The organism is Nocardioides mangrovi (genome assembly GCF_020073815.1).
GTDB lineage: Bacteria > Actinomycetota > Actinomycetes > Propionibacteriales > Nocardioidaceae > Nocardioides > Nocardioides mangrovi.
This window is the reverse complement of the sequence record NZ_JAIQZJ010000019.1, coordinates 1-55,945: the sequence shown is the minus strand read 5'-3', so window position 1 is coordinate 55,945 and position 55,945 is coordinate 1. Positions and strand designations below refer to the sequence as shown.

At 72.4% G+C, this 55,945-nt stretch carries 55 protein-coding genes (1 of these 55 cut by a window edge); 21 read left to right on the top strand and 34 right to left on the bottom strand.

What is annotated here, in order from left to right:
• The 10 genes from K8U61_RS22205 to K8U61_RS22160 all read right to left on the bottom strand — a co-directional run.
• Positions 1 to 971, bottom strand: partial view of a PP2C family protein-serine/threonine phosphatase gene (locus K8U61_RS22205; protein WP_224125197.1) — the 5' portion only. It extends 91 nt beyond the left edge of the window; 971 of the gene's 1,062 nt are visible here — the first part of the coding sequence; the start codon lies at positions 969 to 971; the stop codon falls past the left edge of the window.
• A 40-nt stretch (positions 972 to 1,011) separates the two neighbouring features.
• Complete coding sequence (locus K8U61_RS22200; RefSeq protein ID WP_224125196.1) at positions 1,012 to 1,860, bottom strand: Fpg/Nei family DNA glycosylase; 849 nt, start codon at positions 1,858 to 1,860, stop codon at positions 1,012 to 1,014.
• Positions 1,853 to 2,362: a ribose-5-phosphate isomerase gene (locus tag K8U61_RS22195; RefSeq protein ID WP_224125195.1), complete on the bottom strand. Its 510-nt coding sequence runs from the start codon at positions 2,360 to 2,362 to the stop codon at positions 1,853 to 1,855. The genes K8U61_RS22200 and K8U61_RS22195 overlap by 8 nt, the downstream gene beginning before the upstream one ends.
• Before the next feature lie 30 nt (positions 2,363 to 2,392).
• The gene (locus K8U61_RS22190; RefSeq protein ID WP_224125194.1) at positions 2,393 to 3,256 is read right to left on the bottom strand and encodes an alpha/beta hydrolase; all 864 of its coding nucleotides are present in this window, start codon (positions 3,254 to 3,256) and stop codon (positions 2,393 to 2,395) included.
• The gene (purE, locus tag K8U61_RS22185) at positions 3,256 to 3,768 is read right to left on the bottom strand and encodes a 5-(carboxyamino)imidazole ribonucleotide mutase (RefSeq protein ID WP_224125193.1); all 513 of its coding nucleotides are present in this window, start codon (positions 3,766 to 3,768) and stop codon (positions 3,256 to 3,258) included. Before purE ends, K8U61_RS22190 begins: the two co-directional genes overlap by 1 nt.
• A gap of 4 nt (positions 3,769 to 3,772) precedes the next feature.
• Entirely contained in the window at positions 3,773 to 4,942 is a 1,170-nt protein-coding gene (locus tag K8U61_RS22180) for a 5-(carboxyamino)imidazole ribonucleotide synthase (protein ID WP_224125192.1), read from the bottom strand.
• 20 nt (positions 4,943 to 4,962) lie between these two features.
• On the bottom strand, positions 4,963 to 5,289 hold the full coding sequence (locus K8U61_RS22175; RefSeq protein WP_224125191.1) for a winged helix-turn-helix domain-containing protein: 327 nt from the start codon (positions 5,287 to 5,289) through the stop codon (positions 4,963 to 4,965).
• A 110-nt stretch (positions 5,290 to 5,399) separates the two neighbouring features.
• Positions 5,400 to 6,422 carry an adenylate/guanylate cyclase domain-containing protein gene (locus K8U61_RS22170; RefSeq protein WP_224125190.1) on the bottom strand — a complete coding sequence of 341 codons (1,023 nt, stop codon included), beginning with the start codon at positions 6,420 to 6,422 and terminating at the stop codon, positions 5,400 to 5,402.
• Positions 6,409 to 6,909 (bottom strand): PH domain-containing protein, encoded by a 501-nt coding sequence (locus tag K8U61_RS25605; RefSeq protein ID WP_224125189.1) that lies wholly within the window; start codon positions 6,907 to 6,909, stop codon positions 6,409 to 6,411. The genes K8U61_RS22170 and K8U61_RS25605 overlap by 14 nt, the downstream gene beginning before the upstream one ends.
• Positions 6,910 to 6,921: 12 nt before the next feature.
• Positions 6,922 to 7,743 carry a biotin--[acetyl-CoA-carboxylase] ligase gene (locus K8U61_RS22160; protein WP_224125188.1) on the bottom strand — a complete coding sequence of 274 codons (822 nt, stop codon included), beginning with the start codon at positions 7,741 to 7,743 and terminating at the stop codon, positions 6,922 to 6,924.
• A gap of 54 nt (positions 7,744 to 7,797) precedes the next feature.
• Here K8U61_RS22160 and K8U61_RS22155 point away from each other — a divergent pair, with 54 nt between their 5' ends.
• The 4 genes from K8U61_RS22155 (at position 7,798) to K8U61_RS22140 (ending at position 12,122) form a co-directional block, all read left to right on the top strand.
• A complete protein-coding gene (locus K8U61_RS22155; RefSeq protein WP_224125187.1) occupies positions 7,798 to 9,417 on the top strand; it encodes an acyl-CoA carboxylase subunit beta in 1,620 nt (539 codons plus the stop codon).
• A complete protein-coding gene (locus K8U61_RS22150; RefSeq protein WP_224125186.1) occupies positions 9,417 to 9,641 on the top strand; it encodes an acyl-CoA carboxylase subunit epsilon in 225 nt (74 codons plus the stop codon). The genes K8U61_RS22155 and K8U61_RS22150 overlap by 1 nt, the downstream gene beginning before the upstream one ends.
• Positions 9,642 to 9,820: 179 nt before the next feature.
• Positions 9,821 to 11,329 (top strand): glycosyltransferase family 2 protein, encoded by a 1,509-nt coding sequence (locus K8U61_RS22145; protein WP_224125185.1) that lies wholly within the window; start codon positions 9,821 to 9,823, stop codon positions 11,327 to 11,329.
• Positions 11,330 to 11,372: 43 nt separating this feature from the next.
• Entirely contained in the window at positions 11,373 to 12,122 is a 750-nt protein-coding gene (locus tag K8U61_RS22140; protein ID WP_224125184.1) for a hypothetical protein, read from the top strand.
• Positions 12,123 to 12,190: 68 nt separating this feature from the next.
• Here the strand turns inward: K8U61_RS22140 and K8U61_RS22135 are convergent, their stop codons facing one another.
• The 4 genes from K8U61_RS22135 to K8U61_RS22120 form a co-directional block, all read right to left on the bottom strand.
• A complete protein-coding gene (locus tag K8U61_RS22135) occupies positions 12,191 to 13,120 on the bottom strand; it encodes a type IV toxin-antitoxin system AbiEi family antitoxin (RefSeq protein ID WP_224125183.1) in 930 nt (309 codons plus the stop codon).
• A gap of 150 nt (positions 13,121 to 13,270) precedes the next feature.
• Positions 13,271 to 14,353 carry a response regulator transcription factor gene (locus tag K8U61_RS22130; RefSeq protein ID WP_224125182.1) on the bottom strand — a complete coding sequence of 361 codons (1,083 nt, stop codon included), beginning with the start codon at positions 14,351 to 14,353 and terminating at the stop codon, positions 13,271 to 13,273.
• A 32-nt stretch (positions 14,354 to 14,385) separates the two neighbouring features.
• Positions 14,386 to 15,420, bottom strand: a complete 1,035-nt coding sequence (locus K8U61_RS22125; protein ID WP_224125181.1) for a glycoside hydrolase family 6 protein — start codon at positions 15,418 to 15,420, stop codon at positions 14,386 to 14,388.
• Between the two features lie 50 nt (positions 15,421 to 15,470).
• Complete coding sequence (locus K8U61_RS22120) at positions 15,471 to 16,898, bottom strand: MFS transporter (protein WP_224125180.1); 1,428 nt, start codon at positions 16,896 to 16,898, stop codon at positions 15,471 to 15,473.
• 78 nt (positions 16,899 to 16,976) lie between these two features.
• Here K8U61_RS22120 and K8U61_RS22115 point away from each other — a divergent pair, with 78 nt between their 5' ends.
• Complete coding sequence (locus K8U61_RS22115; RefSeq protein WP_224125179.1) at positions 16,977 to 17,570, top strand: TetR/AcrR family transcriptional regulator; 594 nt, start codon at positions 16,977 to 16,979, stop codon at positions 17,568 to 17,570.
• Entirely contained in the window at positions 17,567 to 18,190 is a 624-nt protein-coding gene (locus K8U61_RS22110) for a Maf family protein (protein WP_224125178.1), read from the top strand. The genes K8U61_RS22115 and K8U61_RS22110 overlap by 4 nt, the downstream gene beginning before the upstream one ends.
• Here the strand turns inward: K8U61_RS22110 and K8U61_RS22105 are convergent.
• The 4 genes from K8U61_RS22105 to K8U61_RS22090 form a co-directional block, all read right to left on the bottom strand.
• On the bottom strand, positions 18,108 to 18,734 hold the full coding sequence (locus K8U61_RS22105) for a GtrA family protein (RefSeq protein ID WP_224125177.1): 627 nt from the start codon (positions 18,732 to 18,734) through the stop codon (positions 18,108 to 18,110). The genes K8U61_RS22110 and K8U61_RS22105 overlap by 83 nt on opposite strands.
• A gap of 26 nt (positions 18,735 to 18,760) precedes the next feature.
• Positions 18,761 to 19,429 carry an NADPH-dependent F420 reductase gene (locus tag K8U61_RS22100; protein ID WP_224125176.1) on the bottom strand — a complete coding sequence of 223 codons (669 nt, stop codon included), beginning with the start codon at positions 19,427 to 19,429 and terminating at the stop codon, positions 18,761 to 18,763.
• 66 nt (positions 19,430 to 19,495) lie between these two features.
• Positions 19,496 to 20,689, bottom strand: a complete 1,194-nt coding sequence (locus tag K8U61_RS22095; protein WP_224125175.1) for an acyl-CoA dehydrogenase family protein — start codon at positions 20,687 to 20,689, stop codon at positions 19,496 to 19,498.
• Between the two features lie 32 nt (positions 20,690 to 20,721).
• Entirely contained in the window at positions 20,722 to 21,327 is a 606-nt protein-coding gene (locus tag K8U61_RS22090) for a TetR/AcrR family transcriptional regulator (protein WP_224125174.1), read from the bottom strand.
• Between the two features lie 69 nt (positions 21,328 to 21,396).
• Between K8U61_RS22090 and K8U61_RS22085 the strand changes: the two genes are divergently transcribed.
• A complete protein-coding gene (locus tag K8U61_RS22085; protein WP_224125173.1) occupies positions 21,397 to 22,608 on the top strand; it encodes an oxygenase MpaB family protein in 1,212 nt (403 codons plus the stop codon).
• Here K8U61_RS22085 and K8U61_RS22080 read toward each other — a convergent pair.
• The 3 genes from K8U61_RS22080 to K8U61_RS22070 are packed head-to-tail and all read right to left on the bottom strand — an operon-like array spanning position 22,605 to position 26,699.
• On the bottom strand, positions 22,605 to 23,483 hold the full coding sequence (locus tag K8U61_RS22080; RefSeq protein WP_224125172.1) for a GAF domain-containing protein: 879 nt from the start codon (positions 23,481 to 23,483) through the stop codon (positions 22,605 to 22,607). The genes K8U61_RS22085 and K8U61_RS22080 overlap by 4 nt on opposite strands.
• Positions 23,484 to 23,515: 32 nt before the next feature.
• A complete protein-coding gene (locus tag K8U61_RS22075) occupies positions 23,516 to 24,982 on the bottom strand; it encodes a chemotaxis protein CheW (RefSeq protein ID WP_224125171.1) in 1,467 nt (488 codons plus the stop codon).
• Between the two features lie 4 nt (positions 24,983 to 24,986).
• Positions 24,987 to 26,699, bottom strand: a complete 1,713-nt coding sequence (locus K8U61_RS22070) for a methyl-accepting chemotaxis protein (protein ID WP_224125170.1) — start codon at positions 26,697 to 26,699, stop codon at positions 24,987 to 24,989.
• 198 nt (positions 26,700 to 26,897) lie between these two features.
• Between K8U61_RS22070 and K8U61_RS22065 the strand changes: the two genes are divergently transcribed.
• Genes K8U61_RS22065 through K8U61_RS22050 form a run of 4 tightly spaced genes read left to right on the top strand, consistent with a single transcriptional unit; the run spans position 26,898 to position 34,147 of the window.
• On the top strand, positions 26,898 to 28,685 hold the full coding sequence (locus K8U61_RS22065; protein WP_224125169.1) for an acetyl/propionyl/methylcrotonyl-CoA carboxylase subunit alpha: 1,788 nt from the start codon (positions 26,898 to 26,900) through the stop codon (positions 28,683 to 28,685).
• Positions 28,686 to 28,716: 31 nt separating this feature from the next.
• Positions 28,717 to 29,196 carry a PH domain-containing protein gene (locus tag K8U61_RS22060; RefSeq protein WP_224125168.1) on the top strand — a complete coding sequence of 160 codons (480 nt, stop codon included), beginning with the start codon at positions 28,717 to 28,719 and terminating at the stop codon, positions 29,194 to 29,196.
• 7 nt (positions 29,197 to 29,203) lie between these two features.
• Positions 29,204 to 30,721 carry a PH domain-containing protein gene (locus K8U61_RS22055; RefSeq protein WP_224125167.1) on the top strand — a complete coding sequence of 506 codons (1,518 nt, stop codon included), beginning with the start codon at positions 29,204 to 29,206 and terminating at the stop codon, positions 30,719 to 30,721.
• A 24-nt stretch (positions 30,722 to 30,745) separates the two neighbouring features.
• Positions 30,746 to 34,147, top strand: coding sequence for a pyruvate carboxylase (locus K8U61_RS22050; RefSeq protein WP_224125166.1), 3,402 nt, complete (start codon positions 30,746 to 30,748; stop codon positions 34,145 to 34,147).
• Positions 34,148 to 34,219: 72 nt separating this feature from the next.
• Here the strand turns inward: K8U61_RS22050 and K8U61_RS22045 are convergent, their stop codons facing one another.
• On the bottom strand, positions 34,220 to 34,747 hold the full coding sequence (locus K8U61_RS22045) for an XRE family transcriptional regulator (protein WP_224125165.1): 528 nt from the start codon (positions 34,745 to 34,747) through the stop codon (positions 34,220 to 34,222).
• Positions 34,748 to 34,800: 53 nt separating this feature from the next.
• Here K8U61_RS22045 and K8U61_RS22040 point away from each other — a divergent pair, with 53 nt between their 5' ends.
• Positions 34,801 to 35,958: a benzoate/H(+) symporter BenE family transporter gene (locus K8U61_RS22040; protein ID WP_224125164.1), complete on the top strand. Its 1,158-nt coding sequence runs from the start codon at positions 34,801 to 34,803 to the stop codon at positions 35,956 to 35,958.
• Here the strand turns inward: K8U61_RS22040 and K8U61_RS22035 are convergent.
• From K8U61_RS22035 to lpdA, 4 genes are all read right to left on the bottom strand, one after another.
• Entirely contained in the window at positions 35,939 to 37,120 is a 1,182-nt protein-coding gene (locus tag K8U61_RS22035) for a SpoIID/LytB domain-containing protein (RefSeq protein ID WP_224125163.1), read from the bottom strand. The two genes, K8U61_RS22040 and K8U61_RS22035, sit on opposite strands and share 20 nt — an antisense overlap.
• A gap of 106 nt (positions 37,121 to 37,226) precedes the next feature.
• On the bottom strand, positions 37,227 to 38,432 hold the full coding sequence (locus K8U61_RS22030; protein WP_224125162.1) for a SpoIID/LytB domain-containing protein: 1,206 nt from the start codon (positions 38,430 to 38,432) through the stop codon (positions 37,227 to 37,229).
• A gap of 37 nt (positions 38,433 to 38,469) precedes the next feature.
• Positions 38,470 to 39,864 carry an NAD(P)H-quinone dehydrogenase gene (locus K8U61_RS22025; RefSeq protein ID WP_224125161.1) on the bottom strand — a complete coding sequence of 465 codons (1,395 nt, stop codon included), beginning with the start codon at positions 39,862 to 39,864 and terminating at the stop codon, positions 38,470 to 38,472.
• Positions 39,865 to 39,895: 31 nt separating this feature from the next.
• Complete coding sequence (gene lpdA, locus K8U61_RS22020) at positions 39,896 to 41,293, bottom strand: dihydrolipoyl dehydrogenase (RefSeq protein WP_224125160.1); 1,398 nt, start codon at positions 41,291 to 41,293, stop codon at positions 39,896 to 39,898.
• A gap of 61 nt (positions 41,294 to 41,354) precedes the next feature.
• On the opposite strand from lpdA, the gene K8U61_RS22015 reads away from it, so the two are divergent.
• Positions 41,355 to 41,807: a gamma-glutamylcyclotransferase gene (locus tag K8U61_RS22015; protein WP_224125159.1), complete on the top strand. Its 453-nt coding sequence runs from the start codon at positions 41,355 to 41,357 to the stop codon at positions 41,805 to 41,807.
• A gap of 115 nt (positions 41,808 to 41,922) precedes the next feature.
• Here the strand turns inward: K8U61_RS22015 and K8U61_RS22010 are convergent, their stop codons facing one another.
• Positions 41,923 to 42,933 carry a hypothetical protein gene (locus K8U61_RS22010; protein ID WP_224125158.1) on the bottom strand — a complete coding sequence of 337 codons (1,011 nt, stop codon included), beginning with the start codon at positions 42,931 to 42,933 and terminating at the stop codon, positions 41,923 to 41,925.
• A 104-nt stretch (positions 42,934 to 43,037) separates the two neighbouring features.
• Positions 43,038 to 43,421 carry a VOC family protein gene (locus tag K8U61_RS22005; protein ID WP_224125157.1) on the bottom strand — a complete coding sequence of 128 codons (384 nt, stop codon included), beginning with the start codon at positions 43,419 to 43,421 and terminating at the stop codon, positions 43,038 to 43,040.
• A gap of 56 nt (positions 43,422 to 43,477) precedes the next feature.
• Between K8U61_RS22005 and K8U61_RS22000 the strand changes: the two genes are divergently transcribed.
• Together K8U61_RS22000 and K8U61_RS21995 are read left to right on the top strand one after the other, a co-directional pair.
• Positions 43,478 to 44,278: a purine-nucleoside phosphorylase gene (locus tag K8U61_RS22000; RefSeq protein WP_224125156.1), complete on the top strand. Its 801-nt coding sequence runs from the start codon at positions 43,478 to 43,480 to the stop codon at positions 44,276 to 44,278.
• A 26-nt stretch (positions 44,279 to 44,304) separates the two neighbouring features.
• The gene (locus K8U61_RS21995) at positions 44,305 to 44,865 is read left to right on the top strand and encodes a TetR/AcrR family transcriptional regulator (RefSeq protein WP_224125155.1); all 561 of its coding nucleotides are present in this window, start codon (positions 44,305 to 44,307) and stop codon (positions 44,863 to 44,865) included.
• Here K8U61_RS21995 and K8U61_RS25215 read toward each other — a convergent pair.
• Genes K8U61_RS25215 through K8U61_RS21950 form a run of 6 tightly spaced genes read right to left on the bottom strand, consistent with a single transcriptional unit; the run spans position 44,855 to position 51,402 of the window.
• Complete coding sequence (locus tag K8U61_RS25215) at positions 44,855 to 46,105, bottom strand: HtaA domain-containing protein (protein ID WP_263427572.1); 1,251 nt, start codon at positions 46,103 to 46,105, stop codon at positions 44,855 to 44,857. The two genes, K8U61_RS21995 and K8U61_RS25215, sit on opposite strands and share 11 nt — an antisense overlap.
• Positions 46,102 to 47,370 (bottom strand): HtaA domain-containing protein, encoded by a 1,269-nt coding sequence (locus tag K8U61_RS25210; RefSeq protein WP_308043288.1) that lies wholly within the window; start codon positions 47,368 to 47,370, stop codon positions 46,102 to 46,104. The genes K8U61_RS25215 and K8U61_RS25210 overlap by 4 nt, the downstream gene beginning before the upstream one ends.
• Entirely contained in the window at positions 47,357 to 48,421 is a 1,065-nt protein-coding gene (locus K8U61_RS25600) for a hypothetical protein (RefSeq protein ID WP_224125152.1), read from the bottom strand. The genes K8U61_RS25210 and K8U61_RS25600 overlap by 14 nt, the downstream gene beginning before the upstream one ends.
• On the bottom strand, positions 48,406 to 49,209 hold the full coding sequence (locus K8U61_RS21960) for a heme ABC transporter ATP-binding protein (protein ID WP_224125151.1): 804 nt from the start codon (positions 49,207 to 49,209) through the stop codon (positions 48,406 to 48,408). Before K8U61_RS21960 ends, K8U61_RS25600 begins: the two co-directional genes overlap by 16 nt.
• Complete coding sequence (locus tag K8U61_RS21955) at positions 49,206 to 50,282, bottom strand: FecCD family ABC transporter permease (protein WP_224125150.1); 1,077 nt, start codon at positions 50,280 to 50,282, stop codon at positions 49,206 to 49,208. The genes K8U61_RS21960 and K8U61_RS21955 overlap by 4 nt, the downstream gene beginning before the upstream one ends.
• 10 nt (positions 50,283 to 50,292) lie before the next feature.
• Positions 50,293 to 51,402 carry a heme/hemin ABC transporter substrate-binding protein gene (locus K8U61_RS21950; protein ID WP_224125149.1) on the bottom strand — a complete coding sequence of 370 codons (1,110 nt, stop codon included), beginning with the start codon at positions 51,400 to 51,402 and terminating at the stop codon, positions 50,293 to 50,295.
• Between the two features lie 160 nt (positions 51,403 to 51,562).
• Between K8U61_RS21950 and K8U61_RS21945 the strand changes: the two genes are divergently transcribed.
• The 6 genes from K8U61_RS21945 (at position 51,563) to K8U61_RS21920 (ending at position 55,489) form a co-directional block, all read left to right on the top strand.
• Positions 51,563 to 52,225 (top strand): biliverdin-producing heme oxygenase, encoded by a 663-nt coding sequence (locus tag K8U61_RS21945; RefSeq protein ID WP_224125148.1) that lies wholly within the window; start codon positions 51,563 to 51,565, stop codon positions 52,223 to 52,225.
• Positions 52,226 to 52,227: 2 nt separating this feature from the next.
• Positions 52,228 to 53,034 (top strand): NAD-dependent epimerase/dehydratase family protein, encoded by an 807-nt coding sequence (locus K8U61_RS21940; protein ID WP_224125147.1) that lies wholly within the window; start codon positions 52,228 to 52,230, stop codon positions 53,032 to 53,034.
• Positions 53,035 to 53,067: 33 nt separating this feature from the next.
• Positions 53,068 to 53,460, top strand: coding sequence for a MerR family transcriptional regulator (locus K8U61_RS21935; protein WP_224125146.1), 393 nt, complete (start codon positions 53,068 to 53,070; stop codon positions 53,458 to 53,460).
• 8 nt (positions 53,461 to 53,468) lie between these two features.
• A complete protein-coding gene (locus K8U61_RS21930) occupies positions 53,469 to 54,461 on the top strand; it encodes an aldo/keto reductase (RefSeq protein ID WP_224125145.1) in 993 nt (330 codons plus the stop codon).
• Positions 54,462 to 54,492: 31 nt separating this feature from the next.
• On the top strand, positions 54,493 to 54,945 hold the full coding sequence (locus tag K8U61_RS21925) for a VOC family protein (RefSeq protein ID WP_224125144.1): 453 nt from the start codon (positions 54,493 to 54,495) through the stop codon (positions 54,943 to 54,945).
• A gap of 61 nt (positions 54,946 to 55,006) precedes the next feature.
• Entirely contained in the window at positions 55,007 to 55,489 is a 483-nt protein-coding gene (locus K8U61_RS21920) for a glutathione peroxidase (protein ID WP_224125143.1), read from the top strand.
• Positions 55,490 to 55,945 lie beyond the last annotated feature (456 nt).

Below are 55,945 nucleotides of genomic sequence, written 5' to 3'. Positions count from 1 at the left end.
TCCCCGCGCAGCAGCTGGTCCGCCTGGCCGAGCATCCGGTCGATCCCGAGCTCGACGTCCCGGGCGCGGGTCTCCACCATCCCGTCGGTGTAGAGGAGCAGGGCGTCACCGGGGCGGAGCACACCGGCGACGACGGTGAAGTCGGCGTCCTCGATCAGGCCGAGGATCGGGCCCTCCGCCTGGTGCACCGTCCAGCGGCCCGAGCCGGCCTCGAGCTGCGCGGCCGGCGGGTGACCGGCGTTGCGCACCTCGAACTCGCCGGTCGTGGGGTCCAGCGACAGGTGGACGGCGGTCGCGAAGCCCTCGTCCCAGTTCTGCCGCAGGAGGTAGTCGTTGGCGGCGGCCAGGAAGTCCCCCGGCGGGAGCGCGCCGAGGAGACCGCCGAAGGCCCCGGAGAGCTGCAGCGCGCGGGTGCCGGCCTGCTCGCCCTTGCCGGACACGTCGACGACGACCAGCTCGAGCCGCCCGGTACGCCGCGGCCGCGTGGAGACCACGAAGTCGCCCGCGAACGGCGTGCCGCCGGCCGAGCGCAGCGCGGACTCGAGCAGCCAGCCGCCCGGGAGGTCGGTCGCCGTGCCCTGGCTGAGGATCCGATCGCGCAGGTCGACCAGCATCGACTCGCCGAGCACCCCGGCGACGCCGAGCTGCGAGCGCCGGAACGAGGTCACCAGCACGATGAAGCAGAGCAGGTAGAGGATCGTGATCGCGAGCACGGTGCGTGGCGACAGGGACGGCTGCCGCGCGATCGCCAGCATCAGCGCCAGCATCACGGCGACCACGAACCACGGCAGCTGGCGCGGCCCGAGCAGCAGGCTGCCGAGGAGCAGCGGCACGATCAGGCCGGTCAGCGGCGCCGTACCGGGCCAGATCAGCAGGAGCGCCGTGATCGCCAGCGTGAGGGCGAGAAGCCAGGTGAGCGTGCGGTTGCGGCGTGGCACGACCTCCGAGAGCCGGGCGGGCCAAGCCGTCATCGTCGTCCGTCCTCGCGCTGGGGTTGCCCGAGTGTAGTGGTCACGCTGCGGCTCGGGAACGGAACTTGCGCTGGCAGCGCGGGCACCAGAAGAGGTTGCGCCCTTGCAGCTCGGCGGTCCTCACGAGGGTGCCGCACACGTGGCAGGGCTGGCCGTTGCGGCGGTAGACGTAGACCTCGCCGCCGTGGTCGTCGCGGCGAGGGGGCCGGCCCATCGCCTCGGGGGTGTGCTCGGGACGGACCGTGTCGATCCTCCCGGTGCGCACGCCCTCGTGCATCAGCTCGACCAGGTCGGCCCACATTCCGTCCCACTGGCCGCGGCGCAGGGTGTTGCCCGGGCGGTAGGGGTCGAGGCGGTGCCGGAAGAGCAGCTCGGCCCGGTAGACGTTGCCGACCCCGGCGAGCACCGACTGGTCCATCAGCAGGCCGCCGATCGGTGCGCGGCTGCGGCGGATCCGCTCCCACGCGACCGACGGGTCGGCGTCGTCGCGCAGCGGGTCCGGGCCGGAGCGCGCGATGATCGCGTCCCGCTCCGCCTCGGTCAGCAGCTCGCAGGCCGTGGCACCGCGCAGGTCGGCGTACGCGTGCCACTCCCGCTCGTCGGCGACCAGCCGCATCCGCACCTGGCCGACCGCGGCCGGCACCTCCGGCACCCCGGCGTGCACGTCGAGCTTGCCGTAGAGACCGAGGTGGACGTGGACGTAGCGGTCGTCGGGGAACGAGACGAAGAGGTGCTTGCCCCACGCCTCGGCACGCAGCAGCAGCTGGCCGTCGATGAGGGCGGCGGAGTCGGCGAAGCGGCCCTGGGGGCTTCCCACCCGGACGACCCGGCCCGCGAACGTCGCGGTCAGCTCCTCGGCGAGGCGGTGGAGGGTGTGCCCCTCAGGCATCGGCCGGCGACTCGGCGGGGCGCGGGGGCAGCGGAGGCAGCTCGCCGGTCTGCTCGTACGCCGAGAGCTCGCCGATCCGGCGCACGTGACGCTCGGCCTCGGTGAACGGCTCGGCCAGGAAGAGCTCCACGAAGCGGGTCATGTCCTCGAGGCTGTGCATCCGGCCGCCGACGGCGACCACGTTGGCGTCGTTGTGCTGGCGGCCGAGCAGGGCGGTCTCCTCCGACCACGCGAGCGCGCAGCGGATGCCCTTCACCTTGTTGGCGGCCATCTGCTCGCCGTTGCCGGAGCCGCCGATGACGACGCCGAGGCTGTCCTTGCCCTCGGCCCGCTCGGCGGCGACGCCCTCGGCCGCGCGCAGGCAGAAGACGGGGTAGTCGTCCTCGGCGTCGTACCAGAACGGGCCGTGGTCGACGGGCTCGTAGCCGTGCTCGGTCAGCCAGCCGATCAGGTGGTCCTTGAGGTCGAGTCCGGCATGGTCGCAACCGAGGTGCACGCGCATGGCGACCATCCTGTCAGGAGGTCCGGACGGTCAGGAGTGCTGGGTGAGGAACCCGGCGACCTGGCGCATCAGCGGCTCGGCGGCCGGGAAGACGCGCGGGTGCCGCCAGAAGCCGTGCACCTGGCCGAGGTAGCGGGTCGCGGTGACCTCGACGCCGAGGCCGGCGAGCCGGCGGGCCAGCTCCTCGCCCTCACCGTGCAGCGGGTCGTGCTCGGCGGTGACGACGAGCGTCGGCGGCAGGGTGCCGAGCCGGTCGGAGCGCAGCGGCGCGAGGTCGGGGTGGTCGAGGTCGGCCGGGGTCGCGGCGTACTGCTGCCAGTACCAGGCGGCCTCACGCGGGTCGAAGCCGTCGGCGGCGGTGCGGTAGGACTCGAAGCCGGCGGTCGGGTCGAGGAACGGGTAGATCAGCACGACCGCGGCGAACCGGCCGGGATCGCGCAGCGCGGCGACCAGCGCCAGGTTGCCGCCGGCGCTGTCGCCGTGGGCGACCAGCGGGCCGCCGAGGGTGCGCTCCGCCCAGGCGCCCGCGGTCGACACGTCGTCGGGCGCGGCCGGGAAGCGGTGCTCGGGCGGGCGGCGGTAGTCGACGCTGAGCACCGCGAGGCCGCTGCGGTTGGCCAGCCGGCGCACGGTCGCGTCGTGGACGTCGACGTCGTTGAAGACGAAGCCGCCGCCGTGGGCGTGCACCACCACGCCCGGGCGCGCGCCGGCGGGCACGTAGAGGCGGCACGGGACGCCGTCGGCGTCGATGTCGCGCACCTCCGCCACGTCCTCGCGCGGCTCGGCGGCCGCGGTCAGCCGGGCGGCCTCGCGTGCGGCAGTCACGTCGACCTCCCAGACGGGCGGCTCCCCGGCGTACGCCTCGACGGCGCGGCGCGCCTCGGGGAAGAGCATCAGAAGCCGACGCGGCGGCCCGGAGCGTCGCTCCGCACCGCCTCGCCCTTCTGCTGGGCCGTCGCCTTGAGCTCGGCCTGGAAGGCGGTCATCCGCTCCAGCAGCGCCGGCTCGGTGGCGCCGAGGATGCGGACGGCGAGCAGGCCGGCGTTGCGGGCGCCGCCCACGGCGACGGTCGCGACCGGGACCCCGGCCGGCATCTGGACGATGGAGAGCAGGGAGTCCATGCCGTCGAGGTACTTCAGCGGGACGGGTACGCCGATCACCGGGAGCGGCGTCACCGCGGCCAGCATGCCGGGGAGGTGGGCCGCTCCCCCGGCGCCGGCGATGATCACCTGGAGGCCGCGGCCGGCGGCGTCGCGGCCGTAGGCGAGCATCTCCTCGGGCATCCGGTGGGCGGAGACCACGTCGGCCTCGTAGGCGATGTCGAACTCCGCCAGCGCCTCGGCGGCCGGCTTCATCACCGGCCAGTCGGAGTCCGACCCCATCACGATGCCGACGCGTGCGCTCATTGGACTACTCACTCTCGTTTCCCAGGTCGCCACGGAACCACGCGGCGGCGTGCCGCGCGCGCTCCAGGCAGTCGTCGAGGTCGTCGCCGTAGGCGTTGACGTGGCCGACCTTGCGGCCCGGCCGCAGGTCCTTGCCGTAGAGGTGCACGCGCAGGAAGGGGTCGCGCGCCATCGCGTGGGGGTAGCCGTCGTACAGGCGCCCCACCGGCTGTCCGTCCGGGCGGTCCGGCCCGCCGAGGATGTTGACCATCACGGTCCAGCGGGCGCGCGGCGCCGGCGAGCCGAGCGGCAGGTCGAGGACCGCGCGCAGGTGGTTCTCGAACTGCGAGGTGACCGCGCCGTCCTGGGTCCAGTGGCCGGTGTTGTGGGGGCGCATCGCGAGCTCGTTGACGAGGATCCGGCCGTCGGTGGTCTCGAAGAGCTCGACCGCGAGCATGCCGGTCACGCCGAGCTCCCCCGCGACCCGCAGGGCGATGGCCTGGGCCTCACCGGCGAGCGCCGGGTCGAGGTCCGGCGCCGGGGCGATCACCTCGTGGCAGATGCCGTCGAGCTGGGTCGAGGCGACGACGGGGTACGCCGCGGCCTGGCCGCTCGGCGAGCGCGCCACCATCGCCGAGAGCTCCCTGCGGAAGTCCACGAGCTCCTCGGCGAGGATCCGGACACCGGCGGCCTCGGCCGTCGCGAGCGGCTCGGCGACGTCGTCGACCGACCGGACGACCCAGACGCCCTTGCCGTCGTACCCGCCCCGGGTGGTCTTGAGGACGCACGGGAAGCCGAAGGCCTCGACGTCGGCCGGGGTCGCGACGATGGCGTTGCGCGGGCACGGGATGCCGAGCTCGGCGAGCCGCTCCCGCATGACGCCCTTGTCCTGGGCGTGCACGAGCGCCTCGGGCCCCGGCCGCACGGCGACGCCGTCCTCTTCGAGCGCGTGGAGGTGCTCGGTCGGGACGTGCTCGTGGTCGAAGGTGACCACGGGGCAGCCGTCGACCACGGCCCGCAGGGTCGCGAGGTCGCGGTAGTCGCCGACGAGCTGGTCGGGGATCACCTGGGCGGCGGAGACGCCCTCGGCCTCGGCGAGCAGCCGGAGCGGCAGCCCGAGCGCGGCGGCGGGCTCGGCCATCATCCGGGCCAGCTGGCCGCCACCGATCACGGCGAGGGTCGGAGCTTCAGGCACGCGCCAAGACTAGGGGCCCGTCAAGCGCCGGGGTCCGGCGCCCGCAGGTCGGCGGTCTCGAAGCGCAGGCCCTGCCCGCGGATGGTGGTGATCAGGTGCGGGTGCCGGCTGTCGTCACCGAGCTTGCGGCGGACCCAGCCGAGGTGCACGTCGATGGTCTTCGAGGACGTCCAGAAGGTGGTGTTCCAGACGTCGCGCATGAGCTCCTCCCGGCTGACGATCTGACCCGCCCGCGCCATCAGCGCGTGCACGAGGTCGAACTCCTTGCGCGACAGGACGACCTCCTCGTCGCCCCGCCAGGTCCGTCGCGTCTCCGGATCGAGTCGGATCCCTTGCACCTCGATCATGGAGTCACGTTAGGAACGTGACGCAGGTCACGACAGTCCTTTGCGCGCGTTTGAGCAAAATCGGGGGTGAGTGGTCGGGACCGGCCTTGACAGCCCTGCCCGATCCGGCCTCAGGTCCGACGTACGGCGACCGGCTCGACGATCCCGAAGCCGCGGACCGGCCGGGCGGGCAGCCGCCGGGTCTCGAACTGGTCCGCCGGGAGGAGCTGCGCGGTGGCCGCGTCGATGATGATGCGGTTGCGACGGGCGACCGCGGTCAGGCGGGCGGCGAGGTTGACCGGCGGGCCGAAGACGTCGCCGAGACGCATCACCACCGAGCCGCTCGCGAGCCCGAGCCGGACGTCCGGCATCCGGGGGTCGCGGCCGACCACGTTGATGATCCCCTCGGCGATCGCGTAGGCGCCGACCGGGTCGTCGCTGACGAAGAGCACCGAGTCGCCGATGCTCTTGATCACCCGCCCACGCTGGGTCGCGACGACGTCGGCGCAGCGCGACTCGAAGAGCTCGACGAGGTCGCCGATCCGGTCCTCCGCCAGCGTGTTGGACAACGCGGTGAAGCTGACGATGTCGGCGAACCCGACGGTCAGCGGCACGGTGTTGAGGTCGTCCTCGTTGGCGCGCAGCGCCTCCACCCGGGCGACCGCGGCCGCGAGGTGACGGCGCCACACGTAGATGAGGAGGTCCTCGAAGGGACCGTTCATCTCGCCGATGAGCCGGAGTGCGGACCCGGTCCGACCGGCCTCGGTGTCGCCCCCGCTCGCGGCGTCGTCGGCCATCTCGTCGACGCGGTGGAGCAGCGTCGAGACCTCCCAGTCGGCGAGCCGGGCCATCGTCTGCCCGACCGCGCGGGTGAGGTTGACGCCCAGGTCGAAGTCGATCATCCCGGAGCGGACGACGCCGACCAGCGTCGCGAGCGCCTCGGTGTCGGCGTCGGTGTAGGCCGCCTCGAGGCCGTGCTCGGGGAAGCCGAGCGCGCGCCAGAGCCGGCGCGCCTCGTCGATCGTCACGCCCGTGCGCTCGACGACGTCCTGGGCGTTGAACGCCGGCGTCTGCCCGAGGATGGCGCGCTCGAGGTCGTCGGGGCCCGGGAGGTCGCCGGCGGGCCCGTCCTCGACCGGGTCAGACCCCGTCATTGCCACCCGAGCGGTCGTGGATCTGCTGGAGCAGGGCGTTGACCTTCCGCTGCGTCTCCTCGACGTGCGGGATGTCGTGCAGCTTGATCGTGCCGTGCGTGCTGGCGTCGGAGATCAGCAGCGTGCCGCAGCCGAGCATCCGGTCGATCGGGCCGAACTCGTAGGCGATGTCGCTGATCCGCGCCAGCGGCATGTCGTGGCCGCGGCGGACGATGACGCCGCTGCGGGTGATCAGCCGACGGTCGGTGAAGGTGTAGGTCGCCGTCATCCAGATGACCAGCGGCCGCAGGACGTACCAGACGACCAGCACCGCGACGACCGCCCAGACGACCCAGGCGAGGGTCTGGTTCCACTGGACCTGCACGTAGGTCGCGACGGCGAGCAGCACGACCAGCACGATGAGCGGCCAGATGATCGCCTTGACGTGCGTGCGGGTGTCGACGACGACGTTCTCCCCGTCGTTGAGGAGGCTGCGCGAGATGGCCACGCGCAGATCATGTCACTGATCGGTCGCCCGCACGTGAACCACGTCACCCGCGCCCACCGCGGTCTGGCCCGTCGGCCCGGTTACCACCAGCCGGCCGCTGCGGTCGACGCCGGTCGCCCGGCCGAGCAGGGAGTCGCCGGCGGGCAGCTCCACCCGCACCTCGCGGCCGACCGTCACGCAGGCGGCGGCGTACGACGAGGCGAGCCGGTCGCGGGCTTCCTCGCCGCCCGCCTGCCAGGCGTCGTAGGCCTCGACGAGCGCGCTCGCGAGATCGATGAGGACGGCGGTCCGGTCCGGATCGTGCCCGGCCGCGATGGCCAGCGAGGTCGCGGTCGGGACGGGCAGCTCCTCGGGGGTGAGCGAGACGTTGAGCCCGATGCCGATCACGGCCGCCGGCCCGGTCGGCGTGTCGACGCGCTCGACGAGGATGCCGACGATCTTCTTGCTCTCCCCGTCGGCACCGGCGAGCAGCACGTCGTTGGGCCACTTCACGCCCGCGTCGTACCCCGCGCCGCGCAGGGTCTTGGCGACCGTGTGCCCGGTCAGCAGCGGCAGCCACGGCCAGTCGGCGGCGGGCACGGTCGGGCGCAGCACCAGGGAGAAGAGCAGCGCGGAGCGCGGCGGGGTCGCCCAGCTGCGGTCGAGCCGGCCGCGGCCGGCGGTCTGGTGCTCGGCCACGACGAGCAGCCCCTCGGGGGCGCCGTCGCGGGCCCGCTGGGCCGCGACGGCGTTGGTCGAGGTCGCCTCCTCGAGCACCTCGATGCGCAGCGCGGGCGCCAACGCGTCCAAACGTGCGACGTCGAGTGATGGTCGTCTCATGGCGTCGGCGGTCACGGGCACTAGATTGACCCACGGTCCCAACCACCTGCCAGTGAGGAGCCCGATCGCATGAGCGCACAGCCCGGCGAAGGTACCGACGTCCCGACGGACCTCGACCTGCACACCACGGCGGGCAAGCTCGCCGATCTCGACCGCCGCCTCGACGAGGCCGTGCACGCGGGATCGGCCAAGGCGGTCGAGAAGCAGCACGCCAAGGGCCGCAAGACCGCCCGCGAGCGCATCGAGCTGCTCTTCGACGAGGGCTCTTTCGTCGAGCTCGACGAGCTGGCGCGGCACCGCTCCACGGCGTTCGGGCTGGAGAAGAACCGCCCCTACGGCGACGGCGTGATCACCGGCTACGGCACCATCGACGGCCGCCAGGTCTGCGTCTTCTCCCAGGACTTCACCGTCTTCGGCGGCTCGCTGGGCGAGGTCTACGGCGAGAAGATCACCAAGGTCATGGACCTCGCGATCAAGACCGGCTCCCCGATCATCGGCATCAACGAGGGCGCCGGCGCCCGCATCCAGGAGGGCGTGGTCTCGCTCGGCCTGTACGGCGAGATCTTCCGCCGCAACGTGCACGCCTCGGGCGTCATCCCGCAGATCTCGATGATCATGGGCTCCTGCGCCGGCGGGCACGTCTACTCCCCCGCGGTCACCGACTTCACGATCATGGTCGACGGCACCTCCAACATGTTCATCACCGGCCCCGACGTCATCAAGACCGTCACCGGCGAGGACGTCACGATGGAGGACCTCGGCGGCGCGCGCACCCACAACACCAAGTCCGGCAACGCCCACTACATGGGCTCGGACGAGGACGACGCGATCGAGTACGTCAAGGCGCTGCTGTCCTACCTGCCGCAGAACAACCTCGACGAGGCCCCGACGTACGACGAGGTCTCCGACACCGAGGTCAGCGACCTCGACCGGGCGCTGGACACGATCATCCCGGACTCCCCGAACCAGCCCTACGACATGCGCGACGTCATCACGACCGTCGTGGACGACGAGGAGTTCCTCGAGGTCCAGGAGCTCTTCGCTCCCAACATCGTGATCGGCTTCGGCCGAGTGGAGGGCCATCCGGTCGGCGTCGTGGCCAACCAGCCGATGCAGTTCGCCGGCACCCTCGACATCGACGCCTCGGAGAAGGCCGCGCGGTTCGTGCGCTTCTGCGATGCCTTCAACATCCCGGTGCTGACCTTCGTCGACGTGCCCGGCTTCCTGCCCGGCACCGACCAGGAGTGGAACGGCATCATCCGCCGCGGCGCCAAGCTCATCTACGCCTACGCCGAGGCCACGGTCCCGCTCGTCACGATCATCACCCGCAAGGCCTACGGCGGCGCCTACGACGTCATGGGCTCCAAGCACCTCGGCGCCGACATCAACCTCGCCTGGCCGACCGCCCAGATCGCGGTCATGGGTGCCCAGGGTGCGGCCAACATCGTCCACCGCAAGACCCTGAAGAAGGTCGCCGACGACGGTGGCGACGTCGAGGCCAAGCGCGCCGAGCTCATCGAGGAGTACGAGACGACGCTCGCCAACCCCTACATCGCCGCCGAGCGCGGCTACGTCGACGCGGTGATCTCGCCCCACGAGACCCGCGTCGAGGTCGTCCGCGCGCTGCGCCTGCTCCGCTCCAAGCGGGAGACGCTGCCGGCCAAGAAGCACGGGAACATCCCCCTCTGATGGCCACCGTGAGCGGGGCCGAGCAGCAGCCCGTGCTGCGCGTGGTCAAGGGTGACGCGACGCCCGAGGAGATCGCCGCGATCGTCGCGGTGGTCGCCTCGCTGCAGGCGCCGCCGGCCGCCCCGAAGCGTCGCCGGCCCGCCTGGAGCGCGCCGGAGCGCGGCGTACGACGGGCCCTCGCGCACGGCCCCGGCGGGTGGCGCGCCAGCGGTCTCCCCCGCTGACCCAGCGGGTCGCGGCGCGCCCGGTTCGGGGCGGCTACTGGTCCAGACCGCCGCGCGGCGTCCATAATTAGGGCAATCTTTGAGGTACGCCGTGGGTCGCCTTGAGGTCACGTCCCGAGACTGGACGTGACGCAGAGTGGTCGCTCGGTGCGACCCGCACACCTGGGGGAACCTGAACCGTGGATGCCAACGAGATGCAGGGTGGTTACCCGCCGTACACGCCGCCCGTGAGCGGTGCCGGCGACCTCGCCGAGCCCTACGCCGACCCGTACATCCGGCTCGCCGACCCGGCGATGGCCGACTACGAGGACCGCTACCACGAGGCGGTCGAGGACCTCCCGACGTACCGACCGACGGTCGGCTGCATCATCCCGGCGTACAACGAGGCCGAGACCATCGCCGGTGTGCTCGACTCGCTGCTGCAGCAGACCCGGCTGCCCGACGCGATCCACGTCATCATCAACAACACCTCCGACGACTCCGTCGAGATCGCCAGCCACTACGCCGGCCCGCACACCCGGATGACGCCGACCGGCGAGCAGAGCACGGTCATCTACGTCCACGACATCGGCAAGAACCCCGACAAGAAGGTCGGCGCGCTCAACTACGGCTACTCGCTGGTCGAGACGATGGACTACCTCCTCGGCGTCGACGGCGACACCACCCCGGAGCCGGACGCGATCCAGCACCTGGTCGACGAGATCTCCAGCGACGACCGGATCGGCGGCATCTCCGCGATCTACTCGATCGACGACAGCGCCCTCGACGGCTGGATGGCGAAGTTCCTCATCGCCGGCCAGCGCGCGCAGTTCTCGGCGTTCAACATGCAGAACCTCCTCAAGGGCCGCAACATGGCGGTCCTCGGCGGCCAGTTCTCGATCTTCTCGACGCAGGCGCTGCGCGACGTGCTGAAGGACAGCCACCAGCGCACCCCGTGGGTCAACGACAGCGAGGTCGAGGACTCCCTCCTCTCGCTGCAGATCAAGAGCGCCGGCTACCTCACCAAGATCTCCGCCCGGGCCCGCGCCCACGTCGGCGGCATGGACACGCTGCGCTCGCTCGACGCGCAGCAGGTCAAGTGGAACTTCGGCGCCATCGACCTGATGTGGCCCGGCCAGCGCGGCGACACCCGCGGCCAACCGTTCCACCCCAACCTGCGCCTGCGCTGGTTCGAGCACATGTCGATGGTCATCAACATCACCACCCGCGTGCTGTTCGTGCTGCTGCTCGCCGGGTCGCTCAACATCCACGCCTTCGTGTTCAGCCCGTGGTGGCTGATCCCGCCGTTCGCGGCGATCTGGCTGAACTTCCGGGTCGCGCGGTCGATGGAGTTCGTCAACCGGCGCGACTACCTCTTCGCGCTGCTGATCGTGCCGGCCGAGTCGTACATGGTGATCCGGATGGGTCACTTCATCCGCGCCTGGCTGAAGTTCTTCAGCCGCCAGCAGACCGACAACTGGGCCGCGCAGGCGAAGGCCGAGCGCGGCAAGGGCGTCGCGTGGATGTATCCCTACCTGGCGTTCGTGCTGTTCTTCGCGGTCTGCGCCGCCGTCTGGCTGCAGGTGCCGATCGGCGTCCGCTCCGACATCCTCGCGGTGTGCTGGCCGATCCTCGGCGTCATCACCGTGCTGCAGACCGCCTGGATGATCCTCAAGTCCATGAAGCGCTACCGCGGCTTCAAGGCCTGACCTGTCGATGCCCGTCCCCTCCCCCGAGCTCGAGGAGTTCCGCATGCCCCGCACCCCCCGTCTGCGTCCGTCCCGGACCAGGACGCGGCTCGCCACCGGCGTCGTCAGCCTGGTGGCCGCGGTCGGCATGGTCAGCGGCTGCTCGGTCTTCGACGGCCTGACCAGCTCCGACGACTCGACGCCGACGCCGAGCGCCACGCCGACCGAGGGCGCGACGCCGATCGACTCGCAGTTCACCGACGACGGGACCTTCCAGTCCCACATCAACCGCAACAACCTCGACTTCGTCTACACGCTCTACCCGACCAAGTCGACGCCGCGGACGAACGAGTGGTACCCGAAGGGCCGCAAGTACTTCTCCTTCACCTTCCAGGCCTACGACCTCGACCAGGACATCCGGGACCCGTTCTCCACCAAGCGCAAGGTCTACCTGCAGCGGATCCAGGTCTCGTCCGAGGTGCTCACCTACGACGGCTCGAACGTCGCCCAGCAGCCCTACCAGCTCGACGCGATCGCCAAGAACGTCACCTTCGACCCCGAGCCGGTCAGCACCAAGTACGGCATGCTCATCACCTCGCCCAAGGGCGCCTTCGAGCTGCGCAACCAGGCGATCAAGCCGACGCCCAAGAACACCAAGGGCATCGTGCTCACCTTCACGGCCACCGTCTACGCGCAGACCCGCCCGGGCAGCTCGGCGTACGAGAAGAAGGTGATCAGCCAGAAGGTGCCGATCGCGATCTTCTCCTCCAACAAGCCGACCCAGGCCCAGTCGATCCCCGTCGACGCCAACTGACGTCGAGTCGGGGTTTTCCGCGCCGCGAGTGGAGGGTTTCGGCGGGCCGAGTCGAGGGGTTTCGTGCGTCACCACCGTCGCGGAGAGTACGGCGTGACCGCTCGCAGGTGCAGCGCGTCGCGGAGCTGGCCGATCCAGCGGTCGAGACGAACGTCGGTGAAGTCGCCGCACTTCACGACGATCACGATCCAGCCGAGCGCGCGCAGATCACGACGACGCGCCTCGTCACGCTCCTGTTGCTCCCGCGTGCGGTCATGGTCCTCGAATCCGTCGTACTCGACGCACACCAGGGAGTCCGGGTAGGCGAAGTCCAGGCGGTAGCTGATCCCGACGTCGATCTCGACCCACACCTGGGGCTCGGGCAGCGGGAGGCCACGGGCGCCGATCTCCAGGTAGACCCACGACTCGCGCGGCGACTCGTGGCGGGGATCCACGAAGGCGACGAGCTCCCGCAGCTGGACGACGCCGCGCCGACCGCGATAGCGGCCGATCGATCGCAGGTAGTCCTGCCGGGTCAGCCCGAACGTGCGGGCGAACGCGTTGAGCGCGGCGTAGGCCTCGCGTCGACGCAGGCAGCAGCCCAGGTCCAGGGCAGTCCGCAGCGGCGTGGTCACCCGCAGCCCCTGCACGTTCGTGACGTCGGCGGGGAGCAGGTCCCGAGAGCGTCCGTCGACCCCGGTCAGCGACGTCGGCCGACGCCCCCGAAGAGCGCAGGTCTCGAGCGGCGGGAGGTCGGTGAGCTCGGCCGACGTGTGGACGTCCACGCCGTGGAGCCAGGCCGCCGTACGGTCGGTGATCACGTGGTGCGGCCTGACGACCCTCGCGAGACATCTCGCTCGGAAGTCGAGCGTGTCCGGGACGTCGGCCTCCGCGAACACACCGCGCAGCACCCGGCGCACCTCGCCCGCGGCGAGAGCACCCCGACGTGCGGACTCAGAGATGTCCTGCTCTCGGAGGTCGGCCAGGGTGAAGGGACTCGGGGGCCACGAGATCGTCATGACACGAGCGTCGCGATCCGCGGACGGTCACGCTCGCGGCACCGGAATCACCTGGGGACAACGCCGGATCAGCACATCCTGTGCACGGAAAGTGGTCCACCGACCCGCTGAAACCCGCAGCTCGACCCGCGGAAAACCTCGACTCGACGGTCAGGCGGCCTCGGCGAGCCGGTAGCCGACGCCGCGGACCGTCTCGATGAACTTCGGGGTGGTGGCGTCGTCGCCGATCTTGCGGCGCAGGTTGGCGATGTGCACCTCGACGGAGCGCTTGTCGGCCTCGTTGACGAAGTAGGACGTGACGTACTGCTGCCCGCGCATGGTCAGCACCAGGTCGGCCTTGCTGCGCACCCGCCGGCCGGTGCTCAGCAGCGAGGCGAGCAGGTCGAACTCGGTGCGGGTCAGGTCGACGACGCCGCCGTTGACGGTCACGACGCGGGTGTCGACGCTCAGGGCGAGGCCGTTGAAGCGCATCCAGCCGCCCTCCTGGGCGGCCGACTGGTGCTGCGGCTGCGGCGGGACCGGCTGGGTCGACACCGGCGCGTAGTGGGCCGGCTGCGCGGGCTGCTGGACCGGCGGCTGCTGCACGGGCGGCTGCTGGACCGGCGGCTGCGGCTGGGCCACGGGCTGCGGAGCCTGCGGCACGACCGGCTGCTGGACCGGCTGCTGGACCGGCGGGGCGGGCTGCTGGACCGGCTGCTGCGGGGCCGCCGGCTGCTGGTGGATCGCCGGCAGCGGCGAGCCGCCGGCGGCCAGGTCACGCGCCGCGGCGGCGGCCCACGACTCCTCGGCGGGCGCGGCGGCGGGCTGCTCGGCGTCCTGCTCCCCCTCGGCCCAGCCGCTCGGCTGCTCCATCCGGGTGCGCGGCCGCCGCAGCATCGAGTCGGCGCGGGCGCGCAGCTCGCGCGGCCGGAACGGCTTGACGAGGTAGTCGTCCGCGCCGGCCTCGAAGCCCTGGACGACGTCGATCTCGTCCGCGAGCGCGGTGATCATGATCAGGTAGGTGCTGCTGAACTCCCGCAGCCGCTTGGCGACCGCGAAGCCGTCCATGCCCGGCATGTTGACGTCGAGGGTGGTGATCAGCGGGTTGTGCGCACGCACCGCCTCCACGCCGTCAGGTCCGTTCTCGGTCACCACCGTCCGGAAACCGGACTGCGTGAGCACGATGTCGATCAGATCTCGCACATCGGGGTCGTCCTCGATGATCACCGCGACCCAGTCGTTGCCGGCCTCCATGTGCGGAACCCTATCCAATCCGGGACGGACTCTCACCAACCGGACGCGGTCGCGAGCTCCATCGTGCGCTCGGGCCAGAACTGGCCGGCGGCCGGGCCGCCGTGGCAGTCGCCGTCGCTCTCCCCCGGCGGCTTGATCCACAGGTAGGCGTCCAGCGAGCCCTGACCGCTCACCGACGCGGGCTCCGTGCCGAACGCCCGGTCGGGCGGGTTGCACCACTCGTCGGTCGCCCCGAAGCCGTTGCGGCCGGTGTCGATGACGTAGTGGGCGCCTCCGACCAGCGAGCTCAGCTGCTCGGCGTACGCCTGCTCGTCGGCGTCGCTCTGGAAGTTCGAGACGTTGGTCGAGAAGCCGCGGACCTCGGCGACGCCGGCGGCCTCGAGCAGGTCGGCGATCTTCTGCGGGTCGATCCAGTGGGAGTGGCCGCCGTCGATGTACGTCGTCACCCCGGCCGCGGCCAGCCGGTCGGCGGCGTCCGAGATCAGCGTGACCCGCTGGTCGCGGTCGCCGCAGTCGAGCAGGGAGGCGAGGGCGTCCGGCTCGAGGATCGCGGACACGGGCACGCTCGCGGCGCCGGCGGCCTTCGCGATCTCGCCGACCCAGGGGCCGTACTCGTCCGCGGACAGGCCGCCGGCCGAGTGGCCACCGCTGCAGTCACGGTCGGGGATGCCGTAGACGACGAAGGTCGGCACCTCCCCGGCGGCCGAGGCGCCGTCGACGATCGAGGTCACGTAGCCCGCGACCGAGCCGGGCGGGTACTCCTCGGGGGTCAGCCAGATGCCCTGCGGGATCTCGGCGAGCCGGGTGAAGACCTGCTCACGGTCCGTCTCGCCGGCCTTCTTCGCGGCCGCGGCCGCCTGGGCGACCTTCGAGGTCGGGTCGGCGTAGCCCGAGCGGTCGGCGTAGGGGTTGATCGTCTGCGCCGCAGCACCGCCGGCCCCGCCTCCGGAGCTCGCGCCGTCCGAGCCGGAGCCGTCGGAGCCGCTCGACCCGCAGCCGGCCAGCGCGAGGACCCCGGCGAGGGTGAGGGCAGCCAGCGATCGGCCCGGGACGCGACGGAGAGGCACCGCGCCATTCTGCCCGAGGCGCGGTGCCTCTCCGGTCGCCGACCCGCGGGTCAGGACCTGCTGCGCGACCGTCCGGGAGCGAACAGGCTCGCGACCGCGGCGACCGCGACGGCGCCCGCACCGGTGAGCAGGGCCGGACCGATCGCGCCGTCGTACCCGACCGGCGTGATCTCGCCGCCGTTGCCGAGGAAGACCGCGACGAGGACGGCGATGCCGAGCGCGACGCCGAACTCCCGGATGGTCGAGTTGGCCGAGCTGGCGACGGCGAAGTCGGTGTCCGGCAGCCCGTCGAGCACCATGGAGGCGCCGGGCGCGAAGACCAGGCCCATGCCGACGCCGGCGAGCACGAGCGGCACCAGGAAGGACGAGTACGCCGAGCCGTTCTCGGTGATCACCGCGAACCAGACCAGCGAGACCGTCTGGAGGACCAGGCCGACGAAGAGCAGCGTCCGGTAGCCGAGCCGGCCCACGAGCGCCCCGGCGATCGGGGCCACGACCATCGGGGCCGCCGTCCACGGGAGCGTCCGCACCCCGGCCTCGAGCGGCGTGTAGCCCTGGACGACCTGGAGGTACTGCGCGAGCAGGAAGACGGTGCCGAACATGCCGAGGGTGAACATCAGGAAGATGACGTTGGCGACCGCGAACTTGCGGGCCCGGAAGAGCCGCAGCGGGAGCACGGCGTAGGAGCGACCGCGGGCCCACAGGACGTACGCCGGGAGCAGCAGGCCGGCCAGCACCAGCGGGACGACCACGCGCGGGTCGCTCCAGCCGTCGTCGTTGCCGTGGACGATGCCCCAGATGCCGAGGAACACGGCACCGCCGAGCAGCAGCACGCCGACCGGGTCGAGCTTCTGCCAGGCGCCCTTCGACTCCGAGATCGCGACCAGGATGAGCGGGAACGCGACCAGGGCGACCGGGACGTTGAGCCAGAAGATGGCCTGCCAGCTGACGCCCTCGACGACGGCGCCGCCGATGACCGGACCGAGCGCGACACCGAGGCCGCTGACGCCGCCCCAGATGCCGATGGCGGCGGCCCGCATGGCCGGCGGCACCGCGGCCGCGAGCAGGGTCAGCGAGAGCGGCATGATCGCCGCCGCGCCGAGGCCCTGCACGGCGCGGGCCGCGATCAGCGCCTCGGAGGTGGTGCTCAGCGCCGAGGCGATCGAGGCGATCGTGAAGACGGTGATGCCGACCAGCATCATCCGGCGCCGGCCGAGCCGGTCACCGAGCGTCGCGGCCGGGAGCATGAAGGTCGCGAAGGTCAGCGTGTAGGCGTTCATGAACCACGACAGCTGACCGACGGTCGAGCCGAGGTCGCCCTGGATCACCGGCAGCGCGCTGGTCATCACGAGGTTGTCGAGGGTGGCCATGAACATCGGGAGGGAGGCCGCGACGATCGCGACCCACACAGGGACGTGGCGACGTCGGACCGCGGGCAGGTCCGGGCCAGCGACCCGGGGCTCGTCGAGAGTGGTCATCGGGATTCTCCATCGAGGAAGGCATCGAATGATTACTTGCGTCTCGACAGTAAGTAATCGACTGATAACATGTCAACCATGAGCGCCGAGAAAGTCACCCGGATGTCCGCCGACGACCGCCGCGAGCTGATCCTCGCCGCGGCGACCCGGGCCTTCGCGCAGGGCGGCTACCACGGCACCAGCACCGACGCGGTGGCCAAGGAGGCCGGCGTCTCGCAGCCGTACGTCGTCCGCATGTTCGGCACCAAGCTCGACCTCTTCCTCGAGGTCTTCGAGCACGCGGTGCACCGGATCAAGGCGGCCTTCGAGGAGGTCCTCGACGCGGGCCCCTTCGACCCCGAGAGCGAGGACGACAAGGCCCGGATGGGCCTCGCCTACACCGAGCTGCTGCGCGACCAGGACTTCCTGCAGGTGATGATGCACGGCTTCTCCAGCGGCGGCGTTCCGGAGATCGGCGCGGCCGCGCGGCGCTGCATGGGCGAGGTCTTCGCCACCATCCAGCGCACGGGATGGAGCGACGAGCAGGCCCGCGACTTCGTCGCCTACGGGATGCTGCTCAACGTGATGCTCTCGCTCCGCGCCCCCGAGAACCTCAAGCCCGGAGACCCGCTGACCGTGCTGGCGGTCTGCGCGTTCGGCGAGGACCTCGAGGTGCTTCAATCGCTGGCGTGACCGTCCCCGCCGCGACCCTGGTCCTCGCCTCCCAGTCCCCCGCCCGGCTCCAGACCCTGCGCAACGCCGGGGTCGAGCCGGTCGTGATCGTCTCCGGCGTCGACGAGTCGCAGCTCGACGGGCTGCCGCCGGCCGAGCTCGCGCTCCAGCTCGCCGAGCTCAAGTGCGCGGCGGTCGCGGCCCGCGAGGACGTGCCGGCCGGCGCCCTGGTGCTCGGCTGCGACTCCGTGCTCGACCTGGACGGCGAGGCGCTCGGCAAGCCCGGAGACCCGGAGACCGCGACCCGGCGCTGGCAGGAGATGCGCGGCCGCTCCGCCGTGCTCCGCACCGGCCACGCGCTGCGCGACACCGCGACCGGGCGGGTCGCGGCGGCGACCGCCTCCACGACCGTCCGCTTCGCCGAGGTGACCGACGCCGAGATCGCGGCGTACGTCGCCACCGGCGAGCCGCTGGTCGTCGCGGGCGCCTTCACCGTCGACGGGCTCGGCGGCGCGTTCGTGACCGGGATCGAGGGCGACCACCACAACGTGGTCGGCGTCAGTCTCCCGCTGCTCCGGGACCTGGTCGCGGAGCTCGGCCATGCGTGGACGAGCCTGTGGGCTCCCCGTCCGTCCCCCTGATCTCCGGACCGACGTCGGCCGGCTCCTCAAGGGGCTCCACGCGCTGGAGCTCGCTCATCTCGAAGACCTGCATCGGGTGCTGGCGCAGCTCGGCGAGCACGACCGGGCGCCGGAAGACCAGGGTCCGGAAGAGGTAGAACCGCGCGACCATCCCGAGGAACAGCCCGATCACGTTCGCGGAGATGTTGTCGGACCAGGGGTCGTCGACGTGGATGACGTTGCGGCTGATCCACAGGCAGGCGATCGGGATCAGCATGGTGACCAGGTTGATGACCACGAACATGAGCCGCCCGCCGTCGGCGGTCCGCGGCGGGCGGTCCTTGAAGACCCAGGTGCGGCTGCCGCGGTAGCTCACGGCCATGCCGATCAGGTTGGCGATCACGAACGCCAGGTAGGGATGGTTCGAGAGCGGGGCGTCCCAGCTGGCGTGGAAGCCGTGGACCAGGAAGTTGAAGATCAGGAACGCGACGATCGTGGCGAGGCCACCGACCGCGAGAAACCGGTAGGCCTCGGTGAGGATCCGATGCCACCGGCCGTTCGCCATGTGGACAGGCTAACTGTTCGCTGTGGTCAGTCTCGTAGGGACGGTCCCCGGACGACCTTGATGTTGAAGTCGGAGCCTCCGAGCGCGACCGCCGTCCGGATCCAGAGCGCGAGGAACATCTCCGGCCCCCGCGCGGTCTCGAGGCCGCCGAGGTCGATGACGTCCGTGTGACCCATCGACCGGAGCAGGTCCGTCACGGTCGCCTTCGCCTCGGCGTCGTCGCCGGAGACGAAGACCGAGGTGTCCTCGCCCAGCGAGGCGGGGTCGACCATGAGCGCGTTGTTCATCGTGTTGAGCGACTTCACGACCCGGGCCCTGGGATGGGCACGCTGCACCTGCTCGGCCAAGGAGTCGTCGTCCTTGACGAAGAGCCGCGGCGGGAAGCCCTGGCTGTGGTCGAGCGGGTTCGAGAGGTCCAGGAGCACCCGGCCGTCGAGGTCGTCACCCACCAGCGCGAGGTTGGCGAGCACGACGTCGCCGCCGAGCGCGTTGACGACCAGGTCGGCGCCGGCGGCCGAGCCGGCGAACGCCGCCAGCCGTACGCCGGGGTGCGTGTCCGCCCAGGCGGCGTGCTCGTCGCGAGCGGCGGTCGCCGCCGGGTCGCGGGTGGCCATCGTGACGTCGTGGCCCAGGTCGTCGAGGCGGCCGGCGACCGCGCGGCCCACGCCGCCGGTGCCGAGCACGGTGATCTTCATGCTGGCGAGGCTAGGACCTCAAGCATGGTTGAGGTCAACGCCACAGAGAGATGCCGGAGGGACGGGCTACTCGACCGGCAGGCCGAGCCCGCGCGCGATCAGCATCCGCTGCACCTCCGAGGTGCCCTCGCCGATCTCGAGCACCTTGGCGTCGCGGTAGAAGCGGGCGACGGGGTACTCCTCCATGAAGCCGTAGCCGCCGAAGACCTGGGTGGCGATCCGGGTGGCCGTCACCGCGGACTCGGTCGCGTAGAGCTTGGCGACCGCCGCCGCCTGCTTGAAGTCCTTCATCGGGGCGCCTCCCCCGTCACGCATGCCGTCCTTCATCGCGGCCGCCCGGTAGGTCAGCAGCCGCGACGCGTGCAGCATCACCTCGAGGTCGGCCACCTGGAAGGCGACGCCCTGCTTGCGGCCGATCGGGCCGCCGAAGGTCTGCCGCTCCCCGGCGTACGCGAGGCTCATGTCGAGGCAGGCCTGGATGCAGCCGACGGCCAGTGCGGCGATCGCGACGCGGCCGTCGTCGAGGGTGGCGAGGAACTGCGCGTAGCCGCGGCCGCGCTCGCCGAGCAGGTGGGACTCGGCGACGCGGACGTCCTCGAAGGACAGCGGGTGGGTGTCGGAGGCGTGCCAGCCGAGCTTGTCGTAGGCCTTCTCGGCGGTGAAGCCGGGCGTGCCGCTCGGGACGATGATCGTGCTGATCTCGGCCGAGCCGTTCTCGCGCGTGCCGGTGCGCGCGGTGACGGTGACCAGGCTGGTGATCTCCGAGCCGGAGTTGGTGATGAACTGCTTGGCGCCGTTGACGACCCACTCGCCGTTCTCCAGCAGCGCCCGGGTCTTGGTCGCGCCGGCGTCGGAGCCGGCGCCCGGCTCGGTGAGGCCGAAGCCCGCCAGCCGCTCCCCCGCGACCAGGTCGGGCAGCCAGGTCCGGCGCTGCTCGTCGGTGCCGTAGGTGAGGATCGGGTTGATGCCGAGGCCGACCGCCGCCTCCAGCGTGATGCCCATCGACTGGTCGACGCGGCCGACCTCCTCGATCGCCACGCACAGGCTGGTGAAGTCGCCGTCCTCGCCCGCGCCGCCGTACTCCTCGGGCGCGGTGAGGCCGAAGAGGCCGAGCGACCCCATCTTGCGGACCACGTCGACCGGGAAGTGGTGGTCGCGGTCCCACTGCGCGGCGTGCGGGGCGATCTCGGCCTCGGCGAAGTCGCGGACGCTGCGGCGGAACTCCTCGTGCTCGCGGGAGAGCTCGTACGGCTGGGTCATGCCCGCACCCTAACCGCTCTGGTTAGCGGTTGTTAACCACCGAGCACGAGGCCGAGCCCGAGCAGGTCCGCGGTGAGGTCGACGAGGTGGTCCTCCGAGATGCCCGGCGGCGGGTCGAGGGCGATCCGCAGGCAGGTGCTGAGCGCGACGCCCATCGCGAGGTAGATCCGCGCGTCCGCCTCGGCCGGCTCGAGGTGCGGGGCGTGGGTGGCGACGAACATCCGGGTGAAGTGCGCGAGCTGGCGCTCGACCTCGGGCAGCACGTTGCCCTGGGCACCCAGCGGCACCTCGTCCACGAGGGCGGTCATCAGAGCCCGGTGCCGCTGGAGCGAGCCGACGAGGGTGGTGAGCACGCGGTGGACGGCGTCGCGGGTCGGCAGCGACACCGCCCGGCTCATCGCCTCGGTCAGGTCGGCCATCACGTCGGCGGTGCAGCGGGTGCGCAGCTCGGCGATGATCTCGTCCTTGTCGCCGAAGTAGCGGTAGAGCGACCCGACGCTGACGCCGGCCTCGGTCGCGACCCGGTTGGTGCTCATCCCGGCGTACCCGCGGGTGGCCAGGACGCGAGTGGCCGCCTCCAGGATGCGGTCGACCATCTCCCGCGACCGCGCCTGGACCGGGCGCCGGCGACCGGTCACCGCGTGCTCCCGATGACGGCCCCGGAACGCGAGTAGAACATGAGCATTTGCTCACTTTATCGTCGAGCCATGAGCACCGCACCGCTCAGCGAGCCCACCACCGTCCCGACCCGCTTCGGCTCCGCCAGGCCGTGGTCCGAGCGCGCGGCGCGCGGGCTGCGGATCACGGCCGGCCCCGGCGCCGAGCCCACGGCCGGCGAGATCCGCGCGCTCCAGGAGGGCCTGCTGCGCCGCGACGAGCCGGCGGCCGCCGTGGCCCGCGCCGTCCGCGAGGACCGCACCCTCACCATGCGCGAGGTGCACGCGGCCCTCGCCATCGGAGAGGCTCCCGGACCGGGTCCGCTGCTGGACCTCTTCGACGAGGTCGCGCGGAGGCCCGACTGGGTCGACGACGACCTGCTCGCGCGGGGCGCCCGCGCCTGCCGGTCGTACGGCGCGGATGCCGGGGTCGTGCTCGCCTACGGGTCGCTGCTCGGCGGCTACCGCACCTCGGCCGCGGTCGAGCCGCTCGTGCGCACCGGGCGGCTCACCGGCGGCGAGACGCTGCGCCGGATCGGCGAGACCACGACCTGGTGGCGCGCGGTGACCGCGCCGGGCGGCCTCGCGCCCGGCGGTGAGGGCGTCCGACTCAGCCTGCACGTGCGGGTGATGCACGCCTTCGTCAACCACTGGCTCGAGCACGACGCCACCTGGCCGCTGGAGGAGAAGGGGGTGCCGGTCAACCAGTACGACCAGGCCTCGACGCTCGGGGTCTTCTCGACCAGCTTCCTGCTCCACCTGCGGCTGCTCGGCGTCCGCGTCTCCCGCGCGGACTCGGCGGCCGTCATGCACCTGTGGTCGTACGTCGGGTGGCTGATGGGCGTCGACGAGGAGTGGCTCCCGCGCACCGAGCGCCAGGGCCGGCGGCTGCTCTACCACTTCCTCGCCCACGACCCCGCGCCCGACGACGCCAGTCGCGAGCTCGCCCGCGCGCTCGTGCACATGGCCGACCACGCCCCGGTCTCGACGGCGCGGCGTACGTGGGAGCGCGAGCGGGCGCTGTCCGCCGGCACCTGGCTGCTCGGCCCGGCCGCGATGCGCGACCTCGGGCTCCCCCGCCGGGTGCCGTGGTACGGCGCGGCGCGGGTCGCCCGCAACCTGCTCTGGAGCCAGCTCGTCGGCCGGCTGCCCGGCGGCCAGGACGTGCTGGTGCGCCGCGGCGACCGCGCGTTCGAGCGCCAGGTCGCCCGGTGGTACGCCGGCAGCTCGCCCGAGGTGCCGGCGGCCGGCCAGAACGCCTAGAGCTCGGCCTCGGCGGCGCGGGCCAGCCGCTCGTCGCGGCGCCGCTCGAGCTCGGCCACGATCGCGGCCGCCTCGGTCTCGAGGACGGCGACGTCCTCGGCGGTGAAGTCGCGCGGCGCCAGGTCGATCACGCAGCAGTTGCCGAGCACCTCCCCCGCCGAGGTGAGCAGCGGCGCGCCGGCGTAGGCCCGCACCCCGTCGTGGACGGAGGTCGGATTGAGCCGGTGCACGGCGCTGTCGTGGGTGTCGGGCACCACGAAGGACTCCTTGGTCCGCACGCTGGTCGCGCAGAAGGACCACTCGATCGGGTTGCCGGCCGCCTCGGCGATCCAGCTGCCGCGGCCGCCGTAGCTGCCGACGAGGCACTGCGCGCTGCCGAGCACGATGCTGACCCCGCCGAGCGCGGCGCCGAGACGCTGCGCGACGCGACTGGCGGCCTGGTCGAGCTCGACCCGGAGCTCCGGGGCGAAGGGGTCCAGTGCCAGGAGCTCCGCGATCCGCTCGGGGCGGGGCGCTCGGCCCTTGAGGAGCGTGTCCAGGGCGACCCGCGCCCAGTCCCAGGCCGGCGCGGGGCCGCTGCTGCCGCGCGCCGCGATGGCCCGGTACGTCGCGATCCGCACTCCCATCGACCGGCCCACGAGCCCGGCCGCCCCGCCCATGTCGACCAGGGCCGCGGCGATGCGGCTCAGGTCGTCGAGGCCGGGGTGGGTGGTGTCCGACGGGACGCCGGCCCGGTCGCAGGCCTCGGCCCAGGTCGGGAGCACGGGGTCGGTGGTCCCCATCCACAGGTCGTGGCGGAGGTCGTCACCGGTCGGTGCGTGGAGGCCGTGGCTGCGGAGCTTGCTGGTCAGTTCCGAGCTACTGACAGCGGTCATGATGAGTTGTCCCTACTTCACGTCGGTCGACATCAGGCCGCCGCGGGCTCGACGACCGGACGCAGCGCGCCGGCGAGGCCGAGGGCGGCGGCCAGGTCCTGCAGGTCGAGGGCCGGCACGAGGCGGGAGCCGCCCGCCAGCCGCACGAGCGGAGCGTCCTGGACGGCGTGGGCGAGCTCCCCGCTCACCCGACGGTGGTCGGGGTCGGTCCACTCCAGCGGCTCGATGCCACCCAGGGAGTCGACCGCGAGGGCGACCCGCTCCTCGCCGAGCTCGACGAGCAGCAGGCAGGAGGACGGGCCACGCTGCCCGGGCTCCTGGCCAAGGACCCGCGCGAGCGGGACCACGGGGACGGTCCGGCCCCGGTGCACGAGGAAGCCGGCGACGTGCTTGACGGGCGAGGGTGTCAGCGCCTCGGCGTACGGCAGGATCTCCACGACCTGCTCCAGCGGGGACGCGAGCGCGACCCCCGCGGTGTAGGTGAGGTACGCCGGACCACCGGTCGCTCCGGCGGCCCCACGGGTGAGCACGTCGACGAGCTCGCCGCCGGCGTCCGTGGCCACGGCGAGCTCGACGTTCACGGAGGCGAGCGCGAGGAGCGACGGCTCGGCGCGCAGGCCGGCGCCGTCGACCACCAGGCACGCGCCGGACCCGACCTCGATCGCGCCGCGCACCAGGTCCGGACGGTGGTGGGCGAAGCCGGGGACCGGCAGCACGCCGTCCCCCGCGGTGCGCAGCTCGACCAGGTCGGTGACAGCCAGGACGACGTAGCCCGGGCCGAGGTCGAGCACCACGCCGGAGCGCACGTCGTCCTCGCCGAGCGGCGGCGTCCCGACCAGGGTCATCGGGTCGACCACCGGGACCTCGCGTCCGGCGTACGACGTGACGCCCAGGCAGTCCCCGCTGGTCAGCATGGAGCGGCGTACGTCGGTCAGTGGGATCGTCGTGTGGATCGAGGCGACCTCCAGGGCGAGGACCTGGTCGCCGCAGCGGACCAGGGTCAGGCTCTCCCCGCGACCGGTGCCGGTGCCGTGGACGGCGACGGCGGCCGGCTGCTCCGCGACCCGCGGGATGCCCGGCAGGGCGTGCAGGTGGGCGGCGGCGAGGACGCTGACCGGTCGGGCCGGGTCCTCGTGCTGGAAGGCGTGCGAGACGAGCAGCTCGCCGTGGGCCGTCGAGAGCTCGACGAGGTCGGCGTCGGGCACCCGGGTCACCCCGAGCACCCGGTCGACGACGAGGCCGACGACGTGGTGGTCGTGCGCCACGACGACGACCACCTGGTCGGCGGGCGGCGTGTCGGCCAGGCCGAGCAGCGGGCGCAGGTCGATGACGGGCAGCACCATCGAGCGCAGCCCCATCGCCCCGACCAGCCCGGTCGTGGCGACCGGGAGCGGGGTCAGCCGCTCCGGCCGCGGGACGACCTCCCGCAGCGCCGACAGCGGCAGGGCGAGGTCGAGCTCGCCGAGCTGCAGCAGCCCGTAGACGGGATCGGTCGGCACGGCGTCACGCCTCGGTGGTGGCGGAGGCGAGCTGGTCGATCAGGCTGTTGACCTGTTCGGAGGCCTCCTGCTGCACGCGGGTCGACGCGGAGATCGTCCGGATCGCCTCGTTGGTCCGCGACACGCTGGTCACGATCCGCTCGAAGGCGACCTCGGCCCGCTGCGAGACCGCGGAGCCCTGGTCGACCCGGTCGGCCGACTCCTCGATGAGGCGCCCGATCTGCTGGGCCGCCTCGAAGGAGCGCTCGGCGAGCTTGCGCACCTCGCCGGCGACGATCGAGAAGCCGACGCCGTGCTCACCGGCCCGTGCCGCCTCGATCGAGGCGTTGAAGGCGAGCAGGTTGGTCTGGCCGGCGATCTCGCCGATCACCTTGACGATGTCGCTGATCGCGGTCGACGACTTCTGGATCAGCGAGATGGCCTCGATCGAGGCGCGCAGCGCCTCGACGCCCTGCTCGGCGTTCGAGTGGGTCTCGGCGGCCAGCTCGGTCGCGGTGCGCGACTGGGTCGCGATCTCGGTGATCGAGCCGGCGAGCTCACGCACCGAGGAGGTCATCTGGCGGGTGCCGTCGTCGATGCGCTGCTCGCGCTCGACCTCGGGCGTCACGTCGTAGGCGTACTTGATCACCTTGGCGACGTTGCCGCGCAGGTCGAGGACGGGGTTGTAGGTCGCCTGGATGTAGACGTCGCGGCCGTACTTGCCCTTGCGGTGGAAGCGGCCGGCGATGACCTCGCCCTTGCTCAGCCGCAGCCAGAAGTCGCGGTACTCGGCGGAGCGGGTGTACTCCTCGGAGCAGAACATGCTGTGGTGCTGGCCGACGATCTCGCGCAGCGAGTAGCCGATGGTGCGCAGGAAGTTCTCGTTGGCGTCGAGCACGATCCCCTCGAGGTCGAACTCGATGACCGCCTGGGCGCGGTCGACCGCGTCGACGCGGGCCACGATCTCGGCGTTCGCCTGCTTGGCGGCCGTGATGTCGGTCGCGAACTTCACGACCTTGGTCGGCGCGCCCTTGGCGTCGAGGATCGGGTTGTACGTCGCCTGCAGCCACACCTCGCGGGCGCCCTTGCCGAGGCGGCGGTACTCGCCTGCCTCGTACTGGCCGGCGGCGAGCCGCTCCCAGAAGTCGGCGTACTCCTGGCTCTGGGCGTGCTCGGGCTCGACGAAGAGTCGGTGGTGCTTGCCCTGGATGTCCGGCAGTGCGTAGCCGACGACGTCGAGGAAGTTCCGGTTGGCGGTGAGGATCCGGCCCTCGAGGTCGAACTCGATGACGGCCTGCGCCCGGTCGATCGCGGCGACCTTGCCGACGTGCTCGGCGGCGATCCGCTTCGCCTCGGAGACGTCCTGGGCGAGCTTGACGACCTTGGTCGGCTGGCCCTCGTCGTCGAGGACCGGGTTGTACGTCGCCTGCAGCCAGACCTCGCGCCCGTCCCGGGTCAGCCGGAGGAACTCGTCCTGGACGAACGTGCCGGCCCGCAGCCGCGCCCAGAAGTCGGCGTACTCCTGCGACTCCGCGTGCTCGGGGGTGCAGAACATCCGGTGGTGCTTGCCCTTGACGGCGGGCAGCGAGTAGCCCATCAGGTCGAGGAAATTCTGGTTCGCGGTGATCACGGTGCCGTCGAGCTCGAACTCGATGACGGCGAGGGAGCGGTCGAGGGCGGCGACGAGACCGGTGAGGTCGCGCTCGTCTCCCGAGGCTGCAGCGGCGTGGGCAGGCATGCGGGGGTCTCCTGGGAGGGCGTCGGGGTGTCTCACCGGCGCAATCGGCCCGGATCCGGCGGGCCTGAGAGGAACAGGTCACCAAACATCCGCTTGGTGCGAGATGGGCCACACCGGAGGGCCCCTCCCGTTTCCGGCGGCTGGCGATACCCTGCCCCGGGGTCGTCGCGGCCCACCACGTCTGACGCAGGAGGGGTAGTGCCCGAGAGCAAGCCGCTGCAGAAGGTCCTGATCGCCAACCGCGGGGAGATCGCGGTGCGGGTGATCCGGGCCTGCAAGGACGCCGGGATCGGGAGCGTCGCCGTGTACGCCGAGCCCGACCGGGACGCCCTGTTCGTCCGGCTCGCCGACGAGGCCTACTCCCTGGGCGGCGCCACGCCGGCCGACTCCTACCTCGACATCGCGAAGATCATCGCGGCCGCCGAGCAGTCGGGTGCCGACTCGGTGCACCCCGGCTACGGCTTCCTCGCCGAGAACGCCGACTTCGCCCAGGCCGTGATCGACGCCGGTCTGACCTGGATCGGCCCGCCGCCGGCGGCCATCGAGGCGCTGGGCGACAAGGCGAAGGCCAAGCACATCGCCGTCCGGGCGAACGCCCCGCTCGCGCCGGGCACCAAGGACCCGCTCAAGGACGCCGACGAGGCCGTGGCCTTCGCCCAGGAGAACGGCCTCCCGATCGCGATCAAGGCGGTCTTCGGCGGTGGCGGCCGCGGCCTCAAGGTCGCCCGCACGATCGAGGAGATCCCGGACGCCTTCGAGTCCGCGGTCCGCGAGGCGGTCGGCGCGTTCGGTCGCGGTGAGTGCCTGGTCGAGAAGTTCCTCGACAAGCCGCGCCACGTCGAGACCCAGTGCCTGGCCGACCAGCACGGCAACGTCGTGGTGGTCTCCACCCGCGACTGCTCGCTCCAGCGCCGCAACCAGAAGCTGGTCGAGGAGGCGCCCGCGCCGTTCCTCTCCGACGAGCAGCTCGCCGAGCTCTACGAGTCCTCGAAGCGGATCCTGAAGGAGGCCGGCTACTACGGCGCCGGCACGTGCGAGTTCCTGGTCGCCCAGGACGGCTCGATCTCCTTCCTCGAGGTCAACACCCGCCTCCAGGTCGAGCACTGCGTCTCCGAGGAGGTCACCGGCATCGACCTGGTCCGCGAGATGTTCCGGATCGCGGCCGGCGAGGAGCTCGGCTACGGCGACCCGGAGATCATCGGCCACTCGATCGAGTACCGCATCAACGCGGAGGACGGCGGCCGCAACTTCATGCCGGCGCCGGGCACCCTGTCGGCGTGGAACCCGCCGCAAGGCCCCGGCATCCGGGTCGACGGCGGCTACGAGAACGGCGAGACCGTCCCGGGCTCGTTCGACTCCCTCATCGCCAAGCTGATCGTCTCCGGCCGCGACCGCACCCAGGCGCTGGAGCGCTCGCGCCGCGCGCTCGACGAGTTCGTCGTCGACGGCATGCCGACGGTCATCCCCTTCCACCAAGCGGTCGTGCGGGACCCGGCGTACGTCGGCCCCTCCAACCCGACCGGCGAGGGCTCGTTCGACGTCTACACGCAGTGGATCGAGACCGACTTCGACAACCAGATCACGCCGTACGGCGGCGACTCGGCCGAGGCCGAAGAGGCCGGCGAGCGGCAGAAGGTCGTCGTCGAGGTCGGCGGCAAGCGCCTCGAGGTCGTGCTCCCCGGCGGGCTCGGCGGCATCGCCGCGGCGCCGTCCGGAGGCGCCAAGAAGCCCAAGCGCGCCGGCGGCAAGAAGGCCGGCGCCGCCGCGAGCGGCGACGCCGTGACCAGCCCGATGCAGGGCACCGTCGTCAAGGTCGTCGTCGAGGAGGGCCAGGAGGTCGCCGACGGCGACACCGTGGTGGTCATCGAGGCGATGAAGATGGAGCAGCCGCTCAAGGCCCACAAGGCCGGCACCGTCACCGGCCTCCAGGCCGAGGTCGGCCAGACCGTCGCCAACGGCGCGGTCATCTGCGAGATCAAGGACTGAAGGCTCGGCGGGCCCGGCTAGCCTCGGGCCCATGCAGCTGCGTGAGCCGAGCCGGCGGGTCAGCCCGCGGGCTCGGCTGATGTGGGCGACCACCGCCGCGCTCGAGGCGGTGCTGCTGGTCGCGGTGGTCGCCGTGGCCGGCCCGGTCTCCGGCTGGCTGCCGCTCCCCTGGTGGCTCGTCGTCCTGCTCGGCGTCGTGGCGGCGGCGTACGTCGTGGTGATGCCGGTGTGGCGCTACCGCGTGCACCGGTGGGAGGTCACCGACACCGCCGTCTACACGCAGACCGGCTGGTGGGTGCGCGAGCGACGGATCGCGCCGATGTCGCGGATCCAGACCGTCGACCACGGCGAGGGTGCGGTCGCGCGGCTCTTCGGGCTCGCGACGGTGACCGTGACGACCGCGTCGGCGGCCGGTGCTCTCGAGATCGTCGGCCTGGAGCGCGACGGGGCGCTGGCGCTGGCCGAGCAGCTCGCCGTCCGGGCGGACACCGTGCCGGGCGACGCGACGTGAGCGCCCGGTGAGCGAGCCGTCCGGGGAGTGGCAGCGGCTGGACCCGCGGATGCTGCTGGTGCTGCCGGTCCGGGAGCTGGTGCGCTTCCTGCCCGTGCTGCTCGCGATCTTCGTCGCCGGCACCGCATCCGGACGCACCGACTGGTGGCACGGGCTCGGCATCGCGATCCCGGTGGGGCTCGGCCTGCTGCGCTACCTGACGACCTTCTTCCGGATCACCGCGACCCGGGTCGAGCTGCGCCGCGGTCTGCTCAACCGGCACCTGCTCTCGACACCCCTCGACCGCGTACGCACCGTCGACCTGACCGCGTCGCCCACGCACCGGGTGCTCGGGCTGACCACCGTCCGGATCGGGACCGGCACCGCGTCGACGGACGACGAGGACCACCTCGACCTCGACGGTCTGCCGGTCGAGCGGGCCCGGGAGCTCCGCGCCGAGCTGCTGCACCTGGCGACCGCCGACGCCGCGGCCGGGACGACACCGGAGCGGGACGACCGGCTGGTCGTGCGCTTCGACCCTGCGTGGGTGCGCTTCGCGCCCTTCACCAGCACCGGCCTGGCCCTCGCCGCCGGCGCGGTCGGCGTCGCCGTGCAGGCGGTGAACACGCTCGGCGGCTTCCAGCGGCTCGACACGCAGGGCCTCGCCGAGGACGCCTCGGGGTGGTCGGTCTGGCTCGCCCTGCCGCTGGCCCTGGTCGGGCTGCTCGTCGTCGTGACGGCGCTCGCGGTGGGCGGGTACGTCGTGACCAACTGGGCCTTCTCGCTGACCCACGCCGGCCCGGAGGGGCACGGCGCCTGGCACCTGCGCCGGGGCCTGCTCACCACCCGCGAGACCTCGCTGGACGACGAGCGGGTGAGCGGCGTCCGGCTCGCGCAGCCGCTCGGGCTCCGGGTCGCCCGCGGCGCCCGCGTGTCGGCGATCGTCACCGGCCTCGACCGCGAAGAGTCCGGCAGTGCGCTGCTCGCCCCGCCGTGCCCGCGTGCCGTGGCCACGGACGTCGCCGCCGAGGTCCTGCGCACCGACGCCCCGCTGAGCGCGGCCCTGGTCGACCACGGCCCGGCCGCGCGGCGTCGCCGCTACACCCGCGCCCTGGTCCCGACCGCCGTGGTGGTGGCCGCGGTCGCCGTGCTCGTCGGCCTCGACCTGCTGCCCGGCTGGTGGCTCGTCGTGGTCGTGCTGCTGCCCGCCGCCGTGCTGCTCGCGGGCGACCGGGCGGCCGCGCTCGGGCACGCCCTCGTCGACGGCCACCTGGTCGCCCGGTCCGGCAGCCTCGACCGCCGGCACGAGGCGCTCGCGACGCGCGGCGTGATCGGGTGGAACCTCCGGGCGAGCTGGTTCCAGCGCCGTGCCGGCCTCACCACCCTCGTCGCGACCACCGCCGGCGGGCCGCAGGCGGTGACCGTCCTCGACGTACCCCTCGACGTGGCCGTGGCCCTCGCCCACGACGCGCAGCCGGACCTCGTCTCCCAGTTCCTCGACGGACCGCCCCTCGTCTCGCCCGAGACCATCGCCACTGCGACCTGACGGCGGGGCTCATAGGGTGGCCGCATGTTCACCAAGGTGCTCGTGGCCAACCGCGGCGAGATCGCGATCCGAGCCTTCCGGGCGGCGTACGAGCTCGGCGCCCGCACGGTCGCGGTCTTCCCCTACGAGGACCGCTGGTCGGAGCACCGCCTCAAGGCCGACGAGGCCTACGAGATCGGCGAGCGTGGCCACCCGGTGCGCGCCTACCTCGACCCCGAGGGCATCGTCGCCGTCGCACTGCGGGCCGGCGCCGACGCGGTCTACCCGGGCTACGGCTTCCTGTCGGAGAACCCCGCGCTCGCCGAGGCCTGCGCCAACGCCGGCATCACCTTCATCGGCCCGGCCTCCGAGGTCCTGGAGCTGACCGGCAACAAGGCCCGCGCGATCGCGGCGGCCAAGGCCGCCGGCGTCCCGACGCTCGCCTCGGTCGACCCGTCGACCGACGTCGACACCCTCGTCGCGGCCGCCTCCGACCTGCCCTACCCGCTCTTCGTGAAGGCCGTCGCCGGCGGCGGCGGCCGGGGCATGCGCCGCGTCGAGGACCCGAAGGACCTGCGCGAGGCCGTCGAGACCTGCATGCGGGAGGGCGAGGCGGCCTTCGGCGACCCGACCGTCTTCATCGAGCAGGCCGTCGTCGAGCCCCGTCACATCGAGGTGCAGATCCTCGCCGACGGCGAGGGCAACGTGATCCACCTCTTCGAGCGGGACTGCTCCGTGCAGCGGCGCCACCAGAAGGTCATCGAGATCGCGCCCGCCCCCAACCTCGACCCCGAGTTGCGGATGAGGATCTGCGCCGACGCCGTGCGCTTCGCGAAGGAGATCGGCTACCGCAACGCCGGCACCGTGGAGTTCCTGCTCGACCCGCAGGGCAACTACGTCTTCATCGAGATGAACCCTCGCATCCAGGTCGAGCACACCGTGACCGAGGAGGTCACCGACGTCGACCTCGTGCAGTCGCAGATGCGGATCGCCTCGGGCGAGACGCTCGACGACCTCGGCCTCTCCCAGGACACCGTGCAGGTGCGCGGCGCCGCGCTCCAGTGCCGGATCACCACCGAGGACCCGGCCAACGGCTTCCGCCCGGACACCGGCGTCATCACGACCTACCGCTCCCCCGGCGGCGGCGGCGTCCGCGTCGACGGCGGTACGACGTACACCGGCGCCGAGGTCTCGGCGCACTTCGACTCGATGCTGGCCAAGCTCACCTGTCGCGGCCGCACCTTCGACAAGGCCGTGGAGAAGGCCCGCCGGGCGGTCGCGGAGTTCCGCATCCGCGGCGTCTCCACGAACATCCCCTTCCTCCAGGCGGTGCTCGCCGACCCCGACTTCGCCTCGGGCCACGTGACCACCTCCTTCATCGAGACCCACCCGCAGCTCCTGCAGGCGCGCGGCTCGGGCGACCGGGGCAGCAAGCTGCTGACCTACCTCGCCGACGTGACCGTCAACCAGCCGCATGGCCGGTCACCGGTCGCGATCGACCCGGCCAGCAAGCTGCCCGAGGTCAACCTCGAGGTCCCGGCTCCCGACGGCACCCGGCAGCTCCTGCTCGACGTCGGCCCGGAGGAGTTCGCCCGGCGGCTGCGCGAGCAGAAGGACGTCGCCGTCACCGACACGACCTTCCGCGACGCCCACCAGTCGCTGCTCGCCACCCGCGTGCGCACCCGCGACCTGCTGGCGGTCGCCGGCCACGTCGCCCGCACCACGCCTCAGCTGTGGTCGCTCGAGTGCTGGGGCGGCGCGACGTACGACGTCGCCCTGCGCTTCCTCTCCGAGGACCCGTGGGAGCGGCTGGCCGCGCTGCGCCAGGCCGTGCCCAACATCTGCCTCCAGATGCTGCTCCGCGGCCGCAACACGGTCGGCTACACGCCCTACCCGACCGCGGTCACCGACGCCTTCGTCGAGGAGGCCGCGGCCACCGGCATCGACGTCTTCCGGGTCTTCGACGCGCTCAACGACGTCGAGCAGATGCGCCCCGCGATCCAGGCGGTGCGCGCGACCGGCACGGCCGTCGCCGAGGTCGCGCTCTGCTACACCGGCGACCTCTCGGACCCGGACGAGCGGCTCTACACGCTCGACTACTACCTGCACCTCGCCGACGAGATCGTCGAGGCGGGCGCGCACGTCCTGGCGATCAAGGACATGGCCGGCCTGCTGCGGGTGCCCGCCGCGCACACCCTGGTGACCGCGCTGCGCGAGCGCTTCGACCTACCGGTGCACCTGCACACCCACGACACCGCCGGCGGCCAGCTGGCGACGCTGATGGCCGCGATCGACGCGGGTGTCGACGCCGTGGACGCCGCCACCGCCTCGATGGCCGGCACCACCTCCCAGCCTCCGCTCTCGGCGCTGGTCTCGGCGACCGACCACGGCGCCCGCGAGACCGGGCTGTCGCTCGGTGCGATCAACGCGCTCGAGCCCTACTGGGAGGCGACCCGCCGCGTCTACGCGCCCTTCGAGTCCGGCCTGCCCTCCCCCACCGGCCGCGTCTACCGCCACGAGATCCCCGGCGGCCAGCTCTCCAACCTGCGCCAGCAGGCGATCGCGCTCGGCCTGGGCGAGAAGTTCGAGCAGATCGAGGACATGTACGCCGCCGCCAACGACATCCTCGGCAACGTCCCGAAGGTCACGCCGTCCTCGAAGGTGATCGGCGACCTCGCCCTGCACCTCGTCGCGGTCGGGGCCGACCCCGCCGAGTTCGCCGACAACCCCGGCAGGTTCGACATCCCCGACTCGGTCATCGGCTTCCTCAACGGCGAGCTCGGCGACCCGCCGGGCGGCTGGCCCGAGCCGTTCCGCACCAAGGCGCTCGAGGGCCGCAAGCACAAGCCGCCGATGGAGACCCTCACCGACGAGCAGCAGGCGGGCCTCGACAGCCCCCACGGTTCAGGGAGCTCGCCGACCCGTCGCCGCACGCTCAACGAGCTGCTCTTCCCCGGCCCGACGCGCGAGTTCAGCGAGTCGCGGGCGACGTACGGCGACCTCTCGGTGGTGCCGACGCGGGAGTACCTCTACGGCCTGCGGCAGGGCGAGGAGCACGAGGTCGAGCTCGAGGAGGGCAAGACCATCATCTTCGGCCTCCAGGCGATCAGCGAGGCCGACGAGCGCGGCATCCGCACGGTGCTCGCGACCATCAACGGTCAGCTGCGGCCGGTGAACGTCCGCGACACCTCGATCGCGGCCGACGTCGCCGCCGCCGAGAAGGCCGACACCTCGCAGCCGGGCCACGTCGCCGCGCCCTTCCAGGGCGTCGTGACGATCGTCGTCGAGAAGGGCGACCAGGTCGCCGCCGGCGACACGGTCGCCACCATCGAGGCGATGAAGATGGAGGCCTCGATCACCGCCCCCGTCGCCGGCACCGTCGACCGGATCGCGCTCGGCGGCACCCAGGCCGTCGAGGGCGGCGACCTGGTGCTCGTGCTGTCCTGAGGTCGCGCGCTGTCGCGGCGCGGGCGAGGTGCTGGGCGGCGTCCGAATCGCGCAATTGCGCCGTTGTGACGCTCAGCCCGGCGTCACGATGACGTTGACCGCGCGGAGGTCGACCTCGCCGGTGGCGGTGTAGGCGTGCGGGACGTCGGCCGGCCAGACCATGTGGCCGCCGGCGCCGGCCTCGGCCACCTGGCCGGCGTGCTCGACGCGGACCGAGCCGGCCAGCACCACCAGCTGCTCGACGACGCCGGGCTGGTGTGCCGGTGACGAGCGGGTGACGCCGGCGCGGACCCGGAGCAGCCACACCTCGCTGGTCGTGGTCGCGGAGCGCTCGGTGTGGAGCAGCACGGTCTCGAAGCCGTCGTCGGAGACCTCGGCCCCGTCGCGGAAGTCGACGAGCTCCGCGAGCGGCACGCGCAGCGGCCCGGCGACGGCGTACAGGGTGTCGAGGGTCGGGTTGCGCCGGCCGGTCTCGAGCTCGGAGAGCGAGCCCTTGCCGATGCCGGCGGCGGCCGCGAGCGCCGAGAGCGAGAGCCCCCGCTCCTGGCGCAGCGCGCGCACGCGGGCACCCACCGCCGCCCCGGGTTCGCTCGTCGCCACGCGACCACGCTACCGTGGGTTCTGTTTACAGAACACCACGGACGGAGGGTCGCGTGAGCGAGCACCAGGGCACGCCCGTCGTCGCCGGCATCGTCACCGCGGTCGTCGGCTCCAGCAGCTCCTTCGTCGTCGTCCTCGGCGGCCTGGTCGCGGTCGGCGCGAGCCCGGCGCAGGCGGCGTCCGGGCTGCTCGCCGTCTACGTGACCCAGGCCCTCGGCATGCTCTGGCTGGCGCTGCGGCACCGCACCCCGCTCACGCTCGCGTGGTCGACGCCGGGAGCCGCGCTGCTGCTCTCGACCGGCGTGGTGGCCGGCGGGTGGCCCGCCGCGGTCGGGGCGTTCGTGGTGACCGGGGTCCTCGTCGTGCTCACCGGGCTGGTCACCCGCCTCGGCGACCTCATCGCCCGGATCCCCACCTCCCTCGCGCAGGCGATGCTCGCGGGGGTGCTGGTGCCGATCTGCCTCGAGCCGGTGACCGGGCTGACCGACTCCCCGGCGTACGTCGCGCCCGTCGTCGCCACCTGGCTCGTCATGCACCTCGTCTCGCGCCGGTGGGCGGTCCCGGTCACCCTCGCGGTCGCGCTCGTCGTCGTGGTGGTCGCGGCCGGGTCGTCGGTCGACACCGGCGACCTGCTCCCGTCGCTGACCTGGACCACCCCGCACTGGACGGTCGCCGCGGTGGTGAGCATCGCCGTGCCGCTGTACGTCGTCACCATGGCCTCCCAGAACGTGCCCGGTGTGGCGGTGATGGCCAGCTACGGCTACTCCGTCCCCTGGCGGGAGACGATGGCGGTGACCGGCATCGGCACCGTCGTCGGTGCCCCGTTCGGCGGCCACGCCATCAACCTCGCGGCGATCACCGCCGCGCTCACGGCCGGTCCGAACGCGGGGCCGGACCGCGACCGGCGCTGGATCGCATCGGTCTCAGCGGCGGGCACCTACCTGGTGCTCGCCCTCGTCTCCTCGGCGCTCGCGGCCCTGGTCGCCGCGTCGCCGGGCGACGTCGTGCAGGCCGCCGCAGGGCTCGCGCTCCTCGGGACCCTGGGCGCCTCGCTCGCCGGCGCGCTGCGTGACGAGGACGGCCGCGAGGCCGCGGTGATCTGCTTCCTGGTCGCCGCCTCCGGCATCACCGTGCTGGGCGTCGGCGCCGCGTTCTGGGCGCTGGTGGCGGGCCTGGTGACCCGACCGCTGGTCAGCCGCTCGCGACCTTGAAGGTGATCCACGTCGACCGCAGGCCGAGCGCCGAGCGGAAGGTGTCCCCCGAGATCGTGGTCCGGCCGTCGCTGCCGACCAGCAGCACCGAGCTCACGCGGCCGCCCCACACGCCGTTGCCGTCGCGACCCCGGACGGCGATCCGGCTGAGGTTGCCGATGCCCGGCCAGGCGCGCTCGATCGTCGCGTCGGTGATCGTGGTCTTCCAGTCGTGGACGGGGTTGCCCGACCAGTCGTCGTACGTGTCGCGCTGCGCGGGCAGGTAGGACACCGAGCCGGCGCAGGTCCACCCGCCGCTGCTCGACCCGAACTGCGTGAACGCCGGCTGCCCGCCGCTGAGCAGCACCTGGCGCCGGGTGGCGGTGACCGCGTCGTTGGACGCCGGGTGCTCGGCGCCGTACCCGCCATAGACCTGGCAGGACGAGGTGTCGCACAGCTGGTAGACCGACGCCTGCGGGTGGCGGCGCTCGTACGCCGCGTAGGTGCGCGCGGCCACGGCCTGGGCCCGGACGGCGTCCGGGCTCCAGAGCGCCGGCATCTCGAGCGGGACGACGCCGCGCAGGTAGTTGTCGAGGGTGAGGGCGTTGACGGTCACCGTGTGGCCGGTGAGGGTCACCGCGGTGCGGAGCTTGCCGCGATAGGCGGTGGTGCCGCTCGGGGTGACCAGCGTGACCGGCTTGCCGCCGGCGGCGAACTCGCCCTGGCCCTCGAGCGCCTGCCAGCGGTGCCACTTCTTCGTCAGGAAGGAGACCCGGGTGACGCCGTCGCGGCCGGTGGCGACCTTCCACTGCCGGGCGCCGTTGTCGGGCAGCGTGACCCGCGCGCCGCCGGCCAGGTCGCGGACGGTCAGGCCCGACCGCGCTTCGACGACGAGGTCGTCGGTGGTGTCGGCCGAGATGAGCACGGTGACCCGGCCCTTGGCGGTGCCCCACGTCGTGCCGGGGTAGTAGAAGTCGACGATCTGGCGGTAGGTCAGCCCCTGGCGGGCGGCGCCCTCGGCGCCGTACTGCGACATGCCGTGGCCGTGGCCGTAGCCGTGGCCGCGGATGGTGATCGTCGCCTGTCCCGGGACCGACCAGGAGTCGGGCGCCGCCTGGGCCGCGGGCAGGCCGACGACGCTGGCGATCCCTGCGGTGAGCAGGGCCAGCAGGGCGCGTCGCATGAGGCCTCGATCGTCCGGAGTGGCGGGTGGTGCGGATGTGACGGGGAAATCGCACCATGCCCATCGGCGGCCCGCCAGAGGAACCGACGAACTACAGATCTGTAGTTCAGCCGGCCTTCTCGGTGACCGAGAACGTCAGCCACGCGGAGTAGAGGTGGAACCGGGTGGTGAAGGTCGTCGCCGGCATCGTGACCTCGCCCTGGTCGCCGGTCACGGTGATCGTCCCGGCCCGGCCACCCCACTCGCCGTGGCCGTCCCGGCCGTCGACGGTGAGGCCCTCGAGGTCGCCGATCTCGGGCCACGCCTTCTCGATCTGGTCGTCGCTGAGGTCGACGCTCCAGTCGACGTAGCGGTCGTCGGCGGCGGAGGCCCACGGGTCCTCCATCGCCACCAGGTAGGGCTCGTCGCCCGCGGCCGACCAGCCGCCGTTGCTCGCCGAGAACTCCGTGAAGGCCGGCTCGCCGTCGTAGGTGAGGATCTCGCCCTGGGTCTTCCGCACCGCGTCGTCGGTGGTCGGGTACTCCGCGCTGGCCCCGCCGTAGACCTGGCAGGACTCGGTGTCGCAGAGGTCGAAGGGCTTGCTGGCCCGGGCCGCGCGCTGGTGGGCGGCGTACGAGCGCGCGGCGACGGCCTGGGCGGCCAGCGTCGCCGGGTGCCACAGGGACGCGTAGGTCTCGGAGGGCACCACGCCGCGGAGGTAGGGCTCCATGCCGAGCACGTTGACGGCGATCCGGTTGCCGGCGGACGACGGGACCGAACGGATCACGCCGCGGTAGGACGTGGCCGTCCCGTCGTTGTTGTGCAGCCGGATCTTCGCTCCGCCGGCGGCGAACTCGACGGCACCGCGGACGGTGCGCAGCGTGTGCCAGCCCCGCGTGCGGTACTGCACCCGGCTGCTCCTGTCGCCCTGGGGGACGATCCGCCAGCGGCTGGCCTTCTTCCGCTGCTTCGCCAGCAGCCACGACGTGCCGCCGCCGGTCTTCTGCACGCGCAGCTTCGGGCTCGCGTCGACCACGACGGCGTTGCCGATGTCGCCCACGCTGAGCCACACCCGCACCGAGCCGCCGGCCGTCCCCCGGGAGGTGCCGGGATAGTAGTGGTCGAGGATGCCGCGGTAGCCGACCCGGGCGGCAGCGGCGTGCTCGGCGCCGTACTGCGAGAGGCCGCGGCCGTGGCCGTAGCCGTGCCCGTCGACGGTGATCGTCGCGTCCGGCGGCACCGGCCACACCTCGGCGGCCGAGGCCGGTGAGGAGAGGCCGAGCGAGGCGAGTCCGAGGGCGCAACCGAGCCCGATCAGCCGGCGGAGCGGCATGGTGTCTCCCGAGAGTCAGACAGCGTCGTACGCGGTGTTACACGTGGTGCAGCCGGCGGGCGGCCTCGGCGATCGAGCCGCTCATCGACGGGTACACCGTAAACACACCGGCCAACTGGTCGGCGGTCAACGACTCCGCGACCGCGATCGACACGGGGTGGATCAGCTCGCTGGCGCGCGGGCCGACGACGACGCCGCCGATGACGATGCCGGTGCCGGGACGGGTCAGCAGCTTCACGAAGCCGTCGCGGACGCCCTGCATCTTCGCGCGGGGGTTGCCGGAGAGCGGGAGCGTGACCACCTCGGCCTGGATCTCGCCGGCGTCGACGGCCTGCTGGGTCCAACCGACGGTCGCGATCTCGGGGGCGGTGAAGACGTTGGAGGAGACCTTGCGCAGGTCGAGCGGGTGCACCGTGTCGCCGAGGAAGTGCCACATCGCGATCCGGCCCTGCATGGCCGCGACGCTCGCGAGCATGAGGACGCCGGTGCAGTCGCCGGCGGCGTACACGCCGCGCGCGGAGGTGCGGGAGACCCGGTCGACGTTGACGAAGCCGCCGTCCTTGAGGATGACGCCGGCCTCCTCGAGCCCCATGTCGTCGGTGTTGGGCACCGAGCCGAGCGCGAGGATGCAGTGGGAGCCCTGGACGGTGCGACCGTCGGTGAGGGTGACCGTGACGACGTCGCCGTCGCGGGTCACCGACTCCATGCGGGACTTGGAGAGGACGTTCATGCCGCGGCGGGTGAGGACGTCCTCGAGCACCTTGGCGGCGTCCGCGTCCTCGCCGGGCAGCACGCGGTCGCGGGAGGAGACCAGCGTGACGGGGATGCCGAGGTTGAGGTAGGCGCTGGCGAACTCCGCACCGGTGACGCCGGAGCCGACCACGATCATCTCGGACGGCACCTCGGTGAGGTCGTAGACCTGCTCCCAGGTGAGGATCCGCTCGCCGTCGGGCTGGGCGCTCGGCAGCGTGCGCGGCGCGGCGCCGGTCGCGATGAGGACGGCGTCGGCGCGGAGCATCTCCTCGCTCCCGTCCTCGAGCTGCGCGACGACCCGGTCGGTGCCGGCCAGGCTCCCCCGGCCCTTGAGCACGGTCACGCCGTCGCGGACCAGCCGACGCTCGATGTCGTCGGACTGGCTGGTCGCCAGGGCCTTGACCCGCGCGTTGACCCGGGCCAGGTCGACCTGGATCGCGGTCGCGGCGTCGCCCTCCGCGTCGTGGAAGCTGACCCCGAGCTCGGCCGCGCTGGACAGCTCGCTCATCACCTCGGCCGTGGCGATCAGCGTCTTGCTCGGCACGCAGTCGGTGAGGACCGCCGAGCCGCCGACCCCGTCGCTGTCGACGATGGTGACCTCGGCCCCGAGCTGGGCGGCGACGTGCGCCGCCTCGTAGCCGCCGGGGCCGCCGCCGATGATGACGACACGTTCAGTCATGCCTGTCCCGTCCGGGTCGAAGCTGTGGCGATCACAGGTTGATCATGTGGCCGGCGATGCCCTCGATGGCCTCCTTCATCGCCTCCGACAGGGTCGGGTGCGCGAAGACGTTGCGGGCGACCTCGTCGGCGGTGAGGTCCCACTGCTGGGCCAGCGTGAGCGCCGGCAGCAGCTCGGTGACCTCGGGGCCGATCATGTGGGCGCCGAGGAGCTCGTTGTGCTCGGCGTCCGCGACGATCTTCACGAAGCCGACGCCCTCGGCCATGCCGCGGGCCTTGCCGTTGGCCGAGAACGGGAACGACGACACCTTCACGTCGTACCCCTTCTCCTTGGCCTGGGCCTCGGAGTAGCCGAACGACGCGATCTGCGGCTGGCAGAAGGTCGCGCGCGGGATCATGTCGAAGTCGATCTCCATCGTCTCCGCGCCGTTGATGGTCTCGGCGGCGACGACGCCCATCGCCTCGGCGGTGTGGGCCAGCATGAGCTTGCCGGTCACGTCGCCGATCGCGTAGATGTGCGGCAGGTTGGTGCGGCCGCGGGCGTCGACGGCGATCGCGCCGCGCTCCGTGAGCTCGATGCCGACGGTGTCGAGGCCGTAGCCGTCGACGCGCGGGGCGAAGCCGAAGGCCGCGAGCATCTTGTCGGCCTCGAGGACCTCGGTGTCGCCGCCGTTCGCGGGGCTGACGGTCACCTTGACGCCGGAGCCGGTGTCCTCGACGTTCTCGACCTTGGTCGAGAGGAGGACCTTCACGCCGAGCTTCTTGTACTGCTTGAGCAGCTCCTTGGAGACGTCGGCGTCCTCCGTCGGCACCATCCGGTCGAGGAACTCCACGATCGTCACGTCGACGCCGAAGTTGGTGAGGACGTAGGCGAACTCGACGCCGATCGCGCCGGAGCCACCGATGATGATGGAGCCCGGGAGCTCGCTGTCGAGGATCTGCTCCTCGTAGGTGACGACGTTGGCGCTCTTGCTCATGCCCGGCAGCATCCGGACCTTCGCGCCGGTGGCGATGATCAGGTTGTCGAAGGAGTAGGACGTCTTCGAGCCGTCCTTGTCGACCTCGACCTCGTGGGTGCCGGTGAGGGTGCCCCAGCCGTCGATCTCGGTGATCTTGTTCTTCTTCATCAGGTAGTGCACGCCCTTGGCGCTGGCCTCGGCGACGCCGCGGCTGCGCTGGTGCGTCGTACCGAAGTCCATCGTCGCGTCGCCGCTGATCCCGAAGGTGTCCTTCTCCTTCGTGATGATGTGGGCGATCTCCGCGTTGCGGAGCAGGGCCTTGGAGGGGATGCACCCCACGTTGAGGCAGACACCGCCCCAGTACTTCTCCTCGACGACGGCGACGGACTGGCCGAGCTGGGCGGCGCGGATCGCGGCGACGTACCCACCGGGTCCGGCGCCGAGGACGAGAGTGTCGAAGTGCGTGGTCACGTCCGCCAGCCTACTGACGAGAGGCAGGTCACTCCCCATCGGTTGGTCTACTCTTCCGGGCGTGACGCTCTACGCCGCCTACGGGACCAACCTCGATCCCGCACGGATGGGCGAGCGGTGCCCGCACTCCCCTCTCTCCACCGTCGGGTGGCTGCAGGGCTGGCGGCTCACCTTCGGCGGCGAGGAGCACGGCTGGGACGGCGCGCTGTCGACGATCGTCGAGGACCCGATCGACCAGGTCTTCGTCGCCGTCTACGACGTCACCCGCGAGGACGAGGGCCGACTCGACGGCTGGGAGGCCGCCGACTCCGGCCTCTACCGCAAGACGAAGGTGCGGGTCGCCACGATGACCGGCTCCGTCGTCGCCTGGACCTACGTCCTCGACGCCTACGAGGGCGGCCTGCCGTCCGCGTCCTACCTCGGCGTCCTCGCCGATGCCGCCGAGGCCGCCGACGCCCCCGCCGACTACGTCGCCGCCCTCCGCAACCGCCCCTGTCGCTCGATCGGCCACTGAGGGCCTGGCGGACTGCCCTGCAGGCATCCCCGGTCGACCGGGGATCCCTGCGCTTGTCGGGGTTTGCAACGGCTGTCAGGCGCCAGGAGTCCCTGTCCAGCGCGGGCCTTGGTCCTCAGGCAGCAGCGCCGGCGGGGAACAGCGCTTGCCGGATCATCTCGATGGTGCGAGCCGGGTGCTCGAGGTCGGACCAGGTGATCCGGACGCACCTCCACCCGGTCGCTCGCCGGATCCGATCCTCGCGACGCTTCTCCGCGATCACCACGTCGGACGGCCGTTGCCCCGGTTTGAGCAGCTTCTCGTACTTCACCCTCCCATCGAACTCGAGGAACACGCCGAGCTCGGGCCAGGCGAAGTCGACTCGACCGAGCACGCGCCCGTTCGCCTCCTTGACCTCGTATTGAGGTACCGGCATCGGCAGGCTGTGGCGGAAGAGGAGGTGGAAGGCACGCGTCTCGCCGATCGACTCGATCAACGGATCAGCCAGCCGCAGCACCATGTCGGTGGTGAGGCTGTTCGGCCACTGGGACATGCGCTGGTAGCGCTCGGCCAGTGCCGATTCCGTGGTCAAGCCGCGGTGGAGCAGGTCGTTGACGACACAGAGGCCGGCCTCGACGTCGGTCATCGTGGTCACCTCGAGCGCGAGCCGCGTCGGCGAGGTGACGGGTACGCCGTTGCGCTCGACGACGTCACCCTCCTCGAGAGCTCCCCGGTGCTGACGCACGCCAGCCTCGGGGCGACCGATGCGACCATCGGCTCGGGTCAGATGGACATCGTCCAGACCGAGTCCCCAGATCGGGGCGTCGTACTCGAGCAGCCCGGACACGTGTGACAGCGCGACCTCTGTCCGGGCCTGAGCGAGGACGGCACGAGCTCGGATCGAGTGCCGGCCGACCTCGTCGACGTCGCGCCAGACGTCGCCGGCGACGTAGGCGCCCCGGCGCGGCCGAGCCAGGGTGCCATCGCGCACCATGATGGCGAGTGAGCGGTCGCTGTATCCCTGCTCGAGATACTGGCACCGCAACGTGACGGGTGTCCGTCGAGGGTCGTCGGGTTTCCACGCAGTTGGCTTCATCATGGGCCTGGTCTGCCCCGCCTGCGAGTCCGGCTCCCGGCCGATCTGCAATCTGTGGACAAACTCGACAGCCCCTGCTGCCGCTCGACAGCCGTCGCAACGGCTGTCGAGCGCAGAGATACCCGGTCGACCGGGTATCCCTGCAGGCGGCGGCGCTACGCCCCCGCGTGGCAGACAGCCTCGACGTTGTTGCCGTCGGGGTCGCGGACGAACGCGCCGTAGTAGCCGGGGTGGTACTCCGGCCAGAGGCGGGGCTCGTGGAGGACCTCGGCGCCGAGGGCGACGGCGGCGTCGAAGAAGGCGCGCACGGCGTCGGCCGAGGCGGCCTGGAAGGCGATGTGGACCTCGCGGTTGGGGCCGGAGGCGGGACCCTCGGGCGGCTGGGCGCTGATCCAGAAGTCCGGCTTGCCGGGCGGGCCGTAGCCGATGGCGACCTCGACGTCCATCACCCGGGCGAAGCCGAGGGTGGCCAGGGTCGCGTCGTAGAAGGCGGCCGACGTCGCGAGGTCGCCGCAGTTGATCCCGAAGTGGTCGATCATCCCTCGATCATGGAGGCGACCACCGACATCCGGCCCCCGGCACATACGATCGGCGGGTGACCGAGCAGACGCCGTACGACCTCGCCCAGGACGCCGCCACCCGCCTCGCGGAGCTCACCGGCGTCGAGCGTCACGACGTCGCGCTCGTCCTCGGCTCCGGCTGGCTCCCGGCGGTCGACGCGCTCGGCGAGGCCACGGCCGAGATCAGCACCACCGACCTGCCGGGCTTCAGCGCCGCCGCGGTGGCCGGCCACTCCGGCAAGATCCGCTCGGTCAGGGTCGGCGACAAGCAGCTGCTGGTCTTCCTCAGCCGCACCCACTACTACGAGGGCAAGGGCGTCGCCGCCGTCGTCCACGGCGTGCGTACGGCGGCCGCGGCCGGCTGCCGCGCCATCGTGCTGACCAACGGCTGCGGCGGCCTGAAGGAGTCGTGGACGCCGGGCACCCCGGTGCTCATCAGCGACCACATCAACCTGACCGGCAGGAGCCCGATCGTCGGCGCCACCTTCGTCGACCTCACCGACCTCTACAGCTCGCGCCTGCGCGAGCTCTGCCGGACGGTCGACCCGAGCCTCGACGAGGGCGTCTACGTGCAGTTCCCCGGCCCCCACTACGAGACCCCGGCCGAGGTGCGGATGGCCGGGATCCTCGGCGGCCACCTGGTCGGCATGAGCACCACGCTCGAGGCGATCGCCGCCCGCGAGGCGGGCATGGAGGTGCTCGGCATCAGCCTGGTCACCAACCTGGCCGCGGGCATCAGCGACCAGCCGCTCAACCACGAGGAGGTCCTCGAGGCGGGCCGCGCCGCGGCCAGCCGGATGGGCGACCTCCTCGGCCAGGTCGTCCCCCGCCTCTGACGGGTCGCAGGGGGTAGCCTCCGGCTGTGCCCCGCATCTCCGGCGAGTCGCTCCGAGAGCACCGCGAGCAGCTGCAGCGCCGCGTCTTCTCGGCCTTCGCCGAGCTCATGGGAGAGCGCAGCTTCGATGCGATCTCGATGGCCGCGATCGCCGAGCGCGCGGACGTCGGGCGCACCTCGATCTACCACCACTTCCCCGACAAGGAGTCGGTGGTGGTTGCGTTCGCCAGCCACGAGACCGAGGAGTACCTCGACCGGCTCCGCGACGTCCTGACCGCCGCACGCACCCCGGCCGACCAGCTCCGCTCCTACGTGCGGCACCACCTCGCCGAGGGCGAGCGCTTCCACATGGGCCTCGGTCCGCAGCTGTACGGCGTCCTCGGCCCGGAGTCCCGCCAGGCCATCCGGACCCATGTCGTGGCGGTCGAGGACGTGCTGCGCGGCATCATCGTCGCCGGCGTCGCCGACGGGTCGTTCGCCGTCGACGACGTCGACGGGACGATGTCGCTGATCCATGCGTGCCTGAACCCGCGACACCTCCCGCCGACGACCATCGAGGCGTTCGTGCTGGGCGGCGTCAGCGCTTGACGGAGACCTTCTTCTTCGCGGTCAGGTAGTTGTCACCGGTGTAGGTGACCTTGGCCTTCCAGGTGCCCTTGGCGAGCTTCGGCAGCTTGACGGTCGCCTTGCCGTTCTTGAAGTCGACCGCCTTCACCGTCTTCGTCGCGCCCTTCCTGGTCAGCTTCACCGACGCGGTGCCGACCGGCTTGCCGTTCTTGCCGGTGCCGGTCACGACGAGCTTGCCGCCCTTGACCTTCGCGCCCAGCTTGAGCGTGATCGTCGACCAGCGGATGGACACCGGGGTCTCCGTGTCCTGGCTGGTGGTCGAGTGCGAGTGCGCGCGCCAGGTGTAGAGGGAGTACGACGTTCCCTTCTTCAGGTCGCTCGCGAGCGCGGTCAGCGAGGTGCTGAACCCGCCGTCGGTCACCGCCGCCGTCGGCACGTACGCCGCGGCCGCGAAGTTGTCCATCGCATCCTGGGTGGAGACGTCCGGCAGCCCGCCCGACGGCGCCAGGCCGACGTAGATGCCGGCGTCGCCGGGGTTGCCGTCGGTGCCGGTGAAGCCACCGGACCCGACCGCCGCGAACGTCACGCCCGAGGCGTCGTACGACGCGGTCGCGTCGAGCGTCTTCGCCTCCGCGACCGCCGTGAACGCGGACGGTGCCTTCGTCGCGTCGGAGCTGGAGCCGCTGGCGTAGAAGGTCGGGTTCAGGCTGCTCGGGAGCGCCTGGACGAAGCCGACCGCCCACGACGCGCCGTCGACCGGCTTGCCGGAGCCGTAGGTGTCGGCCGGGGCCACGCCCGTCCAGTCGGGGGTGCCGGTGAGGGACCCGTCGGACCAGTCGTCGTCGGTCGAGAAGGCGGCGAGCGCGACGTCGTCGAGCGAGCCGGGGCCGCTGGGCGAGGTCCACGCGACGTCGGCGCCGATGGTGCCGTCGCCGGCGTCGTCGACGGTGAGCTGGAGGTCGGAGAACGTGAAGGAGTAGTACTCCACGCCGCCCGCGGCGAAGGCGTAGCGGGCCGCACCCTGGTAGTGGATCGTGTCGCCGTCGGCGACGCCGTCGGTGAAGGTGACGACGCCGTCGGAGGCGGCGGTCGCGCCGTCGGTGAACGACTGCGTGGTCAGGTGCGCGTGGAGGTACTCCGAGACGCCCCACTGCAAGGTGGGTCCGTCGGCCGCCGAGGCGGGCGGGGAGACCGCGACGCCGAGACCGGCGGCGGCGAGGGCGAGCGAGGTGGTGGCCGCGATGCGGCGGATCGTGCTCATCGGGATGCCTTTCCAACAGGAAGGAGGAGGGTGAGGGCTGCTGCGAGCAGCAGGCCCCCGCCGAGCCACCACACGGCGATGGCGCCGGACTCGGAGTCGGGGTCGGTGACGCCGGAGGCGTCGGCCGAGGCTTCGGGGGTCGCGGCGACCAGCTGGGCCGCGACCGGCAGGGGGGCCGCGGCGGCGGCCGCGGGCGGCGTCGCCACGCTGGGCGGTACGGCGGCGGGCGGTGCCGGCTGCACCACCGGGGCCGCCTGCTCGGTCACCGTCACGGTCGCGGGCGGCGGGACGACCGGGTTGTCGATCGGCTCCTGGGTGGGCTGGACGGTCGGCGTCGGATCCGGCGGCGCCGCGGCGGCGTCGTACCCGACCGTCAGCGGCAGCGCGACCTTGAACGGGTCGGTGCTCCCACCGCTCGAGAGCCAGAACGCCGCGGTGCCCAGCTCGTCCATGTAGTCGACGAAGCTCTGCGGGAAGGAGCCGCTGTACCGGTCGCCGGTGACCTGGCCGAGGCCGGAGACCTCGACGCCGAGGTACGCCGGCGTGACGGTGAAGCCGTCCTCGGAGTCGGCCAGGTCGACGTCGGGCAGGTCCGCGAGCGTGACGGTCGCGGCCGGCACCGGCTCCCACGTGGTCGGGTCGTCGACGGAGGAGGCGTAGCCCTGCACCGTGGCGGTGAGGGTGCCGCGGCCGTCGGCGACGTCGAGGACCGGGTCGGAGAGGTAGAAGGTCGACATCCCGGAGTAGTAGAGGACCGTGACGTCGCCGTCCCACGCGATGTGGGCGGTGCCGGCGGTCGCGTCGACCTCGCCGGTGCCGCCGCCGAAGACGAAGCGGTGGTTGCTGAACGTCCCGGCGGTCGGCGAGCCGAGCTCCTTGCCGGAGCTGTCGGTGCTGAGGCCGGCCCAGGTGGCGGCCTTCCACCGGGTGCCGTCCCACTTCTGGATCGCCACGTCGCCCTTCGCCTGCCGCCACTGCCCGCGGGGCAGGGTGGTGCCGCCCTTGCCGGGGTCGGGCGTGCGGCCGGCGGAGAAGAAGTTGACGGTGCGCGGCGCGAACGCGCGGTTGCTCGACTCGTTGCTCAGCCCCCAGCGGAGCACGGCGTTGTCGAGCTCGACGACGGTGTCGCTCGTGGGCGCGGCGGTCGGACTCGCAGTCGGGCTGGCGGTCGGGCTGGCGCTCGAGGTCGGGTCGGCGTACGCCGGCAGCGCGACGCCCAGCAGACCGACCGCGAGGCCGATCGCCGCGAGGTCACGCCGCCGCACGCCGGCTCCTGAGGTAGCGCCAGCCGAGCCGGACGAGAGCGAGCACGAGGACCAGCGCGGCGGCCCCGGCGAAGAGCCACGCGGCGCGGGCGTCGTCGTCGGCGGACTCGGCCGCGGCATCGACCGGGTTCGCGTCCTCGGCGACCGGCGACTGCACGGCGAAGCTCACGGAGGGCGGGTCGTCGATGCCGTACAACCGGAGCTCGTGCGTGCCCGCGCCGACCTCGGCGGGCAGCGTGATGACGCCGGCGAGCCGGCCGTCGGCACCGACGGCGAAGGGGCCGGCGCCCGCGGCGCCGTCGTCGAAGACCGCGGACACCTGCGCGCCGGCGGGCAGGCCGGTGGCGGTGAACGCGAGCACGTGCCCGGCGATCGCGGAGGCGCGGTCGACCTCGAGCGTGGCGGGCCCGGCCGCCACCGGCGTGCTGCCGTCGGTCGGGGCCTCGGAGGCGGGGGCGGTCGGGTCGGCGGACGTCGAGGCCGTCGCGGTCGCGCCGGAGGTGGCGGTCGAGGTCGGCGCCGAGCCCACGCCGACCGGCGTGAACGTCTCGTTGTGGCTGTTGGTGACGCCGTGCGCGCCGATCGTGATGACGCCGCAGGTGACCTTGCGGCAGTCGACGGTCTGCACGTCGCCGTTGCGGTCGTAGGCCTGGAACACGGCGCCGGGGACGACGAGCTGCGTCGACCAGGACCCGGAGGCGCTCATCGTGCCGCCGTTGGCCGAGGAGGCGGTGTCGGAGCCGGGGAAGGCGACGTACTTCTGGAAGCCCTGGTTGTCCTTGGACTCGCTGTCGGGCACGTAGAGGTAGTCCGCGCCGGTGACGCCGCCCTTGCTGGGCTGCCACCCGGCCTCGACCGTGCCGAAGAAGACGTAGATGCCGCCGTGGCCGCCGCGGATCGACTGGAAGCCGCTGCCGGAGAGCGTCAGCGTGGTGGCGTACGTCGGGTCGATCCGGCCGGGCGTGACGGTGACCCGGCCGTCGGCGTACGCCGGGCCGGCGACAAGCAGCGAGCCGACCACGAGCGCGAGCACGGTCAGACGGCGGACCACGGTGCCTCCTTCGGGGTCTGCGTGCGGACCCGGACCGGCACGACGACGAGGTTGCCGTCGTGCTCGATGACGTCGACGGGGTGGGCGTAGACCTCGCTGAGCAGCTCGCCGGTGAGCACCGCGGCGGGCGGACCGTCCGCGCGCACCCGGCCGTGGGACAGGACGCAGATCCGGTCGGCGTACGCCGCCGCCAGCGACAGGTCGTGGAGCACCACGACCACCGCCGCGCCGGCCTCCGCGGCCTCGCGCGCGACCGCGAGCAGCGACTCCTGGTGGCGGATGTCGAGGGCCGCGGTCGGCTCGTCGAGCAGGAGGACCGGCGTCTGCTGCGCCAGCAGCCGGGCGAAGGAGGTGCGGGCCTGCTCGCCGCCGGACAGGGTCGGGAAGAGCCGCTCCCCCAGCTCGGCCACGTCCGCGCGCGCCATCGACTCCTCGACCACGCGGTCGTCGTCGTCCTCGCGGTCGGTGCGGTGCCACGGCGAGCGGCCCATCCGCACGACCTCGCGGACCCGGAAGCCGAAGGCCAGCCCCTGCTTCTGCAGCTGCACGGCCCGGTGCCTGGCCAGGTCGCGGGCCGACCAGGCGTGCAGCTCGCGGTCGGCGAGGACGATGCGGCCGGTGGTCGGCGTGATGTCGCCGGCCAGGACGCCGAGGAGCGTGGACTTGCCCGCGCCGTTGGGGCCGACCAGCACGACCAGCTCGCCGGCACGGATGTCGAGGTCGACGCCGTCGAGGACCGGGTGGCCGTCGTAGACGACGGAGAGGTCGCGAGCGGAGAAGCCGGTCATGCCCAGCCTCCGGCGGTACGACGCGCGCGGCGGATCAGCCAGAAGAAGAAGGGGCCGCCGACGAGGGCCGTGAGCATGCCGATGGGCAGGTCGGCGTACGCGATGAGGGTGCGCGCCCAGAGGTCGGCGAGCACGAGCAGGACCGCGCCACCGAGGGCGCTGGCCGGGACGAGCAGCCGGTGGCCGGGGCCGGCGAGCAGCCGGACCAGGTGTGGCACGACGAGCCCGACGAAGGAGATGATCCCGCAGAAGGCGACCGCGGCCGCGGTGAGCACCGCGACGACCACGATGGTGGCCATCCGCAGCCGCTCGACGTCGACGCCGACGTGGCGGGCCGCGCGGTCGCCGAGCGCGAGCAGGTCGAGCCGGGGCGCGAGCAGGAGGGCCGCGGTCAGGCCGACGGCAGCCATCGGGGCGACGACGGCGACGTACTGCCAGCGTGAGCCGTTGAGGCTGCCGAGCTGCCAGAAGACGATCTCCTCGCGGGCCTGGGTGTCGCCGAGGAACATGAGGAAGGCCAGGCCGGCGCTGGCGACCGCGTTGACGGCGATGCCGGTCAGGACCAGGGTGACCACCTCGGTGCGGCCGCCGTCGCGGGACATGAGGTAGACGAGCGTCGTGGTGACCAGGCCACCCAGGAAGGCGCAGATCGCGACCGTCCAGGTGCCGGCGAAGGTCCACCCGAAGACGATGACCGTCGCGGCCGCCACGGCCGCGCCGGCGGAGACACCGACGACGCCGGGCTCGGCGAGCGGGTTGCCGAAGACGCCCTGCATCAGGGCGCCGGCCGTGGCCAGGCACGCACCGGCCAGCGCGGCCATCACGACCCGCGGGAAGCGGACGTCCCAGAGGGTCGCCTCACCCTGCGGGTGGGTCGGCAGCGGCCCGATGTCGAGCCCGATCTTGTGCAGGATCGAGCCGAGCACCTCGCTCGCCGGGATGTCGAGCTGGCCGTGCCCGGCGGCCAGGACGACCGCCACGAGCAGCGCGAGCGCGAGACCGCCGAGCAGGCCGACCCGGCCGGCGAGCGCGCGGATGCCCGCGCGCGGACGGTCGACCACGGTGGCCGTCACGACGCGGACCTCACGAGACCGACCCCGGGGCGTACGTCGCGACGGCGAGCGCGTTGAGCACGCTCGCGGTGATCGGCCCGAAGCCGAGGATCTGGGAGTCGTCCATCGCCACGAAGCGACGGTGCTGCCCGGCCGGGGTCTGCGCCAGGGCCGGAAGTCTCTTCAGGAGCCCGTCGACGCCACCGGCGGACTCGAGCCCGCCGGTCATCATCAGGACCAGGTCGGGCTGCGCGGCGATGAGGCCCTCGTCGGTGAGCGGCTTCATGCCGTTCCAGCCGATCTCCTGCGCGACGTCGTACCCCCCGATCGCGTCGATCAGGGAGTCGGCGCCGGAGCCCTCGCCGAACATGTAGTAGACGCCCGACTGCCCGCGCACGTAGAGGAAGACGGTGCGCAGCCGCTGGTCCGGGTCGCTGGGCGCGACCTTCGCGATCTCGGCGGTGACCGCGTCGACCTGCCGGTCGGTGCGCTTCGCGAGCGCGTCGCCCGCGGCGGGCACGCCGAGCGGGTCGGCCACCTCGTGGATGAGGTCGTCGACGTTGTCGAGGCCGCGGTGGGAGTCGACGACGACGACCGGGATGCCCGCGTCGCGCATCTGCAGGATGACGTCCCACGGGCCGAGCGAGGTGTCGGTGATGATCACCGTCGGGTCGAGGGCGAGGATCGACTCGGCGTTGAGCTCGTGGCCGTTCTGGGTGACCAGCGGCAGGCCCTTGGCCTCGGGGAACTCCGTCGAGACGTCGCGGCCGACGAGGCGGTCGCCCAGCCCGAGCTCGAAGACGGTGCGCGAGAGGGTGCCGTAGACGTCGAGGGCGAGGATCCTGCTGGAGTCGGTGACGGTGACCTCGGTGCCCTGGGCGTCGGTCACGGTGACCGGCAGGTCCGGGTCCGGGTCGCCGACGACCGGGTCGACCGGGGTGTCGGCGACGGCGGTGACCTCGCCGTCCCAGTCGCGGACGTCGCCCAGCGGGCTGACGTCGGCGAGGTCGGGCGCGGCGCTGGTCCGGGTGGAGGCGCCCGCGGTCCGCTCCGGCGAGCCGCCGTCCTGCGCCGAGATGCCGCAGCCGGCGAGTGCCAGGACTCCCACGAGGGTCGGCGCGACCCACCTCACGCTGCGCATGCCGGACCCGGCCGTTCTTCTCCGATCGCTCCCCCACCGGGCGCGAAGCTGGTGGCAGACTAGCAGTTCAAGTAAGGTTTGCCTTACTTAACTTCTCACGATTCGACACTGTGTCATCATCTTCCCGACAACCTGTCGCAAAGCCCGCCCAGGAGCCTCCATGACCGTCCTCGACGAGACCACCGTCGACCTCCCGCTGTCGGCCGCCATGCGCGAGGGCTCGCAGGCCGAGCACCAGGCCGCGGAGGACTCCAGCTTCATGTCGTCGCTGCTCGACGGGCGGGTCAACGAGCGCGGGTACGCCGACTACCTGCTCCGCCTGCGGGTCGTCTACGCGACCATGGAGGCGGTCGTCCGCGACCATCTCGACGACCCGGCCGTCGCCGCGGTGCACGACGAGGCGCTCGAGCGGCTGGCCGCGATCGACGCCGACCTCGACCACTGGTGCGCCGACACCGAGCGCACCGTCGACTCCCCCGCCGCCGCGGCCTACCGCTCCCGCCTCGAGGACGCGGCCGGGTGGGGCGGGCTGCTCGTGGCCCACCACTACACGCGCTACCTCGGCGACCTGTCGGGCGGTCAGGCGATCGGCCGGATCCTCGACCGCACCTTCGACCTCGACGGCGCCGGCATCGCCTTCTACGACTTCCCGGAGATCGAGAAGCCCAAGCTCTACAAGGACGCCTACCGCGCGCGCCTCGACGCGCTCGGCCTCGACGACGCCGACAAGCAGCGCGTGGTCGACGAGGTGAAGGTCGCCTTCCGCCTCAACCAGGAGCTCTTCCGCGAGCTGGCCGGCAACCTGGCGGCGTACGCTCGCTGAGCGTGAGGGTCCTCGTCACCGGTGCCGCCGGCCGCATCGGCGCGGTGGTGACGGCGGGACTGGTCGATCTCGGTCACGACGTGGTCGGCCTGGACCAGCGGCCGGCGCCCGAGGGATGGCTCGGCCCCTGGCACACGGCCGACTGCACCGATCCCGACGCCGTGCTCGACGCGGTCGCGGAGCAGCCGCTCGACGCGGTCGTCCACCTGGCGGGCGACCCGAGCTCGACCGACCTGCCGACCGCACTGTCCTCGCACGTGCTGTCCACGGCGGCACTGCTGGACGCGATGGTGGCGCGCGGCGTGCCCCGCATGGTCTACGCCTCGTCCAACCACGCCGTCGGCCTCACGCCGAGGCCCGCACCCGGGAACCCGGCCGTCGGCACCGCCACCCGGCCGCGCCCCGACACGCCGTACGGCGTCGGCAAGGTCGCGGCCGAGGCGCTGCTGAGCCTCTACGCCGACCGCCACGGCCTGGACACGGTCGCGTGCCGGATCGGGTCGTTCCTGGAGCGCCCGGTCACCCGGCGGCACCTCGAGACCTGGCTGTCCCCCGGCGACTGCGTGCGCCTGGTGGAGGCCGCGCTGACGGCACCGGCGCCCGGGTTCGCGGTCCTCTACGGCATCTCGGCCAACACCGGGGCGTGGTGGGACCTGGAGCCGGGCCGAGCGCTGGGCTACGAGCCACGCGACGACGCCGCCCGCTACGCCGGCGAGGTCGCGCCGCGACCCGAGGACGACGCGGAGGCCGCGCACGTCGGCGGCGACTGGGCCGTGGTCGACCGACCCGCGCTCGACCGACGGCATTGACCTGGAGTGCACTCCAGGAGTCAGACTGGGAGGGTGACCTACTCGATCGCCGAGGCCGCCGAGCTCACCGACCTGACGCCCGACACGCTCCGCTACTACGAGCGCGACGGCCTGATGCTGCGCCCCGTGGGTCGCAGCGCGACCGGGCACCGGCGCTACACCGACTCCGAGATCGGCTGGATCCACCTGCTCAACTGCCTGCGCGGCACCGGCATGCCGATCCGCGACGTACGCCGGTACGCCGAGCTGGTGCGGGCCGGCGAGGGCACCGAGGAGGCGCGCCTCGACCTGCTCCGGGCCCACCGGATGCAGGTGCTCGCGCAGCTGGCGGAGGTGCAGGAGCACCTCGGCGCGATCGACCGGAAGATCGGGATCTACAGCTCGAAGCTCGAGGCCCTTGACCTGGAGCGCGCTCGAAGCGCTTGAGTCGTGTCATGACTCTCGACCAGCGCACCCTCGGCACCGCCTCCCCGCTCATCGTCTCGGGGCTCGGCCTCGGCTGCATGGGCATGTCCGCGTTCTACGGCTCGACCGACGAGGACCAGGGCATCGCGACCATCCGCCGCGCGCTCGACCTCGGCGTGACCTTCCTCGACACCTCGGACATGTACGGCCCGCACACCAACGAGCGGCTCGTCGGCAAGGCCATCGCCGGCCGCCGCGACGAGGTGCAGCTCGCGACCAAGTTCGGCATCGTCGCGACCGGCGACGGCGGCCGCCGGGTCGACGGCAGCCCGGCGTACGTCCGCGAGGCCTGCGACGCCTCGCTGCAGCGCCTCGGTGTCGACCACATCGACCTCTACTACCAGCACCGCGTCGACAAGACCGTGCCGATCGAGGAGACCGTCGGCGCGATGGCCGAGCTCGTCGAGGCCGGCAAGGTGCGGCACCTCGGCCTCTCCGAGGCCGCGCCCGACACCATCCGGCGCGCGCACGCGGTGCACCCGATCACGGCCCTCCAGTCGGAGTACTCCCTCTTCACCCGCGACGTCGAGGACGAGATCCTCCCGACGCTGCGCGAGCTCGGCATCGGCCTGGTCCCCTACTCGCCGCTCGGCCGCGGCATCCTCACCGGCGCGATCACCTCCGACGACTCGCTGGAGGAGGGCGACAGCCGCCGATCGGCGTACTTCCCCCGCCTCAACGGCGAGGCCCTCCAGGCCAACCTCGCCCTGGTGGACCGGGTGCGGGCGCTGGCGGCAGAGCACGGCTGCACGCCCGGCCAGCTGGCGCTCGCCTGGGTGCTCGCCCAGGGAGCGGACGTGGCCCCGATCCCCGGCACCAAGCGGATCTCCTACCTCGAGGAGAACGTCGGCGCCACCGACGTCGAGCTCTCCGAGGCCGACCTGAAGGACCTGACCGAGGCGGTGCCGCGCGAGGCGGTCGTGGGCGACCGGTACGGCGACATGAGCACCATCGACGGCTGACGCTGTCGGTGGCTGCGCCTAGCGTGGCCGCATGGTCCTCTGGCACCTCACGATCGACGCGAACGACCCGACCCGGCTGGCGCGCTTCTGGCAGCTGGCCCTCGGCTACGAGCCGCAGCCGCCGCCGGACGGGCACGCCAGCTGGCGGGCGACGTACCTCGCGTGGGGCGTGCCCGAGGACGAGCTCGCCGACATGACCGACGACGACTACGACCGGATCCAGCCCCCCGACGGCCACGGCCCGAAGATCTGGTTCCAGATCGTCCCTGAGACCAAGGCCGGCAAGAACCGCCTCCACCTCGACCTCTACCCGACCCTCCGCGACCGCTCGCTGCCGATCGAGGAGCGGCGGCGGCTCGTCGACACCCGCGTCGCCGAGCTCGTCGCCGCCGGGGCGTCGATCGGCCGGGTCAACGACCAGGAGGAGGGCTACTACGCCGTCCTCATGCACGACCCGGAGGGCAACGAGTTCTGCGTCGCCTGAGGTGTGCACCAGCAGGTGGACACCTGTCCGGCGCTCACCACGGCCTGGCTAGCGTGACGGCATGACCTCTCTCCACGACCTGTCCGCGCGCACCATCGACGGGCAGGACCAGGACCTCGCGGCGTACGACGGGCAGGTGCTGCTCGTGGTCAACACGGCGTCCCAGTGCGGGTTCACGCCGCAGTACCAGGGCCTGCAGGAGCTGCACGACCGGTTCGCGGCGAAGGGCTTCGCGGTGCTCGGCTTCCCGTGCGACCAGTTCGGCCACCAGGAGCCGGGCGACGACGCGGAGATCGCCGGCTTCTGCGAGCGCAACTTCGGCGTGACCTTCCCGCTCTTCTCCAAGGTCGAGGTCAACGGCCCGGGCGCCCACCCGGTCTTCCAGTTCCTCCGCTCGCAGAAGGGCGGCCTGCTCGGCTCGAAGATCAAGTGGAACTTCACCAAGTTCCTGGTCGCCCAGGACGGTCGCGTGCTCGGCCGCTACGCCCCGACGACCAAGCCCGAGAAGATCGCCGACGACATCGAGAAGGCCCTCAACAGCTGACCGCTTCCGCCGGTTGCGGTGCGAGTGCGCGCTTGCGCGCGAGCCTCGAAGCCCGGCGAGATGAGCTTCGGCCTGCGAGAGGCGCGGACTGCTCGCCGATAGGCAGCAAAGGCGGGTACGGCGCGCTTCGGGTCACCGCCGCTTCCCGGGTTTCCGGTGGTCCCGGCACGGTGGTTGAGGTGCGAGAAGCGCCAGCGACGAGCCCCGAAACCACCACCCGCAGCGGGACCGAAAATCGGTCGGAAAAAAATCTTTCGAAGTTGTCCACATCCCGGTCAAAGCAAGGGTTCTGAGCATCTCAGTGTCGGTGGCCAGTGCTTGAGTGGACGTATGGCAACGACCGCGACTCCCACCCACCGACTGTCGGTGGCGGTCGCGCATGCCCGCCATGATCTGACCTCGATCGCGGACACTCCGGCATGGTCGATGACCGACACCGAAGCAGCCGACGCCCTC

Bases quoted from the DNA above. Each gene is read 5' to 3' on its own strand.
- K8U61_RS22100 (WP_224125176.1), bottom strand. From the start codon at position 19,429: ATGAAGATCACCGTGCTCGGCACCGGCGGCGTGGGCCGCGCGGTCGCC.
- K8U61_RS22060 (WP_224125168.1), top strand. From the start codon at position 28,717: ATGCAGCTGCGTGAGCCGAGCCGGCGGGTCAGCCCGCGGGCTCGGCTG.
- K8U61_RS21920 (WP_224125143.1), top strand. From the start codon at position 55,007: ATGACCTCTCTCCACGACCTGTCCGCGCGCACCATCGACGGGCAGGAC.
- K8U61_RS22130 (WP_224125182.1), bottom strand. From the start codon at position 14,353: ATGGAGGCCGGCAACGACTGGGTCGCGGTGATCATCGAGGACGACCCC.
- K8U61_RS25215 (WP_263427572.1), bottom strand. From the start codon at position 46,105: ATGAGCACGATCCGCCGCATCGCGGCCACCACCTCGCTCGCCCTCGCC.
- K8U61_RS22005 (WP_224125157.1), bottom strand. From the start codon at position 43,421: ATGATCGACCACTTCGGGATCAACTGCGGCGACCTCGCGACGTCGGCC.
- K8U61_RS21925 (WP_224125144.1), top strand. From the start codon at position 54,493: ATGGTCCTCTGGCACCTCACGATCGACGCGAACGACCCGACCCGGCTG.
- K8U61_RS22195 (WP_224125195.1), bottom strand. From the start codon at position 2,362: ATGCGCGTGCACCTCGGTTGCGACCATGCCGGACTCGACCTCAAGGAC.
- K8U61_RS21930 (WP_224125145.1), top strand. From the start codon at position 53,469: ATGACTCTCGACCAGCGCACCCTCGGCACCGCCTCCCCGCTCATCGTC.
- purE (WP_224125193.1), bottom strand. From the start codon at position 3,768: ATGAGCGCACGCGTCGGCATCGTGATGGGGTCGGACTCCGACTGGCCG.
- K8U61_RS21945 (WP_224125148.1), top strand. From the start codon at position 51,563: ATGACCGTCCTCGACGAGACCACCGTCGACCTCCCGCTGTCGGCCGCC.
- K8U61_RS22050 (WP_224125166.1), top strand. From the start codon at position 30,746: ATGTTCACCAAGGTGCTCGTGGCCAACCGCGGCGAGATCGCGATCCGA.
- K8U61_RS21950 (WP_224125149.1), bottom strand. From the start codon at position 51,402: ATGCGCAGCGTGAGGTGGGTCGCGCCGACCCTCGTGGGAGTCCTGGCA.
- K8U61_RS22115 (WP_224125179.1), top strand. From the start codon at position 16,977: ATGAGCGCCGAGAAAGTCACCCGGATGTCCGCCGACGACCGCCGCGAG.
- K8U61_RS22190 (WP_224125194.1), bottom strand. From the start codon at position 3,256: ATGCTCTTCCCCGAGGCGCGCCGCGCCGTCGAGGCGTACGCCGGGGAG.
- K8U61_RS22120 (WP_224125180.1), bottom strand. From the start codon at position 16,898: ATGACCACTCTCGACGAGCCCCGGGTCGCTGGCCCGGACCTGCCCGCG.
- K8U61_RS22150 (WP_224125186.1), top strand. From the start codon at position 9,417: ATGGCCACCGTGAGCGGGGCCGAGCAGCAGCCCGTGCTGCGCGTGGTC.
- K8U61_RS22175 (WP_224125191.1), bottom strand. From the start codon at position 5,289: ATGATCGAGGTGCAAGGGATCCGACTCGATCCGGAGACGCGACGGACC.
- K8U61_RS22030 (WP_224125162.1), bottom strand. From the start codon at position 38,432: ATGCCGCTCCGCCGGCTGATCGGGCTCGGTTGCGCCCTCGGACTCGCC.
- K8U61_RS22035 (WP_224125163.1), bottom strand. From the start codon at position 37,120: ATGCGACGCGCCCTGCTGGCCCTGCTCACCGCAGGGATCGCCAGCGTC.
- K8U61_RS22140 (WP_224125184.1), top strand. From the start codon at position 11,373: ATGCCCCGCACCCCCCGTCTGCGTCCGTCCCGGACCAGGACGCGGCTC.
- K8U61_RS22155 (WP_224125187.1), top strand. From the start codon at position 7,798: ATGAGCGCACAGCCCGGCGAAGGTACCGACGTCCCGACGGACCTCGAC.
- K8U61_RS22025 (WP_224125161.1), bottom strand. From the start codon at position 39,864: ATGACTGAACGTGTCGTCATCATCGGCGGCGGCCCCGGCGGCTACGAG.
- K8U61_RS22170 (WP_224125190.1), bottom strand. From the start codon at position 6,422: ATGACGGGGTCTGACCCGGTCGAGGACGGGCCCGCCGGCGACCTCCCG.
- K8U61_RS22095 (WP_224125175.1), bottom strand. From the start codon at position 20,689: ATGACCCAGCCGTACGAGCTCTCCCGCGAGCACGAGGAGTTCCGCCGC.
- K8U61_RS21960 (WP_224125151.1), bottom strand. From the start codon at position 49,209: ATGACCGGCTTCTCCGCTCGCGACCTCTCCGTCGTCTACGACGGCCAC.
- K8U61_RS22085 (WP_224125173.1), top strand. From the start codon at position 21,397: ATGAGCACCGCACCGCTCAGCGAGCCCACCACCGTCCCGACCCGCTTC.
- K8U61_RS22105 (WP_224125177.1), bottom strand. From the start codon at position 18,734: ATGGCGAACGGCCGGTGGCATCGGATCCTCACCGAGGCCTACCGGTTT.
- K8U61_RS22135 (WP_224125183.1), bottom strand. From the start codon at position 13,120: ATGACGATCTCGTGGCCCCCGAGTCCCTTCACCCTGGCCGACCTCCGA.
- K8U61_RS22070 (WP_224125170.1), bottom strand. From the start codon at position 26,699: ATGCCTGCCCACGCCGCTGCAGCCTCGGGAGACGAGCGCGACCTCACC.
- K8U61_RS22200 (WP_224125196.1), bottom strand. From the start codon at position 1,860: ATGCCTGAGGGGCACACCCTCCACCGCCTCGCCGAGGAGCTGACCGCG.
- K8U61_RS22080 (WP_224125172.1), bottom strand. From the start codon at position 23,483: ATGACCGCTGTCAGTAGCTCGGAACTGACCAGCAAGCTCCGCAGCCAC.